At 63.3% G+C, this 57,343-nt stretch carries 50 protein-coding genes, 2 tRNA genes and 1 pseudogene; 19 read left to right on the top strand and 34 right to left on the bottom strand.

Features of this window, described 5'->3' with window-relative positions:
• Positions 1-280: 280 nt before the first annotated feature.
• From B3098_RS02235 to B3098_RS02215, 5 genes are all read right to left on the bottom strand, one after another.
• Positions 281-2,443, bottom strand: a complete 2,163-nt coding sequence (locus B3098_RS02235) for a LamG-like jellyroll fold domain-containing protein (protein WP_286890492.1) — start codon at positions 2,441-2,443, stop codon at positions 281-283.
• A gap of 203 nt (positions 2,444-2,646) precedes the next feature.
• Positions 2,647-4,836 (bottom strand): DNA/RNA helicase domain-containing protein, encoded by a 2,190-nt coding sequence (locus tag B3098_RS02230; RefSeq protein ID WP_286890491.1) that lies wholly within the window; start codon positions 4,834-4,836, stop codon positions 2,647-2,649.
• Complete coding sequence (locus tag B3098_RS02225) at positions 4,833-5,153, bottom strand: nucleotide pyrophosphohydrolase (RefSeq protein ID WP_286890489.1); 321 nt, start codon at positions 5,151-5,153, stop codon at positions 4,833-4,835. Before B3098_RS02225 ends, B3098_RS02230 begins: the two co-directional genes overlap by 4 nt.
• A gap of 376 nt (positions 5,154-5,529) precedes the next feature.
• Positions 5,530-5,614, bottom strand: a tRNA-Leu gene (locus B3098_RS02220).
• Between the two features lie 155 nt (positions 5,615-5,769).
• A complete protein-coding gene (locus B3098_RS02215; RefSeq protein WP_191578656.1) occupies positions 5,770-7,161 on the bottom strand; it encodes a uracil-xanthine permease family protein in 1,392 nt (463 codons plus the stop codon).
• A gap of 209 nt (positions 7,162-7,370) precedes the next feature.
• Here B3098_RS02215 and htpG point away from each other — a divergent pair, with 209 nt between their 5' ends.
• The 4 genes from htpG (at position 7,371) to B3098_RS02195 (ending at position 12,409) form a co-directional block, all read left to right on the top strand.
• Positions 7,371-9,269, top strand: a complete 1,899-nt coding sequence (gene htpG, locus B3098_RS02210) for a molecular chaperone HtpG (RefSeq protein WP_175184782.1) — start codon at positions 7,371-7,373, stop codon at positions 9,267-9,269.
• Positions 9,270-9,503: 234 nt separating this feature from the next.
• The gene (locus tag B3098_RS02205) at positions 9,504-9,755 is read left to right on the top strand and encodes a type II toxin-antitoxin system Y4mF family antitoxin (protein ID WP_191579026.1); all 252 of its coding nucleotides are present in this window, start codon (positions 9,504-9,506) and stop codon (positions 9,753-9,755) included.
• The gene (locus B3098_RS02200; RefSeq protein WP_286890486.1) at positions 9,752-11,017 is read left to right on the top strand and encodes a type II toxin-antitoxin system HipA family toxin; all 1,266 of its coding nucleotides are present in this window, start codon (positions 9,752-9,754) and stop codon (positions 11,015-11,017) included. The genes B3098_RS02205 and B3098_RS02200 overlap by 4 nt, the downstream gene beginning before the upstream one ends.
• Positions 11,018-11,209: 192 nt before the next feature.
• Positions 11,210-12,409, top strand: a complete 1,200-nt coding sequence (locus B3098_RS02195; protein WP_286890484.1) for an MFS transporter — start codon at positions 11,210-11,212, stop codon at positions 12,407-12,409.
• Between the two features lie 75 nt (positions 12,410-12,484).
• Here B3098_RS02195 and B3098_RS02190 read toward each other — a convergent pair whose 3' ends face one another.
• Entirely contained in the window at positions 12,485-13,165 is a 681-nt protein-coding gene (locus B3098_RS02190; protein WP_172802177.1) for a GntR family transcriptional regulator, read from the bottom strand.
• Between the two features lie 318 nt (positions 13,166-13,483).
• On the opposite strand from B3098_RS02190, the gene hydA reads away from it, so the two are divergent.
• From hydA to B3098_RS02160, 6 genes are all read left to right on the top strand, one after another.
• The gene (gene hydA / locus B3098_RS02185; RefSeq protein ID WP_286890483.1) at positions 13,484-14,932 is read left to right on the top strand and encodes a dihydropyrimidinase; all 1,449 of its coding nucleotides are present in this window, start codon (positions 13,484-13,486) and stop codon (positions 14,930-14,932) included.
• Between the two features lie 41 nt (positions 14,933-14,973).
• Positions 14,974-16,416 (top strand): amidohydrolase family protein, encoded by a 1,443-nt coding sequence (locus B3098_RS02180; RefSeq protein WP_286890482.1) that lies wholly within the window; start codon positions 14,974-14,976, stop codon positions 16,414-16,416.
• Between the two features lie 70 nt (positions 16,417-16,486).
• Entirely contained in the window at positions 16,487-18,091 is a 1,605-nt protein-coding gene (locus tag B3098_RS02175) for an ABC transporter substrate-binding protein (protein ID WP_286890480.1), read from the top strand.
• Positions 18,092-18,094: 3 nt separating this feature from the next.
• Positions 18,095-19,036 carry an ABC transporter permease gene (locus tag B3098_RS02170; RefSeq protein WP_286890478.1) on the top strand — a complete coding sequence of 314 codons (942 nt, stop codon included), beginning with the start codon at positions 18,095-18,097 and terminating at the stop codon, positions 19,034-19,036.
• Between the two features lie 10 nt (positions 19,037-19,046).
• Positions 19,047-19,943, top strand: coding sequence for an ABC transporter permease (locus B3098_RS02165; protein ID WP_286890477.1), 897 nt, complete (start codon positions 19,047-19,049; stop codon positions 19,941-19,943).
• A gap of 1 nt (position 19,944) precedes the next feature.
• Positions 19,945-21,597: an ABC transporter ATP-binding protein gene (locus B3098_RS02160; RefSeq protein ID WP_286890476.1), complete on the top strand. Its 1,653-nt coding sequence runs from the start codon at positions 19,945-19,947 to the stop codon at positions 21,595-21,597.
• Between the two features lie 23 nt (positions 21,598-21,620).
• On the opposite strand, the gene B3098_RS02155 is transcribed toward B3098_RS02160, so the two are convergent.
• The 5 genes and pseudogenes from B3098_RS02155 to B3098_RS02135 form a co-directional block, all read right to left on the bottom strand.
• Positions 21,621-21,929: a DNA-binding protein gene (locus B3098_RS02155; protein ID WP_286890474.1), complete on the bottom strand. Its 309-nt coding sequence runs from the start codon at positions 21,927-21,929 to the stop codon at positions 21,621-21,623.
• On the bottom strand, positions 21,926-22,249 hold the full coding sequence (locus B3098_RS02150) for a type II toxin-antitoxin system RelE/ParE family toxin (protein WP_286890472.1): 324 nt from the start codon (positions 22,247-22,249) through the stop codon (positions 21,926-21,928). Before B3098_RS02150 ends, B3098_RS02155 begins: the two co-directional genes overlap by 4 nt.
• 493 nt (positions 22,250-22,742) lie before the next feature.
• A pseudogene (locus B3098_RS02145) lies at positions 22,743-23,057 on the bottom strand (D-galactonate dehydratase); the annotation flags it as partial.
• Positions 23,054-23,707, bottom strand: coding sequence for a 2-dehydro-3-deoxy-6-phosphogalactonate aldolase (locus B3098_RS02140; RefSeq protein ID WP_286890469.1), 654 nt, complete (start codon positions 23,705-23,707; stop codon positions 23,054-23,056). The pseudogene B3098_RS02145 and the gene B3098_RS02140, both read right to left, overlap by 4 nt.
• Positions 23,708-23,716: 9 nt before the next feature.
• The gene (locus B3098_RS02135) at positions 23,717-24,724 is read right to left on the bottom strand and encodes a 2-dehydro-3-deoxygalactonokinase (protein ID WP_286890468.1); all 1,008 of its coding nucleotides are present in this window, start codon (positions 24,722-24,724) and stop codon (positions 23,717-23,719) included.
• A gap of 361 nt (positions 24,725-25,085) precedes the next feature.
• Here B3098_RS02135 and B3098_RS02130 point away from each other — a divergent pair, with 361 nt between their 5' ends.
• Positions 25,086-25,907, top strand: a complete 822-nt coding sequence (locus tag B3098_RS02130) for an IclR family transcriptional regulator (RefSeq protein ID WP_175122348.1) — start codon at positions 25,086-25,088, stop codon at positions 25,905-25,907.
• A 3-nt stretch (positions 25,908-25,910) separates the two neighbouring features.
• Here the strand turns inward: B3098_RS02130 and B3098_RS02125 are convergent, their stop codons facing one another.
• From B3098_RS02125 to B3098_RS02065, 13 genes are all read right to left on the bottom strand, one after another.
• On the bottom strand, positions 25,911-26,201 hold the full coding sequence (locus B3098_RS02125; RefSeq protein ID WP_286890467.1) for a PAAR domain-containing protein: 291 nt from the start codon (positions 26,199-26,201) through the stop codon (positions 25,911-25,913).
• Positions 26,202-26,217: 16 nt separating this feature from the next.
• On the bottom strand, positions 26,218-27,396 hold the full coding sequence (locus B3098_RS02120) for a type VI immunity family protein (RefSeq protein WP_286890466.1): 1,179 nt from the start codon (positions 27,394-27,396) through the stop codon (positions 26,218-26,220).
• A complete protein-coding gene (locus B3098_RS02115) occupies positions 27,393-28,721 on the bottom strand; it encodes a hypothetical protein (RefSeq protein WP_286890465.1) in 1,329 nt (442 codons plus the stop codon). Before B3098_RS02115 ends, B3098_RS02120 begins: the two co-directional genes overlap by 4 nt.
• A 90-nt stretch (positions 28,722-28,811) precedes the next feature.
• Complete coding sequence (locus B3098_RS02110) at positions 28,812-29,990, bottom strand: type VI immunity family protein (protein ID WP_286890464.1); 1,179 nt, start codon at positions 29,988-29,990, stop codon at positions 28,812-28,814.
• On the bottom strand, positions 29,987-31,315 hold the full coding sequence (locus B3098_RS02105) for a VRR-NUC domain-containing protein (protein ID WP_286890463.1): 1,329 nt from the start codon (positions 31,313-31,315) through the stop codon (positions 29,987-29,989). The genes B3098_RS02110 and B3098_RS02105 overlap by 4 nt, the downstream gene beginning before the upstream one ends.
• 90 nt (positions 31,316-31,405) lie before the next feature.
• Positions 31,406-32,584, bottom strand: a complete 1,179-nt coding sequence (locus B3098_RS02100) for a type VI immunity family protein (protein ID WP_286890461.1) — start codon at positions 32,582-32,584, stop codon at positions 31,406-31,408.
• Positions 32,581-33,726, bottom strand: coding sequence for a VRR-NUC domain-containing protein (locus B3098_RS02095; RefSeq protein ID WP_286890459.1), 1,146 nt, complete (start codon positions 33,724-33,726; stop codon positions 32,581-32,583). Before B3098_RS02095 ends, B3098_RS02100 begins: the two co-directional genes overlap by 4 nt.
• A gap of 198 nt (positions 33,727-33,924) precedes the next feature.
• Entirely contained in the window at positions 33,925-36,525 is a 2,601-nt protein-coding gene (locus B3098_RS02090) for a type VI secretion system Vgr family protein (protein ID WP_286890457.1), read from the bottom strand.
• Positions 36,526-36,791: 266 nt separating this feature from the next.
• Positions 36,792-38,813, bottom strand: coding sequence for an ATP-binding protein (locus B3098_RS02085; protein WP_286890456.1), 2,022 nt, complete (start codon positions 38,811-38,813; stop codon positions 36,792-36,794).
• Positions 38,814-39,158: 345 nt separating this feature from the next.
• The gene (locus B3098_RS02080) at positions 39,159-39,782 is read right to left on the bottom strand and encodes a glutathione S-transferase family protein (protein WP_175122355.1); all 624 of its coding nucleotides are present in this window, start codon (positions 39,780-39,782) and stop codon (positions 39,159-39,161) included.
• Positions 39,783-39,800: 18 nt separating this feature from the next.
• Positions 39,801-40,379: a 1,6-anhydro-N-acetylmuramyl-L-alanine amidase AmpD gene (gene ampD / locus B3098_RS02075; protein ID WP_286890453.1), complete on the bottom strand. Its 579-nt coding sequence runs from the start codon at positions 40,377-40,379 to the stop codon at positions 39,801-39,803.
• Positions 40,380-40,391: 12 nt separating this feature from the next.
• Entirely contained in the window at positions 40,392-40,658 is a 267-nt protein-coding gene (locus B3098_RS02070) for a PP0621 family protein (RefSeq protein ID WP_286890451.1), read from the bottom strand.
• A 1-nt stretch (position 40,659) separates the two neighbouring features.
• Positions 40,660-41,502, bottom strand: coding sequence for a cytochrome C assembly family protein (locus tag B3098_RS02065; RefSeq protein ID WP_191579035.1), 843 nt, complete (start codon positions 41,500-41,502; stop codon positions 40,660-40,662).
• A 106-nt stretch (positions 41,503-41,608) separates the two neighbouring features.
• Here B3098_RS02065 and ffh point away from each other — a divergent pair, with 106 nt between their 5' ends.
• Entirely contained in the window at positions 41,609-43,015 is a 1,407-nt protein-coding gene (ffh, locus tag B3098_RS02060) for a signal recognition particle protein (RefSeq protein ID WP_056559422.1), read from the top strand.
• 239 nt (positions 43,016-43,254) lie between these two features.
• Here ffh and lysM read toward each other — a convergent pair whose 3' ends face one another.
• The 4 genes from lysM to trmB form a co-directional block, all read right to left on the bottom strand.
• On the bottom strand, positions 43,255-43,701 hold the full coding sequence (lysM, locus tag B3098_RS02055) for a peptidoglycan-binding protein LysM (RefSeq protein ID WP_175137914.1): 447 nt from the start codon (positions 43,699-43,701) through the stop codon (positions 43,255-43,257).
• A gap of 303 nt (positions 43,702-44,004) precedes the next feature.
• Positions 44,005-44,205, bottom strand: coding sequence for a sulfur carrier protein ThiS (gene thiS / locus B3098_RS02050; RefSeq protein ID WP_056559414.1), 201 nt, complete (start codon positions 44,203-44,205; stop codon positions 44,005-44,007).
• A gap of 11 nt (positions 44,206-44,216) precedes the next feature.
• Positions 44,217-45,158, bottom strand: coding sequence for a prolyl aminopeptidase (gene pip, locus B3098_RS02045; protein WP_286890442.1), 942 nt, complete (start codon positions 45,156-45,158; stop codon positions 44,217-44,219).
• Positions 45,158-46,006, bottom strand: a complete 849-nt coding sequence (gene trmB / locus B3098_RS02040) for a tRNA (guanosine(46)-N7)-methyltransferase TrmB (RefSeq protein WP_286890440.1) — start codon at positions 46,004-46,006, stop codon at positions 45,158-45,160. Before trmB ends, pip begins: the two co-directional genes overlap by 1 nt.
• Positions 46,007-46,133: 127 nt before the next feature.
• On the opposite strand from trmB, the gene B3098_RS02035 reads away from it, so the two are divergent.
• From B3098_RS02035 to B3098_RS02015, 5 genes are all read left to right on the top strand, one after another.
• Positions 46,134-47,030, top strand: a complete 897-nt coding sequence (locus B3098_RS02035) for a LysR substrate-binding domain-containing protein (RefSeq protein WP_175122360.1) — start codon at positions 46,134-46,136, stop codon at positions 47,028-47,030.
• 121 nt (positions 47,031-47,151) lie between these two features.
• Positions 47,152-48,345 carry a CaiB/BaiF CoA transferase family protein gene (locus tag B3098_RS02030; RefSeq protein WP_286890437.1) on the top strand — a complete coding sequence of 398 codons (1,194 nt, stop codon included), beginning with the start codon at positions 47,152-47,154 and terminating at the stop codon, positions 48,343-48,345.
• Positions 48,342-49,295, top strand: coding sequence for a hydroxymethylglutaryl-CoA lyase (locus B3098_RS02025; RefSeq protein ID WP_286890436.1), 954 nt, complete (start codon positions 48,342-48,344; stop codon positions 49,293-49,295). The genes B3098_RS02030 and B3098_RS02025 overlap by 4 nt, the downstream gene beginning before the upstream one ends.
• 75 nt (positions 49,296-49,370) lie before the next feature.
• The gene (locus B3098_RS02020) at positions 49,371-50,357 is read left to right on the top strand and encodes a Bug family tripartite tricarboxylate transporter substrate binding protein (protein ID WP_286890435.1); all 987 of its coding nucleotides are present in this window, start codon (positions 49,371-49,373) and stop codon (positions 50,355-50,357) included.
• A gap of 111 nt (positions 50,358-50,468) precedes the next feature.
• Positions 50,469-50,542 (top strand) — tRNA-Gly (locus tag B3098_RS02015).
• Between the two features lie 141 nt (positions 50,543-50,683).
• Here B3098_RS02015 and B3098_RS02010 read toward each other — a convergent pair.
• Complete coding sequence (locus tag B3098_RS02010) at positions 50,684-50,857, bottom strand: hypothetical protein (protein WP_286890433.1); 174 nt, start codon at positions 50,855-50,857, stop codon at positions 50,684-50,686.
• A 269-nt stretch (positions 50,858-51,126) separates the two neighbouring features.
• Here B3098_RS02010 and B3098_RS02005 point away from each other — a divergent pair, with 269 nt between their 5' ends.
• On the top strand, positions 51,127-52,032 hold the full coding sequence (locus B3098_RS02005) for a LysR family transcriptional regulator (RefSeq protein ID WP_286890431.1): 906 nt from the start codon (positions 51,127-51,129) through the stop codon (positions 52,030-52,032).
• 103 nt (positions 52,033-52,135) lie between these two features.
• On the opposite strand, the gene B3098_RS02000 is transcribed toward B3098_RS02005, so the two are convergent.
• The 5 genes from B3098_RS02000 to B3098_RS01980 form a co-directional block, all read right to left on the bottom strand.
• Complete coding sequence (locus tag B3098_RS02000) at positions 52,136-52,270, bottom strand: hypothetical protein (RefSeq protein WP_286890430.1); 135 nt, start codon at positions 52,268-52,270, stop codon at positions 52,136-52,138.
• Positions 52,249-52,737, bottom strand: a complete 489-nt coding sequence (locus tag B3098_RS01995; protein WP_286890428.1) for a hypothetical protein — start codon at positions 52,735-52,737, stop codon at positions 52,249-52,251. Before B3098_RS01995 ends, B3098_RS02000 begins: the two co-directional genes overlap by 22 nt.
• A 97-nt stretch (positions 52,738-52,834) precedes the next feature.
• On the bottom strand, positions 52,835-53,020 hold the full coding sequence (locus tag B3098_RS01990; protein WP_286890426.1) for a hypothetical protein: 186 nt from the start codon (positions 53,018-53,020) through the stop codon (positions 52,835-52,837).
• A 49-nt stretch (positions 53,021-53,069) separates the two neighbouring features.
• Positions 53,070-54,914: an ABC transporter ATP-binding protein gene (locus B3098_RS01985; RefSeq protein ID WP_286890424.1), complete on the bottom strand. Its 1,845-nt coding sequence runs from the start codon at positions 54,912-54,914 to the stop codon at positions 53,070-53,072.
• A 336-nt stretch (positions 54,915-55,250) separates the two neighbouring features.
• Positions 55,251-56,057: an AraC family transcriptional regulator gene (locus B3098_RS01980; RefSeq protein ID WP_286890422.1), complete on the bottom strand. Its 807-nt coding sequence runs from the start codon at positions 56,055-56,057 to the stop codon at positions 55,251-55,253.
• Between the two features lie 118 nt (positions 56,058-56,175).
• On the opposite strand from B3098_RS01980, the gene B3098_RS01975 reads away from it, so the two are divergent.
• Positions 56,176-57,343, top strand: a 1,168-nt coding sequence (locus B3098_RS01975) for an MFS transporter (RefSeq protein ID WP_286890420.1), incomplete at its 3' end; no start/stop codon positions are given.

The following is a 57,343-nucleotide window of genomic DNA, read 5'->3' as shown; positions in this document are numbered from 1 at the left end:
GGTTGAGGTCCGGGATTATCCCAGACGGCAAAAACCCACAGAGCGCGAGCTGGTGCGGGTTTGAGGTACTACCTGGATATCAGTCCAGACAGGTGTCTGGTGCCCGGCGGCCGGAATCGAATCGGCACGCCTGTCTTGCGCCTGGATTACTCGCTTTTCTCTGCGCGAACAAAATGATCAAGGCAAGAGTGATGATGAGCATAAACGAACCGACGTCGATATTTAACGCGCTCACTCGCTCACGCGCCGCGGCAAAGGCCGGCCGCGGCGCGTGCGCCTATCAACGCCGACGCGCGGTCAGCCAGTCGATCGGCTGTAGCGCCTGACCGACGATACGGATCTCGCCGACGCTGCCAAAGAAGCCATCGGCCCGCGCGCCATCCCACGAACCGGCGCCGACGATCCACGGCATGTTGGCCGCCAACGTCGCCAGGCCGCGAGCGCCCGAGGTGTTGCGCAGAACCGGCGCGCCTTCCACGTACAGGATGGTTTCGTGCGTGGTGTCATCGTTCACCACGGCAACGTGCATCCACTTGTCGGGGATGATCTCGCCAGACCAGTTTGCCTTGGGACTACGCGTTCCCGTGTCGTCCGGCACCACTTCCCACTGGATCTCGCGCAGGCTCGACACGGCAAACAGCAGCGGCGGGGATTCGGGGTCTCCGCCCGAAAATCCCGCCAGATCGCCGCGCTTGCCATCACGCGTCATGATGTTCATCCACGCGTGCTTGGACGAGACCCAGTCGCGGTCGATCTTGATGAAGGCTTCCACCGTGTACCCGTCAGTCGCGGTTTCACCGTTGATGATGGCCGCGGCATCCGTCGTGAAGTAGCTCATGCGAGCCGTGTTCTTGTCGGTGTTCAGGAAGCGCACGGAGCCGGGCGCGGCCGACAGGTAATGGTGATCGTCGGACCAGACCACATCGCCCACCTGCGCACCGGCCACGCCGTCGATATTCAGCGGCGCGCGCCGCATCGGGTTCAGACCTGCGCGGTCCGCGATCACCTCGCCCACCGGCACCGGCTGCCCATTGGTGCCGCCAAAGAAGCGCCAGTGCGCCAGCGTGCCTTGCACCTGCGGATAATCATCCGGATCGGCGGCGGGCTTCTGCTCGGCGGCGACGGGATCCGTGTAGTTCGCCAAAATCAACGCGCGCGCCTGGTCGATCAGCGCGGTGTGCGACGGCGTAGCCGCCTTGAATTCCTTATTGAAGCCGCCAAAGCGCTTCGCAAAATCCATCTTGATGGTGAACTGCTCGTTCGCGCCGGTCAGAATGGCCTGGTCAAACGTGTTGAGCGTGTTCTTCGGCTTCTGCGGCACCCACGGTGAGAACGACAGCACCCGGATCTCGTTGTTGCTGAGGTCGAATTCGTACAGACGCATCAGGCCGTTGCCGCCCTGATAGGCCATCTGATAATCCACCACCATCTCCTCGACCGCGTTTCCAAACGCATTGGTCTTGGTCAGATGCGCGGCGCCGTGATAGTGGCCGTTCAGCGTCATGAAGATCTGATCGTTGTCGCGGATCAGCTTGTCCCACAGCATCAGCCCGTAGGGCACTTCCAGCGGCGTGACACCATCCTTGTCGATGTTCAGCAACTGGTGATTGACCAGGATCACCGGCAGCGTCGGGTTCGCGCGAATGACCTGGTTGGCCCAGGTCAACGCGTCATCGGAGATGCGCCACGACAGCGACAGCACCATGAACTTCTGGCCCTCGGCTTCGAACACGTGATACTCGTGAAAGCCGCTGGGATCGCGGCCGCCAAACGTGGCCTGGTTCTTGGCGCGATCGGCACTGAAGGTTCTCAAATAGGGTTCGTTAGCCAGATTGCGCTGCGCGTCCGTGGCGCTGGCCTGGCTGCTGGCGTCGACGTAGTCGCGGTCCAGGATCACGTCGTGGTTGCCGGCCAGAATCGAATACGGGACCTTGGCTTCTTCCAGAATCGCCATGGCGGCATCGGCCACTTTCCATTGATCCGGTTTGCCTTGTTGATCGACGACGTCGCCCAAGTGGATCAGGAACGGAATGCCCAGCGACTTCGAATGATCAGCCACCCACTGCGTCTGCGCCTTGAACGGCTCGCTGCCGTACTTGCGCATGAACTGCTGGTTTTCGGCGTCGGTTGCGTAGCGCGAATAGAACTGCGTGTCCGGCAGTACTGCTACTGCGAAGCTGGAGATGTTGAGGGGTTGGGGTTGCGGCTCGGGTTGGGGCTGCGGTTGCGGTTGCGGTTGCGAGCCAGGCGTGTCGGGCGACGTGATGTCGTCGTCATCGTCGTCGCTGGAGCAGGCAGATAGCAGCAGCGAACCGCCTACGGGCAGCAGCGTGGCGCCAAAGCCGGCCTTAAGCAAACTGCGACGACGCGGATCCGCATCGGTTGGCAGTGCCGCGAGTTTGTTGGCAACCTCAAGTTTGCCGTCGTGCTTGTCGTTCGCCATCTGTGCTGCCCTTCAGAAAAAGCGGGAAGCTTAGGTAGGGCGGATGACGAGATGATGAATGCGGAATTACAGAATCGGGAACCGTAAAGAGCGGCGATGATTCGGGTGCAAATGTCGGAGGAGATCGATGCTGGGATTGCCTTCACCGTTGATCCGTCTGGAGGCCGAGACCATACAGCAGGTCACATCTGCTATAGGATCAATCAACTGATTACCCCCAAAAACTCGCCAACAACCCGATACCGATGTTCGTCGTCGTCCTTGCTGAGTTCAACTGTGGGCACCGCGGGGTTGGTTGACCGAGGTTTCAGAAGAATCCGCTCATTTTCGGTGCCATCCTCAGTGTGCATCTTAAAGCTGTGATATTCCTTGACCGTGTAACGCGAGCCAGCGTCGCCGTCCTGAGTATCGGCGCATTCCACAAGTACGATTTTCCCGTTCCGGGTGCCTCCAGGATTCAAGCGAAACAAACAGATGGAGCCGTCGGGGATGATTTCGTTCATTGAGTCACCTACGACGTGGCAGGCGAAAATGCTTTTCCCGACGGGCATGCCATCTGGCACAGCCACCCAGTTCTCATGTTCGACCTGCTGAAGCGTGCTGAAACCACCAGCCGCCGCTCGCAAGTCATACAGCGGAACTGCATTGACGTAAGGTTCCAGCGGCTTCGCAGGGGGGCGAATCGGAACGACGTTCGACTTGTAGATTTCCACATGCCGCTGTAGATAGCTTCGCAGGCCCTCATCGCAGGCGTAGATGAAAGTGCCGCGTATGCCTCGCAGCATGATTGTGCGGTAAATGTTGAGTATGTATTGCTTGAGTTTCTCGGGGTCTTTGATGGAGTGCTTTCCCAGTTTGTCATGGTAATTCTTGCTCTCGATGACGATCTGGTCTAGCGCTTCGTCGTAGCGGATCTCGTGGCCGAAGATAACCCCGGTGTAGTTCAGGTCGTAGCCTTGAGTGGTGTGGATGCATCCCACTTCACCTTCGGCGCCTTTCGTGTTTATCCAATCGTTGTTGGTGCGGTTCCAGCGCAATTGGACGTCGCCGATCTCGATGTCATACTTATCCGAGTCGTTTTTTGAAGTCCAGCGCCAGGAATAGCCAGCCACCAGGCGTGCCAGGCCACAGCTGCGATTTCTGCGTTCAATTTCCTTCACCATGTCGGACAAGTCGTCGAAGACCTGGAACTCGTATTTGCTGGAATGGAACTTTTTGTTCGCAGACAGTCGCACGTGCAGAAGATCGTCAACAAACTGGACATAGTGCAGCCCCGCTCGAACCCGGAATTGCGAGACCAGCGTTACGAGTTTGCTGTCGGGCGAAGACTTGATGGCATCGAAATCCGATGAGTTCGCATCGGATGGCTTTATGCTTTGGTTCGGGTCGTAGAAGAAGACCGCTTTGTCGGATCGCGTCGTGACCCAGTCCACTTCGCTGCATGTGTCGCGGTCCAACCCAAGGGCGACACAAGCTTTGTCGAATGCGCCGTAATATGCGCCGAGATTGACGCGTTTGCGCAAGCGGTGCGACTCATCTACCAAGACGATGTCGTAGTGTTGCTTGATCAGTTCTGAAGGGCTGATGACCATGTGCGAGCCAAGGCCGGCAACGTTGCGGAATGCCTTCTTCAACGTGCTCCGAAACGAGTTCATCGGCACGACCAAGGCCATGCGCGGATTTGGCAACAGCTGTTTAATCCGTCGCACGAGGTCCCGCAGTTCCTTTTCTTCTTCCGAAAATTCCCGCAGGTCCAACTCGTCAGGATTTGAGTGAATCAGCTTGAAGAGAAATATTGCGAGGACAGATTTTCCAGTTCCTGCTCCACCCTGAACCACGATAGTCTTCGATCGGGGGGCGACCAGCGATCGCAATATTTCGATTAGGCCTTGCTGCTGGTCGGCAGATAGCGACTTGTACGGCGAGTATTTGAAAACGTCCGAATTGTCGATAGCCTCAATCGACTTTTCCACAACGCCGTGGGTGCGCAGCTTGTCCCAGGTTTCACGAAATATCTTGGAATAGAGTTCGTCACGCTGATAGTAGTTGTGGTCGCTCAGTCCCAGGTTGCCGTTCAACAAGTTGAAGCGGCCGTCAGCCGACATGTACTTTATAAGTGAAGACTCAATGTCGAGTGTCGCCGACTTGTTAAAGCGTGCGCTGCTGACAAGATGAACCGTCGTCAAGGATCGCTTCTGCGGGTGCTTAAGATGCGTGCTTAGCCGGCTGAGCAGGTCCGTGGTCTCCCCGATGTAGGCTTCGCGTTTGTCGCGATCACTCAGGACGTAGACAAGAGGCCAATTGTCGGAGGCATATGTGTCAGATTGGATTTCCGTCAGCGTCCTTCCAGAAAACGGATAACGGTTCACTTCTACCAGGTGAGACTGACTCATAGCTCGTTATATTTTTTTGCCGTTCCCTTCGCCTTGTGGACGGGATACTTTTCTTCGTTCTTCTGGATTTTTTCCAGGATGATCTTTTGAATGTCGAAGTTGTATGCATCGGACAGCAGCAGCGCATAGGCCAGGACATCCGCAAGCTCTTCCTTCACTTTCTCGGGGTCCGCTGCTTGAGGTGCTTTCCATAGAAAAGCTTCCAGCAGTTCGCTCGCCTCAATGCTGAGCGCCATGGCTAGATCTTTAGGATTGTGGAATTGCTGCCAGTTTCGCTCGTCGCGGAACTCACGCAACCGCTGAATGACTTCTTCCATTTCCTGCCTTTACCGGGTGAGGTTGCTGGAAGGGATGATAGACCGCTCCGCGACATGTTGCACTTCTGCGCCTAGATGACCGGTCGTACTCGTTCGGAATATCGCCTCACCTTCGATGCGTCGAGGTCCGCACTTGACGTTGTATCGGGCCCCGATTGCTTTGGAGGTAGACGATCAGGTCGTTTTTTTATCAAACTGCTCGGTACGGGCGTGGGTCATACTGGCGACAGCCATATGTTGGAACCGTTCGGACATGACACTCGGAGCGTCGCGGCGGTACGAGAATGGTTGTTTGCTGACCAGCTTGGAAGTTCCCCGGTTTCAGGGCAAGACAACGAATCGCTCTAGATGTTCGAAAACACTAGGGATTTTCAGATGGTGCCCGGGGCCGGAATCGAACCGGCACGCCTTGCGGCGGGGGATTTTGAGTCCCCTGCGTCTACCAATTTCACCACCCGGGCTAGGGGGTCGCGAGCGCGTCCAGGTGACGGCTGCGGGAGATGCGAAGACCGCGATTATATGCGGTCTTTCTCATCTTGTCAGGCGACGGCGGGGCGAACCTGCCGTCACAGGGGCAAGCCGGGGCTGCTAAACCCCGATCACACCCCGCCAAACCTCACTTCTTCTCAGGCAGAAACCAGTTCATCACCAGTGCGCAAATCCCGCCGGTGGCGACGCCCGATTCCAGCACGCTCTTCACCGAGTGCGGCAGGTGCGACAGGATTTCCGGCACTTGCGACACGCCCAGGCCCAGCGCCAAAGACACGGCGATGATGAGCAGCGCGCGCCGGTCCAGCTGAATGCCCGCCAGGATGTTGATCCCAGACGCGGCCACCGCGCCGAACATCACCATGGCTGCGCCGCCCAGGACGGGTTCGGGCACGGCTTGCAGGACGCCTGCGACAACCGGGAACAGGCCCAACAGAATCAGCATGCCGGCAATCCACACGCCGACGTGGCGGCTGGCGATGCCGGTCAGCTGGATGACGCCATTGTTCTGCGCAAATACCGAGCTGGGAAACGTATTGAACACGCCAGCCAGCAGCGAGTTCGCGCCGTTGACCAGCACGCCTCCTTTGATGCGCTGCATCCAGAGCGGACCTTCAACCGGCTGCTTCGACACCTTGCTGGTGGCAGTGACGTCGCCAATCGCTTCCAGGGACGTGACCAGATAAATGATCAGCATCGGCACGAACAAGGCCCAAGAGAACCCCAGGCCAAAGTGCAGCGGCACCGGAACCTGGAAGACGGCGGCTTCGCGGGCGCCGGTGAAATCCAGACGGCCCATGTAGGCAGCGGCGATGTAGCCGACCGCCAGCGCCAAGACCAGCGCCGTACTGCGAATCCACACCACCGGCACGCGGTTGAGCAGGATGATGGTGCCCAGGACGAGGCCGGACAGGGTCAGGTTCTCGGCGCTGGCGAAGGTGCCGTTGGCCATGGCGCCGAAGCCGCCGCCCATGCTGATGAGGCCGACCTTGATGAGCGTCAGGCCGATCAGCAGCACGACGATGCCGGTGACGAGCGGAGTGATGAGGCGTTTGACGAAGGGCAGGATCCGGCTGATGCCCATTTCAACAAAGGACCCGGCGATAACGACGCCAAAGATCGCGGCCATGACGGCTTCGACCGGCGTGCCTTGCTTGACCATGACCGAGCCGCCGGCGATTAGCGGGCCGACGAAGTTGAAGCTTGTGCCCTGCACGATGAGCAGCCCGGCGCCCAGGGGGCCGAAACGCTTGCATTGAACGTAGGTGGCGATGCCGGAGATCACCAGCGACATGGAGACGATCAGCGTGGTGTCGCGGCTGCTGACGCCCAGGGCCTGGCAGATGAGCAGGCCGGGGGTGACGATAGGGACCAGGATGGCCAGCAGGTGCTGCAGGGCGGCGACGAAGGCGACGGGAGGCGCGGGGCGGTCGTCGGGGCCGTAGACCAGGTCGTGACTGGTGTCGGCGTCATCGGACGCGCCGTGGGGGGCGGGTTGGGTCAGGGAGGCGGGTTGCATGGCGGGAGGGCCGGCCGGGGAGGGGGTAGGTGAGAAAAGTGCGGGATTTTACCGGGGACAGCCGCCTGTCAGGTTGCTTGTCCGCCACCCCGGTCTTGAAAAGTCCCCATTGGCCCCCACATCAGTAGGGTTTCCGGGCGGCCGCGCGGGCGCATCGCCCCAGCCGACCGAGATTTGTCCCTAATTTATTTTCTGAGCCACGTAGAACTATGAGCCAAACCGCCACGAATTCCGCGTCCGAAACCCTGGGGTTCCAGGCCGAGGTGAAGCAACTGCTTCATCTGATGATCCATTCGCTGTACAGCAACAAGGAAATCTTCCTGCGCGAGCTGGTGTCGAACGCGTCGGACGCCTGCGACAAGCTGCGCTTCGAAGCCATCGACCAGCCGGAATTGCTGGAAGGCAACGGCGAACTGGCCATCACGGTCAGCTACGACAAGGCCGCCCGCACCATCACGATCTCCGACAACGGCATCGGCCTGTCGCGCGAAGAAGCGGTGGCCAACCTGGGTACGATCGCCCGCTCGGGCACGCGCGAGTTCTTCTCGCAACTGACCGGCGACAAGCAGAAGGATGCGCAGCTCATCGGCCAGTTCGGCGTGGGCTTTTATTCGTCGTTCATCGTGGCGGACAAGGTCACTGTGGTCAGCCGCCGCGCCGGTTCCACGGACGCGATCCAGTGGGAATCCGACGGCCAGGGCGAATTCACGATTGCCGCCGCTGAAAAGGCCAGCCGCGGCACGGACGTGACGCTGCACCTGCGCGCCGACGAAGACGAACTCCTGAACGGCTGGAAATTGCGCGAGATCCTGCGCCGCTACTCCGACCACATCTCGCTGCCGATCCGCATGGCCAAGGAAGAGTGGGATCAGGAAAAGGGCGAGCAGGTCAAGACCGACGAACTGGAAACGGTGAACCAGGCGAACGCGCTGTGGGCCCGCAACAAGTCCGAAGTGACGGAAGAGCAGTACCGCGAGTTCTACAAGACGGTCTCGCACGACTACGACGATCCGCTGGCCTGGACGCACAACCGCGTCGAAGGCCGCAGCGAGTACACGCAACTGCTGTACGTTCCCAAGCACGCGCCCATGGACATGTGGGACCGCGACGGCCGTCATGGCGTGAAGCTGTACGTGAAGCGTGTCTTCATCATGGACGACGCCGACCAGCTTCTGCCGTCGTACCTGCGCTTTGTGCGCGGCGTGATCGATTCGGCGGACCTGCCGCTGAACGTGTCGCGCGAAATCCTGCAGGAAAGCCGCGATGTGCGCGCCATTCGCGAGGGTTCGGCCAAGCGCATCTTGTCGCTGCTGGAAGACCTGGCCGAGAACAAGCCGGAAGACTACGCGACGTTCTGGTCGGAGTTTGGCCAGGTGCTGAAGGAAGGTGCGGGCGAGGACTCGGCCAATCTTGAGCGCATCGCCAAGCTGATGCGTTTTGCGTCGACGAATTCCGGTGATCAGGCGCAGACGGTGTCGTTTGCCGACTACGTGTCGCGCATGAAGGAAGGCCAGGACAAGATCTACTACGTTACGGCGGACACCTTCGCCGCGGCCAGCAACAGCCCGCATCTGGAAATCTTCCGCAAGAAGGGCATCGAAGTCCTGCTGCTGTCGGATCGCGTTGACGAGTGGATGCTGTCGTACCTGCGCGAATTCGACGGCAAGTCGCTGGTGTCGGTGGCCAAGGGTGGCCTCGATCTGGCGGAACTGGCCGACGAGGAAGAAAAGAAGCACCAGGCCGAAGTGGCCGAGGACTTCAAGCCGTTGGTCGAGCGTCTGCAAAAGACGCTGGAAGAGCAGGTCAAGGAAGTGCGCGTGACGCTGCGCCTGGTGGATTCGCCGGCGTGCGTGGTGGTGGGCCAGAATGAACTCAGCCCGCACCTGTTGCGCATGCTGAAGGCCGCCGGGCAGGAAGCGCCGAACGTGAAGCCGGTGCTGGAGATCAATCCCGAGCATCCGCTGCTGGCGCGTATTCGTGCGGCTGATGATGGCGAGTTCGATCAGTGGGCGCGTCTGCTGCTGGATCAAGCGCTGCTGGCAGAAGGGGCGCAGATTGCGGACCCGGCGGCGTTCGTGAAGCGGTTGAATGCGCTGCTGTTGAAGTAAGCGGCGGTTGGTGCGAAGAGGGGCGTCCGGAAGGACGCCCTTTTTTGTGCATTGACGGATTCCCGGTCGGGAAGTTATCGATCCAAATCGTGCATCACGAGGGAAAAATTACCGATCGGTAATAATTAACCGATTTGCTGCTTCCAGCGCAGAAAAATTCCCGATCGGGAAAATTTTCACGTTAGAACTCCTAATTCCGGATAAACTTCCCGAACGGTAAAAACGGAGGTCGCTATGGGTTCAAAAGTAGACGCCTTCCCAGTGACGGTGCAGTCTTCGGCCGAACTGGGCGAATTGGTGAAAACCGTCCGGCGTTCTCAAGGTTTGCTGCAAGCGGATCTGGCCGGGTTATCCGGAACGGGCAACCGCTTCGTGGTGGATCTGGAGCGGGGCAAGCCGACGCTGCAATTGCAGAAGGTGCTGGATACGCTGGACCTGCTAGGCCTGGAAGTACAGATCGCGCCCAAGCGCGCGAGGCTCCCATGATCAACGCGGACGCTCTCGATATTTACCAGGATGGTCAAAAAGTCGGGCGGCTGTTCGATGAGCAGCCGTTGCGCTTTGTCTATGACGACGTGTGGCTGAGCCATCGGGATGCGCGCCCGATTTCGCCATCAATACCGCTTCTGCATGGCGACCAATCGAGCGAGGCCGTTCACGCCTTCTTCGAAAACTTGCTGCCCGAAGGCCACGTGCGCAAGTTCCTGCAGGCCAGCCGGCATGCGACGACGGTGTTTGGATTGCTGCGCAGCGTGGGCGGCGACACCGCCAGCGGATTGACGATATTGCCGCAAGGGGAAGCGCCCAAGCCCGCTCATTATCGGCCGGTCACTTGGGCGGACATTGCCGCGCGCCTGAAGCAAACGGGCGTGCCGGCGCTGGTCGCCGAGAACGAGGAAGGAACCCGGATTTCGCTGGCCGGCGCGCAGGACAAGCTTCTGCTGACCGTATTGCCCGACGGGTCGCCCGCGCTGCCCGAAGGCGCGGCGCCCTCCACCCACATTCTCAAACCGGACATTCGCGGGCTCGATGGGGTATGGGCATCGGCCCTGAACGAAGCGCTGGTCATGCAACTGGCGGCAAGACTTGGGCTGGGGGTGGCGCAAGCCAGTTATCAACCAGATACACGCGCGTGCCTGATTCGGCGGTATGACCGAGTACCGAATGGACAAGGGGGCCTGCAGCGGTTACATCAACTGGATCTATGCCAGTTGGCGGGCAAGCCCTCGAACGCGAAGTACGAATCGGATGGGGGCCCCACGTTGGCGGAATGCCGCAAGCTGCTGGCAGCCACGGGTGTCGGGGGCCCGGACATAAAGCGTTTTTTGCAGTGGATCCTGTTCAATCTGCTGGTGGGCAACAACGACAGCCACGCAAAGAATCTTTCCGTGCTCCTGACCGACGAAGGGACGTACGTTCTGGCGCCATTCTATGACCTGATGTGCACGGCGATTTATCCGGGGTTGAGCGCTCGATTCGCGTTTGCCATTGGCGGGGAATACAAGCCCGGCGCCATTGGCAAGGGACAACTGGATGCCATGGCGACCGATCTGGGCTTCAACCCGCGCTATGTCGGTACGGTGGCGCAATCCCTCGTTGGCGCATTGCCGGATGCATTGGCGCAGGTAAAGGCCAGCTTGTGGGACGAGGCCCGGTTGGGCACCGAACGGACGCTTCTGGAGCGTCTGGCGCAATGGATCACATCGAACACGCGCAGGCACGCAAAGCGCTGGGGACTGCAAACCTGAAGACCTGTCCTGGCGAGGGTTCTTCCCCAACGGATTAATGACCTGAAGTCAAAAGTGTTTGCCCGCTAGACGCCTTTTTCTGCAAGTATCCGGCCGTCATACTGCACGCCTGTCTATCCGATGCGCCGGCCATTTCAGGCCGGATGCGCCCCAGGAACGTCCTGCCGGCGCCGTCGAATCCAAGGAACTTGCATGAATTCCCAAGAAACCCAGCCGGTGAAGGCCGGCCCGCCGTTGTTGGCCCTTGCCGTCGGTGCGTTTGGCATCGGCGTGACCGAGTTTTCCCCCATGGGCCTCTTGCCCGTCATCGCCGAGGGGGTGAACGTGTCCATCCCCAGCGCCGGCATGCTGGTCAGCGCCTACGCCATCGGCGTGATGGTCGGCGCGCCGCTGATGACGCTGGCGTTCTCGCGGTGGTCGCGGCGCAAGGCGCTGATCCTGCTGATGGCGATCTTCACCATCGGCAATATCCTGTCGGCGCTGTCGCCCAACTACACGACGCTGCTGCTGGCCCGCCTGGTGACCAGCCTGAACCACGGCGCGTTCTTTGGCCTGGGCTCGCTGGTGGCCGCCAGCGTGGTGCCTCGGCACAAGCAGGCCAGTGCGGTGGCGACGATGTTCATGGGCCTGACCATCGCCAACGTGGGCGGGGTGCCGGCCGCGACGTGGCTGGGACAGACGATCGGTTGGCGGATGTCGTTCTTTGCGACGGCGGTGCTGGGCCTGATTGCGATGCTGTCGCTGTGGCTGGCGTTGCCTGCGGGTGAGGCCGGGCGTCGTCCCAACGTGCGTCATGAACTGGCGGTGCTGCGCAGCCCCGCCGTGTTGCTGGCCCTGCTGACGACGGTGCTGGGGGCGGGGGCGATGTTCACGCTGTACACGTACATCGCGCCGACGCTGGCCGAGATCACTGGCGCGTCGCCGGCTTTCGTGACGGGCATGCTGGTGCTGATCGGTCTGGGCTTCACGCTGGGCAACGGCGTGGGCGGGCGCATGGCCGACCGCTCGCTCGATGGCACGCTGATCTTCTTCCTGGTGCTGGTCATCGTGGACCTGCTGGCGTTTCCGTGGCTGGCCTCGACGCCGGTCGGTGCGGCGATCGCGCTCCTGATCTTCGGTATCGCGACGTTCGCGGTGGTGCCGCCGCTGCAGATGGGCGTGATGCGCGCCGCGACGGATGCGCCGGGGTTGGCCTCGTCGATGAACGTGGGCGCGTTCAACCTGGGCAACGCGGTGGGCGCGGCGGCCGGGGGCGCGGTGATTTCGGCGGGCATGGGCTACGCGGCGGTGCCGATTGCCGGCGCGCTGATCGCAACGGCCGGCCTGGCGCTGGTGCTGGTGCAGCGCGCCGGGAATGTGCGCCGGCGTAAGGTGGCGATGCAGGGCTGCTGAGGTTCGGTCTGCGGGCAGCGTGATGAAAAGCCCCGGCGGAAAGCTCTCCGCCGGGGCTTTTCACATGGATGGGCTTCAGAACTTGAAGACGTCTTCCAAGTCGACCGACTCTTCCACCGATTCCAGCTTCACGCTTTGTTCGATGTGCTCCAGGTGATGCAAGGTCAGTTCCTCGGCGCGCTGCGAATCGCGGGCCGCGATTGCCTCGGTGATGAGTTCATGTTCGTCGTCCCGGCAACTGGTGGCGGTGGGCAGGTTGTACAGGAAGATGACCAGGCACGTCAGCGTGGAGAGTTCGCGCATGGTGCGCGCCAGTTCCCCGTTCCCCGCCAGTTCACTAAGCAGGATGTGGAATTCACCTGCCAGCCGGATGATGGCGCGCTTGTCGTCGCGTTTGCGGGCATCGTGCTCCAGCACGACGTGCTCGCGCAAGCGCGCCAGCTTTTCGGGCGTCAGATTTTGCGTCAGTCGCCGCACGACGGCCGGTTCGATCAGCCTGCGAGCCTCAAAGACATCGCGCGCCTTTTCGATGGACGGCTTGGCCACATAGGCGCCGCGTTGCGGGAATAGTTCAACGATCTGCTCGTGGGCGAGGCGCGCCAGCACCTCGCGGATGCGCGGGCGGCTGACTTCGAAGATTTCGGCCAGGCGCTCTTCGACCAGTTTGGTGCCGGGCTTGAGGCGGTTGTCCAGGATGGCGCGGTAGATGCGTTCGTAAATGCCGGTCACCGAGGTGTCGCGTTTGTCTGATGCCATGGGCTCGTTGTTGATTTGCGCGTTTGATGCCAGGGCGGGATCGCCGCCGTGGGTGATGAGCGGTTCTTCGCCGCTTGTAGACGTCGTGTTGGCCCCAGCCTGACTGGGTGACCGTGAAGATACCCGATCAGGCACCGCCATTGTGGATTGAAGCCAAGTGATGTCAAAAATAATGTTAACAATTTGGACTTGAAATGTATATTTTAGGGTAATCACTAGCGTAATCATTTTTGTATTCGGCCTAGAATCCGCTCACGACATGTCCATCCGGCCGCGCTTTTGCAGCCAGGGAAGGACGGATCAGACGGGCCGACGCATATGACGAAGCAGGGTTTTGATCTGGTGCTGCGCGACGCGGTGCTGGCGACTGCCGGCGATACCTGCCGCGCGGATCTGGCGATTTCCGACGGCCGCATCGTGCAAATCGGGCGCGGCCTGGCGCCCGGGCTATGTGAAATCGACGTGGCGGGGCGCGTGGTGACGCCGGGGGGGATCGACGCGCATTGCCACCTGGATCAGCCCATGGCGCCACCGGTGAAGTTGGCAGACGATTTTTTCACCGGCACGCGCTCGGCCGCCTGCGGCGGCACGACCACCGTGATTCCGTTCGCGGCGCAGCGCAAGGGGGGCACGGTGCAGGCGGCCGTCGACGACTACCACCAGCGGGCTGAAGGCCGCGCATGCGTGGACTATGCCTTCCACCTGATCCTGACGGACCCCACCCCCGCCGTGCTGAACGAGGAACTGCCGCGCCTGATCGAGGCCGGATACACCTCGTTCAAGCTGTACATGACCTACGACGCGCTCAAGCTGTCCGACGCTCAGATCCTGGATGTGCTGGACGTGGCGCGCATGCATGGCGGCATGGCGATGATCCATGCCGAAAACTCCGACTGCATCGCCTGGCTGACACGCCGCCTGGAGGCCGCGGGGCGTACGGCGCCACGGTTTCATGCGGTGTCGCGGCCCACGCTGGTGGAGCGCGAGGGCGCCCACCGCGCGATTGCGCTATCCGAGCTTATCGATGTGCCGATCCTGCTGGTGCACATCTCGGGCGGCGAGGCGGTGCAGCAGATTCGCGAGGCGCGCGCCAAAGGACTGAACGTATACGCGGAGACCTGTCCGCAGTACCTCCTGCTGACAGCGCAAGATCTGGGCATGGACGATAGCTATTTAGGCGCGCGGTGCGTGTGCAGCCCGCCGCCGCGCGACGCGTCCAGCCAGGAAGAGATCTGGCAGGGGCTGGCGGATGGCCTGTTTACGGTGTTCTCGTCCGATCACTCGCCGTTCAACCTGACCGGCGAAGACGGCAAGACGCCCGGCGGCAAGGAGGTGGCTTTCCGCCATATCCCGAACGGCATCCCCGGCATCGAGACCCGCATGCCGCTGCTGTACTCGGAAGGCGTGCTGGGCGGGCGCATCAGCTTGAACCGCTTTGTGGAGCTGACCGCGACGCAGCCCGCGCGAGCCTATGGCCTGTATCCGCGCAAGGGCACGCTGGCAATCGGCAGTGACGCCGACCTGGTGATCTGGGAAGAGCGTGATTTCACGCTCGGCAACGAACACCTGCACCACGCGGGGGACTACACCCCCTATGCCGGCATGCAGCTACGGGCGTGGCCCGCGCTGACGCTGCTGCGCGGTCAGGTCGTCTGGGACGGCTCGAGTTTTGCAGGCGCGGCGGGTCAAGGAATGTTCTTGCCGCGCGAATTACCCAGCCTGGCGCCGCCCAGTGCGCGCAAGAACGCGCAACCGGCCTGGCGCTAGCAGCACCCGAATACCCGAAACTCATTTCCAAGGATATTGCGTTGAAAACTACCCTGATCAAGAACGCCGAGGTTGTGGTCGCCTGGGACGCGGCGCGTCAGCAGCATGTCTACATGAAGAACGCCGACGTGGCGTTCGCGGACGGGCGCATCACGCACGTCGGGCCGGGCGCACAGGCGGCCGCGCCGGATGCGGACATTGTCAGCGGCAGCGGCATGATGGTCATGCCGGGGCTGGTGGACATCCACAGTCACCTGGTGCATGAACCCATCAACAAGGGGTACACGGACGAGACCGGCTCGGCGGGCCTGTACAACTCGAATCTGTACGAGTACATGCCCACGATGGAAGGCGATGACGAGGCTGCGCCCGCGCAGCTCACGCTGGCCGCGGCCGAACTGCTGATGTCTGGCGTGACGACCGTGGTGGACATGTCGGTGGCGCACGAGCACTGGATCGACATCATGGTGCAAAGCGGCCTGCGCGCCTACATCGCGCCTATGTTCCGCTCGGCGCGCTGGTACACGAAGAATGGCCATGTCGTGGAGTACGACTGGAACGAGCAGGCGGGCGAGGCCGGCATGGAACGCGCGCTGGCGCTGATCGATAAAGCCGAGGCGCATGAATGCGGCCGGCTGACGGGCATGCTGGTGCCGGCGCAGATCGACACCTGCACGCCGGAACTGCTGAAGTCCAGCCACCAGGAGGCCAAGCGCCGCGGCATCGGCTGGCAGACGCACGCCGCGCAATCACTGCCGGAGTTCCACGAGATCACCCGGCGCCATGGCCTGACGCCCGTGCAATGGCTGCACAGCCTGGGCGTGCTGGATCCGGGCAGCATCGTCGGTCATGGCATTTTCGTCGATGACCACCCGAACACGCACTGGAACACCGCCACCGACCTGTCCATCCTGTCCGAAACGGGCGCCAGCGTGGCGCATTGCCCGACGGTGTTCATGCGCCGCGGCATGGCGCTGCGCGATTTCGGGCGCTACCGCCGCGCAGGCATCAACCTGGGCATCGGCACGGATACGTATCCGCACAACATGATCGAGGAAATGCGCCACGTGGGCTATCTGGCCCGTTTGATGGCGCAGACGCCGCGTGCCGTGACCACAGGCGAAGTCTTCCACGCCGCGACGGTCGGGGGCGCGACGGCGCTGGGCCGCGAGGACCTGGGCCGCATCGCGGTGGGCGCGCGCGCCGACCTGGTGATGGTGGACATGACCCACCACCTCATGCGTCCGTCGCGGGATCCGGTGCGTAGCCTGGTCTACGCCGCCGCCGACCGCGCCGTGCACTCGGTGTACATCGACGGCAAACGGGTGGTGCATGAAGGCCAGGTGCATTCCCTGGACTATCGCAAGGCCGCTGAACAGGTGGACGAGGCCCAGCGCCGCGCCGAGGCGCTGGTGCCGTCACGCGACCTGGTGGCTGGCCGCAGCGCCGAGCAGATGTCGCCGCTGTCATTCGACATCGTCTGATCCGATCGCAATTCGACACCAGGGGCCGGCTACAGGCCCCGTTCATCCATAAGAACTTCAAGGGAACGACATGGCTTATCTGAACGCTGAAAGACTTGAAACCCGCTTCGGTCTTGCCCGTCTGGGCGCCGCGCTCGCTTGCGCCGGCGCATTGGCCTGGGCGCCTGCACAGGCTGAAACGCTGACCGTGGTGATGGCCAGCAAGCTGACGGTGCTTGACCCGGTGCTGACAGCGTCGCATCAGACGCGCAACCATGCCTACATGATCTACGACACGCTGCTGGCCACGGACGCCGACAACAAGATCCAGCCGCAGATGGCGGATAAGTGGGAGATATCGCCCGACGGCAAGACCTACACGTTCACGCTGCGCGATGGCTTGAAGTGGCACGACGGCGCGCCGGTCAAAGCCGAAGACTGCGTGGCGTCGATCCAGCGCTGGGCGCAGTCGGACAAGACTGGCCGCCAACTCATGCCGCTGGTGGCGTCGATGGACGTCGTCGACGACAAGACCTTCAAGATCGTGCTGAAGACGCCCGCCGACGTCCTGTCGGCGCTGGGCAAGCCCAGCGGGCTGCCCAGCTTTATGATGCCCAAGCGCGTGGCGCAGACGCCGGTGGCGCAGGCCATCACCGATTACACCGGGTCCGGTCCATTCAAGTTCGTGCAGAAGGAATTTCAGCCAGGCGTGAAGACGGTCTATGAGAAGAACACCGACTACGTGCCGCGCAAGGAAGCGCCCAGTTGGACGGCGGGCGGCAAGGTGGTCAATGTGGACCGCGTGGAATGGGTGGCGATGGCCGACCCGATGACGACGGTGAATGCGTTGCTGGGCGGCGAGGTCGATTACATCGAGACTGTGCCGTTCGATCTGGTGCCGATGGTGAAGAGCTCGCCGGACCTGACGCTACGCATTCTGGACAAGATGGGCTACCAGCCCATGTACCGCTTCAACCAGCTGCATGCGCCGTTCGACAACAAGCTGGTGCGTCAGGCCGCCATGTACGCGGTGGGCCAGGACGACATTCTGAAGGCGCAGGTGGGCGACCCGGAATTCTTCAAGACGTGCGGCGCGGTGTTCGGCTGCGATCTGCCGTATTCCAGCAACACGCGCGCCGACATGATCGTGCCGTCCAACATCGAGAAGGCCAAGGCGCTGCTCAAGGAAGCCAAGTATGACGGCGCTCCCGTGGTGATCCTGCACGCCACCGACATTGCGATGGCCTCGGCCATCCCGGTGGTGATAGCGCAGCAGTTGCGTCAGGCGGGCTTCAACGTGCAACTGCAGGCCATGGACTTCATGACCATGCTGTCGCGCCGCGCCAATCGCGACGTGCCGGCCAAGGGCGGCTGGAGCATCTTCGTGACCACGTGGCACGTCAGCGAGATCATGGATCCGCTGCGCAATTACGGCGTGTCGGCCAATGGCGAGAAGGCGTGGTTTGGCTGGCCGACGGTGCCGCAGGTGGAAGCGCTGCGCGACAAGTTCCTGGTGGCGGGCACGGAACCGGAACGCAAGCAGATTGCCGAGCAACTGCAGGACGTCATGCTGGACGAGGGCGTGGCGATCACGCTGGGCCAGATCGAGACGGCGGCGGCTTATAACAAGAAGCTGTCGGGCGTGCTGGAATCGCCGGCGCCGGTGTTCTGGAACATCAAGAAAGCCAGCAACTAAGCCATGATCAGCTACATCCTCAGACGCGTTCTGGCCACGGTCCCCGTGGTGCTGACGGTGGCCGTGCTGGTGTTCTGCCTGCTGCGGCTGACGCCCGGCGATCCGGCGCTGATCCTTGCGGGTGACGCGGCCACCGAGACGCAACTGGCGCAGATCCGCGAGCACATGGGACTGGACCGGTCGCTGGCCGCCCAGTTCATGCTGTGGGGCGGACAGGTGCTGCAGGGCGATCTGGGCACGTCGCTGCATTCCGGCACGCCGGTGACGACAATGATCGGCAGCCGCGTGGGGCCATCGTTGGCGCTGGCGTTGTCGACCATCCTGCTGTCCACGCTGATCGCGGTGCCGCTGGGCGTTTTCTCGGCCTGGCGGCGCGGCACCCGCGCGGACCGGACAGTGATGGCGTTTTCGGTGCTGGGTTTTTCGGTGCCTATCTTCGTCACCGGCTACGCGCTGATCCTGCTGTTCGCCATGAAACTGGGCTGGCTGCCGGTGCAGGGCTACAAGTCGCCTTCTGCCGGCCTCGTCGCGTTCGGCATGCACCTCTTGCTGCCCACGATCGCGCTCAGTACCGGCTTTGTGGCGCTGATTGCGCGCATCGCCCGCAGCAGCGTGCTGGAGGTGATGGGCGAAGACTTCATCCGCACCGCCCGTGCCAAGGGCATTACCGAGCGCGCCGTGATGATGGCGCACGCGCTGCGCAACGCGGCCGTGCCGATCATCACCGTCATCGGCGTCAGCATCGCCCTATTGATCAGCGGTGTGGTCGTCACGGAATCGGTATTCAATTTGCCCGGGCTGGGCCGGCTGGTAGTCGAGTCCGTGCTGGCCCGGGATTATCCGCTGATCCAGGGGCTGATCCTGCTGTTCTCGCTGGTCTATATCGGCGTGAACCTGACCATCGACGTTTTGTATTCGGTGTTCGATCCGCGCATCCGTTACTGAAGGAATCCGCATGTCCACTTCCATACACTCGATCGCGGGTGGGACGGGGGCCGCCCCGGCCGTCCGCAAGCCGCCCCGGTCGGCGCTGGTTCGCACGCTGTCCACCTGGCCGGTCATGGCCGCGCTGGTCATGCTGGCGGTCATCGTACTGGCCGCCGTCTCGGCAAACCTGCTGGGGCTGGCCGATCCGATGGCCATCAATCCCATGCAGCGCCTGAAGGGCTTTTCCGCCGAGCATTGGTTCGGCACCGACGCGTACGGGCGAGACGTGCTGTCGCGCGTGATCCACGGCGCGCGCATCTCGTTGATGATCGGCGCGGGCACAGCCTTCGCGGCGCTGATACCCGGACTGGTGCTGGGCGTGATCGCTGGCTACTTCCGGGCGGCGGACATGGTCATCATGCGAGTCATGGACGGCATCATGTCCGTACCCAGCATCCTGCTGGCCATCGCGCTGGTCGCCGTCACCGGCGCCAGCCTGCTGACGGTGCTGATCGCGATTGCCGTGCCCGAGTTTCCACGGGTGGTGCGCCTGGTGCGCGGCCTTATCCTGAGCCTGCGCGACGAGCCCTATGTGGAGGCCGCCATCTCGCTCGGCACGCCGACGCGGGTGTTGATGATGCGCCATCTCGTGCCCAACACGGTGGCGCCGCTGATAGTTCAGGGCACCTTCGTCTTTGCGTCCGCCATGCTGTCCGAGGCGGTAATGAGCTTCCTGGGCGTGGGCATGCCGCCGGAGTTTCCGTCCTGGGGCAACGTCATCGCCGAAGGCCGCATGTACTTCCAGGTCCGTCCCGAACTGATCCTGTTGCCGGGCTTGTTCCTGGCGTTGACGGTGCTCAGCGTCAACATGCTGGGCGACGCGATGCGCGACGCCCTCGATCCCAAGATGGCGCGGAGGGTCTGACATGAATGAATCCACAATGCCCGTGCTGCAAGTGCAGAACCTGTCGGTCCAGTTGGTGGGCGCGCCGCAAGAGGAGCCGCGCCACGTGGTGGAAGGCATCAGCTTCGACATTCACGCCGGCGAAACCTTGTGCGTGGTCGGCGAGTCCGGTTCGGGCAAGTCGGTCACGTCGTTTTCGGTGATGGGCCTTCTGGCGCCCGATGCGCTCAAGCCCTGCGCGGGCCGCATTCTGCTGGATGGCGAGGACGTGCTGACCTGCATGCCGGAACGTTTGCGCGAACTGCGCGCCACGCGCATGTCCATGGTCTTTCAAGAGCCGATGACGGCGCTGAATCCCGTGCGCACGGTGGGCTGGCAGATCGACGAAGTGCTGCGCACCCACACCGGCATGGATGCGGCCTCGCGCAAGCGAAAGATTCTGGCGATGCTGGAATCGGTGCGGCTGCCGGACGCCGAACGCATCTACCAGTCGTACCCGCACCAGTTGTCGGGCGGGCAGCGCCAGCGCATCGTGATCTGCATGGCGCTGATTCTGAATCCCAAGCTGCTCATCGCCGATGAGCCGACCACCGCGCTGGATGTGACGACGCAAAAGCAGATCCTGGCGCTGATCCTGGAGCTGCAGCAGTCGCACAACACGGCGGTGCTCTTCATCACGCATGACTTCGGCGTGGTGGCGGAAATCGCCGACCGCATCGCGGTGATGAACCGCGGGCGTCTGGTGGAAGTGGGCACGCGCGACGAAATCCTGGCGCGTCCCAAAGAGGCCTACACCCGCATGCTGGTGTCATCGGTGCCGGGTTTGGCGCCGCAGGCTAGGCAGGCGCCGGAAGGTGCGCCGGTGCTGGTGGTGAAAGGCCTGCAGAAGACCTATGCCGAGCGCGGCATCTTCAAGGCCAAGCGCACGGTGCATGCGGTCAGAGATGTCAGTTTCACGCTTCGAAAAAAGGAAATTGTCGGCGTCGTCGGCGAGTCGGGGTCGGGAAAATCCACGCTGGCGCGCTGCATTGCGCGGCTGATCGATCCGAGCGCTGGCAGCGTGCGGCTCGACGGCACGGAAATCGCCACCGCCACCAAACGGGAGTTCCATCCGGTGCGCAAGCGCATCCAGGTCGTGTTCCAGGATCCGTACCGGTCGCTCAATGCGCGCATCCGGGTAGGCGATTCCATCGTCGAAGGCATGCGCAATTTCGGCGTGCCGGAAGACGAAGCGCGGACGCGCGCCATCGAGCTGCTGGATATTGTCGGGTTGAGTGCGGAAACCATGGATCGTTACCCGCATCAGTTCTCGGGCGGGCAACGCCAGCGCATTTGCATCGCGCGGGCCCTGGCCCTGCGGCCCGATATCTTGATCGCCGACGAAGCGGTGTCGGCACTGGACGTTTCGGTGCAAGCGCAGGTGCTGGAGCTGATCGAAGACATTCGCGCGCGCACCGATACCGCAGTGCTGTTCATCACCCACGACCTGCGCGTGGCGGCGCAGATCTGCGATTCCATTGTGGTGATGAAGTCGGGGCAGATTGTCGAGGCCGGGGATGCGGCAGCGGTGCTGACCCAGCCGAGGGATGGCTACACGCGCCAGTTGCTGGAGGCGGCGCCGGGCAGGCACTGGGATTTCAAGCGGTTCAGGCCAACGGAGGCGGTTCTGCAGTAGGACGGCGTGAGAGGCCGATGCGGCTAGCCGGCGTGCCGTTGATCCAGCGGCTGCACCGCCAGTCGCAATCCCATCGCCTTCAGGATGGCCGTCAGACTGCTGAGTGCTGGGTTGCCGCTTGGCGACAATGTGCGATATAGCTGCGTCGGATTCAGACTTGCCTGCGAGGCCACAGACTGAACGCCTCCGAAGGCCAGCGTAAGCTGGCGTAGCGCAATAAGCAGCTCGGCCTGGTCACCGTCTTCCAGCACGCTGTTGATCAGGTCTGCGGCCAGACCTGGATCATCGCGGTACAGCGCTGCCATCGCTTCGTCATGGGGTCTGCTTTTCATGATTGTTTCTCCCAGTCTTTCCGGTAATTCACGGCCCTATCGATATCCGATGCCTGTGTTTTCTTGTCGCCGCCACAAAGCAGCAGTACTACGCGCTTGCCATATGGGGCGAAATACACGCGATAGCCGGGGCCGGCGTCAATCCTCAATTCCCAGACGCCATCGCGGCAAAACCGGTGATCCCCAAAATTGCCCATTTCAATTCGCGAGATGCGTCGTATGACGGCAACCTTGATCTGATTGTCTCGCAGGCCTTTCAACCAATCGAGATAGGGATTCGTGCGGCCACTTGCGGCCAAGTAATGTTCGATTTCGTACATGCGGATATTCGTTTATAGACGAAATCTTGTCAAGCCGTGGAGAAGTCCGGGAGGGCGACCGCCATGAATCGTTTCGTCGCCGACGCTGGCGCAGCTTTCGGAAACGGATATTCCGGGAATGTTTGAAGGGAAACAACCGCCAACGGTGACAGTTTTGGCACGGTTAAGAACGGCGTGGCGTGGGGCGGCGGCCCAATGACGAACTCCTCGGCGCAAGGACGACGCTGCATCGCACCCGGGGTGACCTGGGCCGCTAGGACCTGCCCAGTGGGATGCTTCGCAAATGAAAATGGGCGTCCCGTTGGACGCCCATTTGGTCAGGACTGGCCTGGATGGTGAATTCCCGGCATGCCGATCAAGCCTCGATCCGCTCCACTTTCCCGACCAGCAAGATATACGACAGCGCGCCCAGCAACGCCAGCGACGACACGTACACGATCGCCGGCGCAAAGCTGTCCTTAGACACCAGCAAGCCAATCACGATGGGCGTGCAGATCGACGACACGGGCACGCCAAGGTGCTTGCCCTTGATGTCCCACAGCGCCTGGTCGATACCGGCCAGCGCGCTCATGTGGATGGCGCCGCCGCGGTAGAAGCCGCCGCGGTACAGGACCGTCCAGTGATCTTCGATGTTGCGCGGATCCTTGCCGATCAGGTAATCGGACAGTTCTTCGACGGCGGCAGCAACCGAGTGCGCGCGGCCTTCGACGACGGGTTCACCCCAGCCGACGATGCCTTCGTCCGTTTCAATCTTCAGGAAGCACCACCGGGGCGGCACGATGTAGGTGGTGAGCTTGGTGATCTTCATGCTTGTGTCTCCTGGGCAGGATAGGCGCGTTGCCAGGCCGCGACGAAAGCGCGCGCGTTCTGGCCGGTTGCTTCGACCGACAGGCCGGGTTTGTACAAGGCGGAGCCCAGGCCGAAGCCGCTGGCGCCCGCCTGGGCGTAATTCGATAGGTTGTCGGGCGTGATGCCGCCCACGGGAACCAGCGCGATCGGCGGGCGCATCACCGCGCGCCAGGCCTTGAGCACGGCCGGGCCAAGCTGCTCGGCCGGGAACATCTTCAGCACGTCGGCGCCCGCTGCCAGCGCGGCAAAGGCTTCGGTGGGCGTGGCGACGCCGGGGCAGGACGCCATGCCCAGCTTCTTGGCCTGGCGGATGACGGCCGGATCGCTGTGCGGCATGACGATGAGTTCGCCGCCGGCCTGCTGGATGCGCGCGCAGTCGTCGGGATTGAGGACGGTGCCGGCGCCGATGAGGCAGTCGGTGGGCAGCGCGGCGCGCATGGCGCGGATGCTGTCCAGCGGATCCGGCGAATTCAGCGGCACTTCGATCAGGCGGAAGCCCGCGTCGTACAGCGCTTGCCCGACGGGTTCGGCTTCGGCGGGCGTGATGCCGCGCAGGATGGCGATCAGGCCGCAGTGGGCCATGGCGGTTTGCAGACCGGGATGGTTCATCGAAGGTTCCTAGGCGGGGATCGGGGTGGAGGGGGACACAAGCCCGGCGCAGATGGCCAGGTGCCACAGGCCGCGCTCGGTGGCGTTCTGCGCCTGCTCGGGCGCGCCCAGGCCGTAATGCTGCATGGCCAGGAGGTAGCGCTTGCACAGCGCGGGCTCGCCGCACAGCACGATGTGGGGCAGTTCGCCCTGCTGGCGAAGCATCTCGGCCAGCGCGGCGACTTCATGGCCGATCAAGAGGCCCGACAGATAGTCGGCCTGCGATTCAGGCGCGAGTTCGCCGGTCAGGCCCAGCGCGCGCGTGCTGAAGATGGTGGACATCACGCCCGCCCGGCCAGCCGGCGCGCCTGCAACTTTCACGCCGCGCTCGAAGGCGGCCATGTCGGCGTTGGGGGCGTCGGCCATCGTGCGGCCCAGAATGGTGTGGCCGCGCAGCGCCGCGTAGACTTCGCCGGTCATGAAGGTGTCGAAGTGCGTGACGCGGCCACGGCGTGCGTTGACCCATTTGGAGTGCGTGCCGGGCAATCCGATGAGCACGCTGTCGGCATTGGCACTGGCCTCGTCGGCCATCACGCCGAAGACCTGGGTCTCTTCACCGCGCATCACGTTGGGCAGGCCGTGGCGCTGGATGAGGCCGGGCACGATGTGCACGGGCGTGCCGCCGGGGCGTTCCACCACGGTCAGCAACGTGCCGATGCGTTCCAGGTCGACGGGCACGTCCAGGTAGGCGGCTTCCTTCCAGCCCTGCGCGCTGCCGACCATGCCGCAGGCAATGACGGGCAGGGAGGGCTCGGCGCGCAGCCAGTCGCCGCATGCCTGATCAAAAGCCAGTTCAAAGCCGGACAGTGTGGTGGTGGCGGCGCCGTCCTGCAGCGGTTGCGGCAGGCGCATGATGCCCCAGGGCAGATGGCGCGTATCGAGCGTACGGCCCGTGGAATCCAGGCGATAGGCGCGAAGTGAAGAGGTTCCCCAATCCAGCGCGATGAGAGCCGCACGGGCGGGCGATCCGGTATTCATCAGAGTCTGTCTCGTCTCTGGCCGCGCATCCGGCTGCCGTCGTTGCGCCGTCATGCGCGCGGGACCGGGCGGAGTGGTCGCGGACCTTGTTGTCTGAAATCTTGACGTGCGCGCGCGGGAGGCGCGCGGTGCACGTTGGCAAAAATTCTAGTTCAGCGCTTGAAAAATCTCAAAATATAGAATTAAATCCCACATACAGGGAATGTAGTGTGCATTTCGAATAGGCTTTCAGTTGAGCCTTCGAAGTGTTTTGTTCGCTCGGCGAAGCGCCGTGCATATCCCTATCTCCGACGCATCCGTGCCGCGGCGCCCGGTATGCTTGCTGATCTTTCCCATCGCGCCGCAACTTTGCCTTTGCCACATGACCGCCATCACACTGCCCCCCGAGCAACCTGCCACGCTTGACCCCGATGCCGCCGCGCCCGCCGGCACGCAGACGCTGATGCGCGGTCTTGCCGTGGTGCAGGCGGTGGCCGATGGCGCGCGCGATCTGAAGGAAATCTGCGCGCGCATCGGGGTGGCGCGCAGCACGACGCACCGGCTTGCAAGCTGTCTGGTGCAAGAGCGCTACCTGCGCGCACTGCCGGGCGTGGGCTACGTGCTGGGTCCCAAGCTGATCGAGCTGGGCTTTCAGGCGCGCGAGGCGTTTCCGCTGGCGACGCTGGCGCGGCCCTATCTGGACAGCCTGGCCGACATGACCGGCGACACGATCCATCTGGCCGTGCGCGACAACAACGACGTGCTGTACCTGGAGAAGATTCCGGGCAAAAAGGGATTGGAAATGCGATCGCGGGTCGGCCACCGGATGCCGCTCGCCGCGACCGGTGTGGGCAAAGCATTGCTGCTGGACGCGGATGAGCCGCAGTGGAAGGCGCTGCATCGCGTCGGCGCACCGGTGTCGTCGCGCGCGCCCGGCGGACAGCAGGGATGGGAGGCGTTCCGTGATCGCATGCGCGATTACGCGTCGCAGGGTTATGCGTTCGACCTGGAAGACAACGAGCCTTCGATCCGCTGCGTGGCAGCGCCCGTGCGCGACGCCTCCAGCGGCATCGTCGCCGCCATCAGTGTGTCGAGCACCGTGCCTTATATGTCGCTGGAGCGCATGCGCGAGATGGTGCCGGTGGTGCAGGGCGCGGCTGCGGGGATTTCGGCCGAGATGGGATGGAAGGTTGAGCGGGGCTGAGGGCTACTCAGGCAGATGATCCCGGACCGCGTGGCCATCGACGCGCGCTTTCGAGCCACTGGCGATCAGGCGCGCGCCACACGCTGTCTTCATGCCGTGCAGCGCCACCGGGACGCCATTGACCTTGTATGTCGGGCTGCCCTCGACGATGGGGAAGACGCCCTTGCACTTGGGGCAGGAGACCTGATGGCCGACGCCGGCCATGGGTCTGCCATTGAGGTTGGTGTGCGGGAAACCCTCGAGCACCAATCCGCCGTGGTCTGTGGTGTCGGCTTTGCGGATGATTTCTGGCATGTGGTTGTTGCCTCCGCTATAGCGCTTTGACAAGACGCCAGGTGACTATTTGGCCGTTCACTTCCGGCAAGAGGTCGTTGTGCATGAAGGTCTGCCTGCCTTGAGAAGGAACTTCTTCGCAGATCCAGATGCCGGGCCATGGGCAGGGCGAGCCGGAGAGCATGCGCAGGAAGTGCCGTTCGTTTGTTTTGACGTTGCCTGCCTCGTCGATTACGGCCTTGATTTCCTGCGGCGTATCGAAGCGGCGCAGCCAGAGGTTGCTGGTCAGCGGATTGAAGCGAATCTCGCCGGCGATGGAGCCGTAGTGGAGTGATCCGATGTCTTGCACGCGCAATGAACGGATGGCGTTGTTGACCTTTACGTAAAGTTCGGGAGTGGGGTCTGTCTCGGCTTTGCCTAGCGCGGGCCAATCACCGGCGCGGATGGCGGTGCCCCATTCGTAGGGGAGAAGGGCGATGCGTTCGTCGTTGAGCTTGGTCTTCAATTCTTCCGGCGTGCCCAACGTGGCAATCCAGTGGTGGGCGAGGAAGGTGTACCAGTTGAGATTGGAATAGCCGTCGCGCCATGCTTCGTTTCCTGTTGGACTGCACACATCTACTCCCCTGTATGCCCAAGCTGTTTCGTATTCGATGGTCTGGTAGTCCTCCCAATCGTGGCATCCTTGAATGCCCAACCCGGCCGCGCCATGAAGAGGGCGAAGCAGCGCACAACATTGCAGCAGGAACCTTTCGAGCTTTTGCTTGCCTTCCCCTGCAAGTTCTTCAATTGGCAGATATATGCGAACGGTGGTGAGTGCTTTGTGTATCTGCTCGATCCAACCGGCTGGAGAGTAAACACCGAACATATAGTCGCTGACATGTCCGAGGCTCAATCTGGACATGCAATCGAATTCGACGACATTCATCGGACTGGTGTTCACGATGTAGTCTCGATAGGCTTCAAAGCCCATTTTGGCGAAGGGCCGGACGATCATGCGCTTATCTTCGCGATAGCCGCCCTTGAGTTTGTCTCCATAGAGTTCGTAGTAAAGCGAGAATGCCTCCGCGATGCCTTTGCGGCGAACCGGTAGATAGGCGTCGACGAGATGAAAGATTGCAACGATCCCGACTTGCTGAACGAGTAATGTGTTGTCGTCCTCATCGGCAAAGGTGAAGTACCACCGTTCAGCGTCGAACTCATTGAAGAAATCGGTCACTTTTTCGTCTCCGGCGCGTCGGGCCAGAACAGATACAGCTGTTCCGTGCGCGGTTGGTGTCGTTGACTGGCTTCCCATTCTTGATAGGCCTGCCATTGGCGTTGAAGTTCGGGATTCAGTACGGGCGCGGAGCTGCCGTCTTCTGATCGTGCGTAGGCCATAGTGGCTCCAGCTGAACCAGTTCCTCCGATGAGACGGCCCCAGCCGATTAGGCGGCCGTAGTGCACCACTCTTGGGCCGGCGCTTGCAGTCAGTGTTGAACTGGGGATTGCCGCACTGCCTCCAGCAACCGTTGCCACGCCGGCGCCAATACCTGCCGCGCCTAAAATTAGGAACGGCCCGGTCAGCGAAAGCTCGATTTGCGCTCGCGCCCGAGCGGCCCTTGCATTGGCCTCGTGCATGTCGGGGCGGGCGCTCATCACAGGGGTTCCTGGAGGCGGCGGACTGACTTCAAGGACTTGCCGCGCGGCTTGGTGTTCGGCATCAATCAGTCCGACGACCAAGCCGTGCGGATCGGCCGAAGCTCTCAAGGGGAGCGACATGACTTGCGACACGGGCTTATAGACCGGTTCGTTCTGGGCTGCGGTCATCCATTCGCGACGCTGGTGCTTGTCGGCTTTATTGCATCGTTCGGTATGAAGCAATCGAAACTTGAGCCTGTCACCGGCAATTCTTTCGTAGGCCCATTTCTGATCTTTAGAGAGTGAATCCGCGCCGAATTTCATTTCGATCACACCGGCCAGATTCGGTTGACTGTATTGAGGCGCACCTCCCATCGTGTGGTTGATGACCCGAACAACGTCGGGAATCCGCATCGGGCTTGTCGGCGGTTTCTGAATATCCTGCCAAATTCCGTTTTCGACAGCTGGAGGTAACGGCACCGGAATCATTTGCTCTAGCTCCTTCAGCCCCAACAGGTCCACCGCGACCTCAACACTGCTGTACTGAGGAAACTGCCGACTGCTGATCCGCTTGTATTGAGACAGCGGAAGGGAACTCGGTCGATGCGGCTGCCTTTTGCTCATGATCGGCGCCGGCGGTGTCTTCGTCATGTCGTAGCCGACTTCGGCGCAGTAAGGCCAGCGATACTCAAAGAGCTCGTTGTCCGCCCGGATCATCAGCGCGACCGTGCGTTGATACATGGGCGCTTCGTCGCTGGCACGCCGGTACGGATTAGCGCTGGCATAGCGCGCCTTCTCGCACAGGTACCAAAGGTCAAGTGGGTTGGTCACGGGCAGCACCTGGCCCGATGCGTCAGGTTTGGTCGAGCCCCGGGTGCTGCCCCCGGGATTCTTCGGCCCGGTACGTACATGCTGGGTGGCCATGGTTAAGCCTTTCTCCTTGATGGAGTTGTGGATGAGTTTGGCAGGGCTATGCTTGTCGGTACGCTGATGCACAGACCAGAAGCTGACCCGCTACAACGCTTTGATCAGACGCCAGGTAACTACCTGCCCGTTCACTTCCGGCAAGAGGTCGTTGTGCATGAACGTCTTCCTTCCCTGTGACGGTTCCTCCTCGCAGATCCAGATGCCAGGCCATGGACAAGGTGTGCCCGAGGGCATACGGAGGAAGTGACGCTCGTCTGCTTTTACGTTGCCCGACTCATCGATGACGGCCTTGATTTCCTGCGGCGTATCGAAGCGGCGCAGCCAGAGGTTGCTGGTCAGCCGATTGAAGCGGACCTCGCCGGCGATGGAGCCGTAGCGCAGAGAGCCGACGTCCTGGACTCGCAATGAACGGATGGCGTTGTTGACCTTTACGTAAAGTTCGGGTCTTGGGTCTGTCTCGGCTTTGCCAAGTGCTGGCCAATCACCTGCGCGGATGGCGGTGCCCCATTTGTAGGGGAGGAGTGCGACCCTTTCGTCGTTCAGCCTGGTCTTCAGTTCCTCGGGTGTGCCGAGGGTGGCAATCCAGTGATGGGCCAGGAAGGTGTACCAGTTGAGATTCTGGTAGCCCTGGCGCAAGTTTTTCTCTCCGGTCGGTCCGCAGACGTCTACCCCTCGGTATGCCCAGGCCGTTTCGTATTCAAGGGTCTGGTAGTCCTCCCAATCGTGGCATTCCTGAATCCCGAGTCCGGCCGCGCCATGGAGAGGACGAAGCAATGCACAGCACTGCAACAAGAAAGCCTCGAACCGTGCTTTCCCTTCTCCCGCAAGCTCTTCTACGGGCAAATACGCCCTTACCGTGGTGAGAGGTTTGTGAACTTGCTCATACCATCCGGCAGGAGAATAGACCCCAAACATATAGTCACTGACATGGCCGAGACTTAACTTGGACATACATTTGAACTCGACGACTCCCATGGGACTCGTGTCCACGATGTAGTCTCGATAGGCCTCAAAGTCCATTTTGGCGAAGGGCCGGACGATCATGCGCTTATCTTCGCGATAACCGCCCTTGAGTTTGTCGCCATAGAGCTCGTAGTAGAGCGAGAATGCCTCCGCGATGCCTTTGCGGCGAACCGGCAGATAGGCGTCAACGAGATGGAAGATGGCAACGATGCCGACTTGTTGGACGAGTAATGTGTTGACGTCCTCATCCGCAAAGGTGAAGTACCAGCGTTCGGCATCGAACTCTTTGAAGAAATCGGTCATTTTTTTGTCTCCGAGGCGTCGGGCCAGAACAGATACAGCTGTTCCGTGCGCGGCTGGTATCTTTGGCTGGCTTCCCATTCCTGATAGGCCTGCCATTGGCGTTGAACTTCGGGAGTCAGTACTGGCGCTGAGCTTCCGTCTCCTGATCGTGCGTAGGCCATGGTGGCTCCAGCTGGACCAGTTCCTCCGATGAGACGGCCCCAGCCGACAAGGCGGCCGTAGTGAACCATTCTTGGGCCGGCGCTTGCAGTCAGCGTTGAACTGGGAATCGCTGCACTGCCTCCAGCAACCGTTGCCATGCCGGCGCTGATACCTGCCGCGCCTACAAATAAGAACGGGGCGGCGAGTGATATTTCGATTTGCGCTCGCGCCTGAGCGGCCCGCCGATTGGCCTCTCGAATGTCGGGGCCGGCGCTCATCACAGGGGTTCCCGGAGGCGGCGGACCGACTTCAAGGATGTGCCGTGCAGCTTGGTGTTCGGCATCAATCAGCCCAACGACCAACCTGTGAGGATCCGCCGAAGCTCTCAATGGGAGCGACATGACCAGTGATACGGGCTTGTAGACCGGTTCGTTTTGGGCAGCGGTCATCCTTTCGCGACGCTGGCGCTTGTCGGCTCTGTTGCATCGATCCGTATGAAGCAAGCGGAACTTATCGCTGGTGCCAGCAATATCTCGGTATGCTCTTCTTTGGTCATCAGAGAGCGAGTCGTTCCCAAACTTCATTTCAATCACACCGGCCAGATTTGGCTGGCTGTACTGCGGCGCACCTCCCATCGTGTGGTTGACGACCCGAACAACGTCGGGAATACGCATCGGGCTTGTCGGCGGTTTCTGAATATCCTGCCAAATCCCATTCTCGACATCTGGCGGCAACGGCACTGGAATCATCTCCTCAAGCTCGTCCAGCCCCAACAGGTCCACCACAACCTCAACACTGCTGTACTGCGGAAACTGCCGGCTGCTGATCCGCTTGTATTGAGACAACGGAAAAGAACTCGGCCGATGCGGATGTTTCCTGCTCATGATCGGCGCCGGCGGCGTCTTCGTCATGTCGTAGCCGACTTCGGCGCAGTACGGCCAGCGATACTCAAAGAGCTCGTTATCCGCCCGGATCATCAGGGCCACCGTGCGTTGATACATGGGCGCGCCATCGCCTGAGCGCCTGTACGGATTAGCGCTGGCATAGCGCGCCTTCTCGCACAGATACCAAAGGTCGAGAGGATTGGTCACGGGCAGCACCTGACCCGAAGCGTCAGGTTTGGTCGAGCCTCGGGTGCTGCCCCCGGGATTCTTCGGCCCGGTACGTACATGCTGGGTGGGCATGGTTAAGCCTTTCTCCTCGATGGGGTTGCGGGTGAGTTGGGCAGGGCTATGCTTGTCGGTACGCTGATGCACAGACGAGAAGCTGACCCGCTACAACGCTTTGATCAGACGCCAGGTAACTACCTGCCCGTTCACTTCCGGCAAGAGATCGTTGTGCATGAACGTCTTCCTTCCCTGTGACGGATCCTCCTCGCAGATCCAGATGCCAGGCCATGGACAAGGTGTGCCCGAGGGCATACGGAGGAAGTGACGTTCGTCTGCTTTGACGTTGCCCGCCTCGTCGATTACGGCCTTGATTTCCTGCGGCGTGTCGAAGCGGCGCAGCCAGAGGTTGCTGGTCAGCGGATTGAAGCGAACCTCGCCGGCGATGGAGCCGTAGTGGAGCGAGCCGATGTCCTGCACGCGCAATGAGCGGATGGCGTTGTTGACCTTCACGTACAGTTCGGGGGTCGGGTCTGTCTCGGCTTTGCCTAGCGCGGGCCAGTCACCTGCGCGGATGGCGGTGCCCCATTCGTAGGGGAGGAGCTCGATGCGATCGTCATTGAGCTTGCTCTTCAACTCCTCGGGTGTGCCCAAGGTGGCGATCCAGTGATGGGCCAGGAAGGTGTACCAGTTGAGATTCTTGTAGCCCTCGCGGAGGTTTTTCTTTTCGGACGGTCCACAAAGATCCACTCCTCTGTATGCCCAGGCAGTCTCGTGTTCAAGGGTTTGATAGTCCTCCCAATCGTGGCATTCCTGAATCCCGAGGCCGGCTGCGCCATGAAGAGGACGAAGCAACGCGCAGCACTTCAATAGAAAGCTCTCGAATCGTGCTCTCCCTTCGCCAACAAGTTCTTCCACGGGTAGGTAGATCCGTACAGTCGTAAGCCTTTTATGGACTTGCTCATACCAGCCGGCAGGAGAGAAAACACCAAACATGTAATCGCTCGCGTGCCCCAGGCTGAGTGTGGACATGCAGTCGAACTCAATGACATCCATCGGGCTGGTAGCCAAGACGTAGTCCCGATACGATTCAAAGCCCATCTTGGAGAAGGGGCGAACGATCATGCGCTTATCTGCGCGGTATCCGCCCTTGAGCTTGTCGCCATAGAGTTCATGGTAAAGAGAAAGCGCCTCCGCAATGCCTTTGCGGCGAACCGGTAGATAGGCGTCGACAAGATGAAAAACTGCAACGATCCCGACCTGTTGAACGATGAGTGTGTTGTCGTCTTCATCTGCAAAGGTGAAGTACCAGCGTTCGGCGTCGAACTCATTAAAGAAATCGGTCATTTTTTCGTCTCCGGCGCGTCCGGCCAGAACAGATACAGCTGTTCTGTGCGCGGTTGGTGTCGTTGGCTTGCTTCCCATTCCTGATAGGCCTGCCATTGGCGTTGAAGTTTGGGATTCAGTACGGGCGCGGAACTGCCGTCTTCGGATTGTGCATATGCCACAGCGGCTCCCGCTGAACCAGCTCCTCCGATAAGACGGCCCCAGCCGACAAGGCGGCCGTAGTGCACCACTCTTGAGCCGGCGCTCGCGGTCAGCGTTGAACCGGGAATCGCTGCACTGCCTCCGAAAACCGTTGCCATGCCGGCGCCGATACCTGCCGCGCCTACAGTCAAGAACGGGGCGGCAAGCGAGAGCTCGATTTGCGCTCGCGCCTGAGCGGCCCGCCCATTAGCCTCTCGGGCGTCGGGTCCGGCGCTCATCTTTGGGGTTCCCGGAGGCGGCGGATTGACTTCAAGAACCTGCCGTGCAGCCTGATGCTCGGCATCAATTAATCCAACCACCAAGCCGTGCGGATCGGCCGAAGCACGCGAGGGCAGCGACATGACCTGAGACACGGGTTTGTAGACTGGTTCGCGCTGCGCTGCGGTCATCCACTCTCGACGTTGGCGCCGATCTGCTCTGTCGCACCGATCGGTATTGAGCAGGCGAAATCTGTCGCTTTTCCCGGCAATGTCCTCATAAGCTGCCTTTTGCTCTGTTGACAAGGCATCCCTTCCAAACTTCATTTCAATCACACCAGCGAGATTTGGCTGACTGTATTGAGGCTCGCCTCCCAACGTGTGGTCGATGACACGCACCACGTCAGGGATCCGCAATGGGCGTTGCTGGACTGCCTGGATATCCTGCCAAATCCCGTTTTCGGCATCTGGAGGAAGCGGCACCGGAATCATTTCCTCAAGATCATCCAGCCCCAAGATGTCCACCACCACCTCAACGCTGCTGTACTGCGGAAATTGCCGGCTGCTGATCCGCTTGTATTGAGACAACGGAAAGGAACTCGGCCGATGCGGATGTTGCCTGCTCATGATCGGCGCCGGCGGCGTCTTCGTCATGTCGTAGCCGACTTCGGCGCAGTACGGCCAGCGATACTCAAAGAGCTCGTTATCCGCCCGGATCATCAGGGCCACCGTGCGTTGATACATGGGCGCGCCATCGCCTGAGCGCCTGTACGGATTAGCGCTGGCATAGCGCGCTTTCTCGCACAGATACCAAAGGTCGAGGGGATTAGTTACGGGCAGCACCTGACCCGAAGCGTCAGGTCTGGTGGATCCTCTGGTGCTACCCCCGGGATTCTTTGGCCCGGGTCGTGCAGTTTGGTTGGCCATGATTCAGCCTGGCTCCTAGTTGGGATTGCGAAGAAAATCCAGCGAATAGCTGCCACCGCCATCCCAATAGCTGGCGTCCAGATGCAAGAGATCGTCAGAGTCCGGTATTGCCGAAGCCTCCAGAGGTTCTCTTGCGTCGCTGGTGATGACCTGCGTACGGCCTTGCGCGTCGGTCCGTCCACGCACGATGTCGCCGCTGGCGCGGACGATCTCGTACGCGTGATCCGGCAAGATTCTGTTCGTGCTGGCGTCGCGCAGCACGAAGAACTCTTCAAACGGCCCGGGCCGGCCAGAGAATTGGCCCAGCGTGGGCACCATCGTTCCCGGCCCGGTCAAGTTATGGTCCGTTGCCTTGACGGTGAAGACGCCGGGCATGCCCATTTCGATATTGCCGCCAGCCATCTTGATATAGGCGCCGCCGCACAACAGGGTGATGTGTTCTTCGGCGGACACCGTGACATGGTTGTTGTTGGCGCGAACTTCCACGCTCTTGTCGGCATCGATACGGATGGCGTTGTGTTGCGCCTGCAAGAGCAGCTGGCCGGTATGCGCGATGTGGCGCATGTCTCCCCGTTGCGCGAACGTGCCCAGGCCATTGCCGGCGTTGACGACCACGCGTTCACCGGCTGTCAGTTGCAGGTTTGCGTGGGCGACGGCATCCAGATGCTCGCCCGCGCCCAACGCGATGGAAAGGGGCGTTCCGGCCGCGATGCCGGCGGGGGCGGAGAGCGCCATGACAGGCGCCGCGCCTTCGCCTGTGCCGCGGGTCTGGTCGTTGGCGCCATGGCCCAGGTCTCGCACCAATGCGGTCAGGTCCCGGCGGGGCTCGGCGTCGTGCGGGGCTCCTTGATGTTCACTGGCGTAGTTGCCCAGGCTGCGGGCAAGTTGTAGCGCTGCCTCCAGGACTGCCACGATTTCGTCGCGGTCGAGTTGGCCGCCCTGGGCGTTGGCTTGCGCTTCCGTGGTCAACAGCAGGCCTTGCGCTGCGCGCAGCGTCCCGTGCAAGTCGGTGCGCAGTTCGAAGCCTTCGCCGCGCGGCGCGCCGCCACTCGGACGCGGATGGGTGAGGTAACCCAGGTGCAGGTGGCTTGCGCCATGATCGTTCATCAGGGCGGCGCTGATTTGGGATGGCGTGTCATCCAGGCGCAGTTCGCTGGCCCGCTTGCCCTTGTGCTCCTTGCTCTTGACGGTTGCGAGGTCTTTGAACTTGGGAAGTTCGTATGGCGGCAACTGCAGGCGGTTGTAGACGCGGCCGGTGATCACGGGCTGGTCCGGATCGCCGTCGAAGTGCGAGACGATGACTTCCTGGCCGATGCGTGGAATGGCCATGTGCCCCCAGGTGGCGCCGGCGATGTTCTGGGAGACACGAATCCAGCAGGAGCTGAACCCATCATGTTTGCCCACGCGGTCCCAGGGAAACTGGACCTTTACGCGTCCATATTCGTCGGTATGGATTTCTTCGTTGGGTGGACCGACCACCACGGCGTTCTGCGGGCCATCGACGCGAGGCCGGGGCAGCGGCTCGGCGCGCCATTCGGCATCGTCCGGCACCAGTTCGGCTTCGTAGCGGTAATGCGTACTCGACTGCGCCTCAGCGCTTTCCTCGGCCTGGCTGGTGTGCTGCCTGCCCCGGTGGACGATGCGTACGGGGCGCCAGCCGCGATTCATGTCTTCGCGCGGATGACCGGCCAGCGTGAATGAAATGCCCGGCTGCAAGCGGGCATCGTCGCCTTCGACCAGCGCAATGCGCGCATCGCGGCGATGGCCGCGCAGGCGGTTCTCGGCAAAGGGCTTGCCGGCTTCATCGAACTTGGCGCGCGCCGGATAGTCGTAGCGCTCGTAGCGGCGGCCCTGGTGGTTCAGGTCTTGCCCGTCGCGGCTGTGCTGGTGCGCGTATTGCGGATGGTGGAAGGTGTAGTCGCGCTGCGTCTGGCGCGCGGTGCGCACGTTTTCTGTGTACGCGAAGCGCCGCAGTGCGGGCTGCGGCTGATCCCCGCCGGGTGTGGGGTTGTACTGGACCGGTTCATCGCCCACGCGGCCATGGATGAACAGGCGGTCGCTGTGGACCAGTCGATGGCCTTCGGGGCTGTGGCGGAAGGAATAGAAGAAGCCTTCCTCGCGCATGATGCGCTCGACGAAGTGGTAGTCGGTGTCGCCGGCCTGCACGCAGTATTCGCGGGCCTGGTGCTCGGTGGTGTTGCGCTGCTCGTAGTCTTGAGTCAGACCATGCGCTTTGAGCACTGCTTCGGCGATCTGCGGGACCGTGACGGCTTGAAAGATGCGCCAGTCGGCACTGAGTTTCAGGCGCGCCAGCCGCGGCTCGACGACTGCGCGATAGCGGGTGCGGCGAAAGCCTGTGTCGCCCTGGACAAATGAAGACACCGCGCCATGCACGTACCGCGCCGGGGTGTCGCCATGCCAGAGAGTGAGCAGCGCGGCGCGGTCCAGCACCTGGGCGAAGTCGATGGCGGCGTTGCTGCTGGCCAGTTCCACTTCAAGCAGGAAGGTCTCGGACAGGCCTTCTTGCAGGGAGAATTCGACGACCTCAAAGGATTCGTCGCCGACGGTGAACGTGAAGCGAAGATCGGATTGGATAGGTATGACGTGCTCCCGCAACGACAGACCTTTCCCTGCAACGGTGAGCGTCAGGTCCGCCTATAGGCAAGCGTCCGCCGCAATCGGAGAATTGCAATGGACTCGCATGGCATGCGCTTCCATTTCGTCATACCGGCCAATTTCTGGGTATCGAACCGTTCTTATATTTGTCGGCAGGTGCGCTGAAAACGCGCGGAAACAGCCGGGCGCGATGGTGTCGGCCCGGATCTGCAACGTGGCATTGCATGATGCGTGTTCGGCGCGGACGTGCAGCCCCTCGCTCACCGCTACTTTGCGCCGCCGCGGTGCTCGATGGTCGACAGCATCTCCAGCAACACGTCCATATCCACCGGCTTGACCAGATGCGCGTCGAAGCCGGCTTCCATCGAGGCTCGGCGGTCTTCTTCCTGCCCCCAACCGCTAAGCGCGAGAATCGTTGCGCGCTGGCCCCAGTCCAGGGTGCGGATGTGGCGGCAGGCCTCGTGGCCGTTCATACCGGGCATTCCGATGTCCATGAGGATCACTTGTGGCCTGACCTGCTCGCCCACGGTGATGGCTTCTTCGCCATCGTACGCAGCGGTGACGTCGTGGCCTTCAATGGCGAGCACCGCAACCAGGGACTCGACGGCATCGCGGTTGTCATCGACAACGAGCACCTTGCTTGCCACCGGCGACAGCGCGCCGGCAGGGAGTTGCGGCGCCACCTCCTGAATGTCTGTGACCGGCAGCCGCACGACGAATGCGCTGCCTTTGCCTTGACCGTCGCTGTGCGCGCGCACCGTGCCGCCGTGCATCTCGACCAGGCGTTTGACGAGCATCAGGCCGATGCCCAGTCCGCCCTGCGCGCGTTCCAGCGTTCGATCGACCTGCGTGAACATCTCGAAGATACGGTCGAGCTGATCCGGCGGAATGCCCGATCCGTTGTCGCGGACCGTGATGTCGACGCTGTCCTTGCCGGGCTCGACGAAGAGTTCGATGTCGCCGCCGGGCGGCGTGTATTTGGCCGCGTTGGACAGGAGGTTGCCGAAGACCTGTGTCAGGCGTTCGGCGTCGCCGTGCAGCATGATCTGCGCGTCGGGCTGCACCAGTCTCAGCCGGTGGCCGTGCTGTTCCAAGGCAGGCTTGCACGACTCGACGGCATGCTGCAGAACGGAGTCGAGCGTGAGGGCGGTCAGCCGAAGTTCCAGCTTGCCACGATTGATGCGGTTGACGTCGAGCAGGTCGTCGACCAGCCGGACCAGCTGGCGCAGCTGGCGGTCCATCACTTCGCGGGCGCGCGCCGTCATGCCGGGGTCGCGTTCGGCGCGCTTCAGCACTTCCAGCATGTTGCGCAGCGCGGCCAGCGGATTGCGCAGCTCGTGGGCCAGCACGGCAAGGAACTCATCCTTGTGCCGCCGTTCGCGCGCCAGTTCGGACTCCGCGATATGGCGTTCCAGCAGTTCGGCGGCCTGCCGCGCCAGCAGGTCGATGTAGCGCAAGGCTTCGGGTGTGGGGCCGCCGGGCCAGCGGTAATGGTTGTTCAGCATGCCCAGCAGTTGGCCGCTGCGGCTGAGCAGCGGCGTGCATTGGATCGACCGGATGTTGTCTTCCATGACGATCTCAAGCCCCAGCGTGCCTTGCAGATCCGTCAGTTGCTCGACATCGGGCACGACCAGCCGTTCCAGGTGCTGGGCGGCTTCGGCGCAGCTTGCGACCCAGCCGTCTTCGGCGAAGTGTTCGACCAGGCGCGCGCTCAGGCCCTGGTGCACGGCGATGCGCAGCGTGTTCTTTGCCGGATCGTAGATCTGGATGTTGCCTTTTTCCGTTCCGGAAATGTCGGCGGCGGCGGCCAGGATCTTCTTGAGCAGCGGTTCGAATTCGCCGGGGCCGACAAGTTCGGCGCTCAGTGCCTGCAACCGGGATAGCGCGTTGACCTCGTTGCGCAAATCTGCCGCGGCGCGGTCGCGTTCCACGACGATGCTGGTTGCCAGCGCACCGAACTCGGCGACGCGCTGTTCCCACGGCGTGCAATGACGCACCTGCGGCAGGCAGAGCAGAAACCAGCCGACCGGCGTGCCGTCGGGCGCCATCGCGGCGCGCGCGTGGCAGGCGTGGATGCCGTTGTCGCGGCAGATGGTGCGCCAGGACTCGGCCCACGTCGTCGACTGCTCGATGTCTTCGCTCTCGACGGGGTTGCCTTGCCGGATTGCCGGATCATCCGTCGCAAAGAGCGCCTCGTGGATCGGCAGGCCGCGCAGGGGGCAGGCGATCGAGGCGGGGAGATGGGTGGAATAGGCGTCGCCGACGGTGACGCGATCGGAGCCGGTCAACAGGACGCATGCCCGGCTGCCGGGCGCCAGGCGGCAGACGGCTTCGGTAAGCGCTTCCAGGCATGACCCCGTTGGGGCCCCCGAAGCGACAAGGAGCAGAAGCTGCCGCTGTTCTTGGTCCAGGGCAGCTTGGCTCGCGGAATCTGGCGGCTCGTGGGTCAAGAGCATCTCCTCTTCTTGCGACGCCTTGGCGGCGGCCGTCCCCCGGCAGGGCGGGGGATTGAAACGAGGCGCTCAAGGCAAGGGCCAAGGCGCCTCAGAGGCTTCAAATAATTGCACGAATCGCGCAGAAGGAATGTTGCAATTTGTCCCGGTTGTGGCGGGGCGTGACGGCCCCCCGTCCGGTTACTCCAGCGGCAGGGTCAGGACGCCTTGCGGAGCGGGGCGCATCATGACGCGCCGATACCACGCGGACAGCGCGGGCGTGTCGGGCCGCTCGATGGGCAGGGCCAGCCAGCGGTGCGCGGCGGCGACAAGCGCGATGTCGCCCATGGTGAGGTGACGCCCGGCGATGAACTCGCGGCCTTGCAGGGCCTGGTCCAGGATCAGCGCGCGGGCGTTGGAGCGTTTGATCGAATTTTCGATGGCGGCCTTGTCACGCTTGTCTTCCGGGGTGCGGATCAGGCCCAGAAAGGCCGGCCCCATGGCCGGCTGCCATTCGGTCGCCTGCCAGTCCATCCAGCGGTCCGCATCGGCGCGCAGGCAGACGTCCTCGGGCCACAGCGTGCCCACGCCGTAGCGCGCTGCCAGGTAGCGGACGATGGCATTGGATTCCCACAAGATGAAGCCGCCGTCGTCGATGACGGGGACGAGGCGGTTGGGATTGAGCTTGGCCGCGTAATCGGCGGTGTCGACCACGCCGAATGGGCCGCCGGCCTGGACAAAGGTGTGCGGCAGGGCCAGCTCGCGTACGGCCAGCATCACTTTCTGAACGTTGACGGAGGTCAGGCGCCCCCAGATCTTCAACATAGCCAATCCTTCTAAGGGTCAGGCCGGCGGCAGGTGCCGCCGCGCAAAGCCGCTGTCGCGCCCGAAGCGCGTCCAGTCGAATGCCGGCCCGGGATCGGTCTTGCGCCCCGGGGCGATATGTTCGTGTCCCTGGGCGGCAACCAGGGGATAGCGCGCGCGCAGGGTGTGGGTCAGCCGGCGCAGCGACGCGTACTGCTCGCCAGTGTAGGGCAGCGTGTCCGTGCCTTCCAGTTCAATGCCGATGGAAAAATCGTTGCAACGCTCGCGGCCGGCAAAGCGCGACACGCCCGCGTGCCAGGCACGCCGGTCCGTCGAGACGAATTGCACGATGCTGCCGTCGCGGCGGATGAAAAAGTGCGCCGACACGCGCAGGCCGCGCAGGCGTTCCAGCCAGGGGTGCGAGCGGTAATCGAGCGTATTCAGGAAGAGGCCTGCGACCTCAGGTCCGCCAAATTGGCCTGGCGGCAGGCTGATGTTGTGCACGACCAGAAGCGAGACCTGCTCGCCCGCGGGGCGCGCGTCGCAGTTGGGCGACCGCATCAGGCTAATGCCCGGCGCCGGCGCCAGCCAGCCATGTCGATCCAGGAACAAAGGCATAGAGAGAGACGGTCAGCGTTTGGCCGGACCCAGGCGGGCGTGGTCGGGGCTGCACCAGGTCTGGCCGTCCTGCAGCAGGGCCTCGGAGCGGGGCAGATGGATGCCGCAATGGGCGCAGCGCACCATGGATTCGATGGCGGGCGGGGGCTGCGCGCCCTGCGCCTTTTTCTTCTGGCCGCCTTGCGCGTCGGCCTGGCGCTGCGCGGCCATGCGGCCGGCAATGCGGGCGACAAACAGAACCAGGATGATCAGAACGATCCAGAACAGCAACTTGCCCACGTCAGCCTCGATGCAGAATCATTTCCAGCACGAACCGGCTGCCGGTGTAGGCCAGAATCAAAAAACCAAAACCCGTCAGGGTCCAGCGCAGCGCGACGCGGCCGCGCCAGCCCCAGATATGCCGGCCGGCCAGCAGCACGCCGAAGGTCAGCCAGGACAGCAGGGTGAAGACAGTTTTGTGGTCGAACGGCAGGATCTTGCCGGTCAGCTTCATGGAGGCGACCGAGCCCGAGCCCACCGCCAACGTCAGCACGACAAAGCCGATCCAGATGATGCGGAAAAGCAGCTGCTCCTGCACCAGCAGCGGCGGCTGCGAATCGAGCACGCGCCCGATGATGCTGCGTTCGGCGGGGGCGTCCAGGGGACGGTGCAGATGGCGGTCGAGTAGGGCCATCATCATGGCGTGCAAGGCGGCGATGGTGATCAGGCCGTAGGCCGCCAGGGCGATCAAGAGGTGCACGCGCAGCCAGGGATCGTCGGCATGGGGCACGAACTGCCCCTGCGGGAAGATGGCGGCAAGGCCGCTGGCGATGGCGGCGGCGGGCAACAGCAGCAATTGCAGGCCGTCGATGCGTACCAGCAGGCTTTCCAGCCAGAACACCACCATGCCCAGCCAGATGGCGGCGGACAGGGCCAGCGCCCATCCAATGAAAAGATGCTGGGATCCCAGCATCGATTGTTGCAGCCCGATTCCATGGAGAACCAGGGCGCCCAGCAGGCACAGACGGGCAATTTTGCCGGTCTGTTCCACTTCCCCGGCGCCGGCCAGGCGGATCCAAAGCGACCCCCCTAGCACCGCGTACGCCAAGGCAGCCGCTGTGTGAAATACAATGCCGAGTGACATAGAAACCGTTGTCTGGATGGGGCCTTGGGGTGCGCGTCACCCGAAAGCGCAGAATCCGCGCCTGCGGCCACCGTTCAATCAACTAGTTTAAGCGGAAACGCCTCTCATGCTCGATAACCTAACTCAACGCCTGTCGCGCGTCGTCAAGACGCTGCGCGGGGAAGCCCGCCTGACCGAGGCCAACACGCAGGAGATGCTGCGCGAAGTGCGCATGGCGCTGCTGGAAGCCGACGTCGCGCTGCCGGTCGTTCGCGACTTTGTCGCGCGGGTGAAGGAAAAGGCGCTGGGCGAAGAAGTCGCTGGCAGCCTCAGCCCGGGCCAGGCGCTCGTCGGCGTCGTCAACAAGGAACTGACTGCCCTCATGGGCGGCGACCTGGGCGCCGACGCCAACGAACTGTCGCTGGCCGTCCAGCCGCCCGCCGTGATCCTGATGGCGGGCCTGCAGGGCGCCGGCAAGACCACCACCACCGGCAAGCTGGCGCGCTGGCTCAGCGAAGGGCAGCACACGCAGCACGGCCGCAAGACCGGCAAGAAGAAGGTGCTGGTGGTGTCCGCCGACGTGTACCGTCCGGCCGCTATCGACCAGTTGAAGAGCGTGGCCGCGCAGGTCGGTGTGGATTTCCTGCCGTCCGATCCCAGCCAGAAGCCCGAAGACATCGCGCGCGGCGCGGTTGATCACGCCCGCCGCCATCATTACGACGTGCTGATCCTGGACACGGCCGGCCGCCTGGGCATCGACGAGGCCATGATGCGCGAGATCCGCGCGCTGCATGACCTGGTCAAGCCGGTGGAAACGCTGTTCGTGGTGGACGCGATGCAGGGCCAGGATGCGGTCAACACCGCGCGCGCCTTTGCCGACGCGCTGCCCCTGACAGGCGTCGTCCTGACCAAGCTGGACGGCGACGCCCGCGGCGGCGCGGCCCTGTCGGTGCGCCACGTCACCGGCAAGCCGCTCAAGTTTGTCGGCGTGTCGGAAAAGCTGGATGGCCTCGAGCCGTTCTACCCCGACCGCATGGCGCAGCGCGTGCTGGGCATGGGCGACATCGTCTCGCTCGTGGAGCAGGCGCAAAAGAACATCGACATCGCCGAAGCGCAGAAGCTTGCGTCCAAGATCAAGTCGGGCAACAAGTTCGACCTGAACGACTTCCGCGATCAGCTCGGTCAGGTCAAGAAGCTGGGCGACATGGGCTCGCTGCTGGAAAAGCTGCCGGCTCAGTTTCAACAGGCCGCAGGCCAGTTGCAGGGCGGCCAGGCAGAAAAGCAGCTGCGCCGCACGGAAGGCATCCTGAATTCCATGACGGCCGCTGAACGCGCCAAGCCCGAACTGATCAAGGCCTCGCGCAAGCGCCGCATCGCCGCCGGTTCCGGCGTGCCGGTTCAGGAGGTCAATCGTCTGCTGGCTCAGTTTGAGCAGATGCAGGGCATGATGAAGCAGATGAAAAAGGGCGGCATGGCCAAGATGATGCGCGCCATGGGCGGCATGAAGGGGCTGGGCCGCTTCGGAATGAAGTAGGAGGAGAGGCCCCCACGCCGCACTCGCTTTGCTCGCTTGCTGCCCCCCGAGGGGGCTGCCCCGCCTCCGGGCGGCCGAGCGGCCGGGCGGCTTTTCTAGCGCAGGCTGTAAGTTCGAGGTCAAAAAAATGGCCAGACATTGCGTCTGGCCAAGCAATCGCGGCAGGCAGGGGGCGCCGCGCCGCGACACAAGCCGGAGAACGCATGGGTGTCCTCCGGTTTGTTTGAATTTGGTGCCGCTTACGACAGCGGCGGGATGCGCAGCACTTGGCCCGGGTAGATCTTGTCGGGGCTGGTGAGCATGGGCTTGTTGGCTTCGAAGATCAGGGTGTTCTTGGCGCCCTGGCCCTTGCCGTATTGCGCTTCGGCGATCTTCCACAGGTTGTCGCCCTTTTGCACGGTGTACATCTTGGCTTCGGGCGCGGCCTGCTTGACCTGCAGCTGATTGTCCACCGCGGCCACGCCGACGGTGTTGCCCAGCGCCAGCGAAATCTTCTCGGCGTCTTCCGTGCTCAACGCCTGGCCCGCGACCGTGACCTTGTCGCCGTCCACCGTGATTTGCAGGCCATCCGCGTTCAGGCCGTGCTTATCCAGCTCTTTCTTCAATTCCTCTGCCGTCGCGGCCTTGGCCTCGCTGGCGCCGAAGAGTTTTTCTCCAACGTCCTTGATGAAATTGAGCAGACCCATAGCGTTTCCTTTATCGATATTGCGGTGAGAAAACCTGTGCTCTCGAAGGCGCCTGTCCGGTTGAAGGCGGCGCGATAGAAACGATTATGACTCGCACATTTGCCCTACGACGAGGGGTTGTGGTGTAACAGGTTGCTAGCCTCTTGCCAGACTACGCAACAATGCTGGCACCTTCGCAGGACGTTTGTATCCGGGGGCGTAAGCCCCCTCGTGCGTGGGGCGGCATGCAAAAAGGCCGCTGGGTGTCAGCGGCCTTAGAGGGGGTGTCGCGATGCGGCGCCGGAGCGCTGCAGTGACCGTCGTTCAGCCTCCGCCCACCGCGACCACGATCTCGATCTGGTCGCCGTCAGACAGCGCCGTCTGCGCGTGCTGGCTCTTGGGCACGATTTCGCCGTTGCGTTCGACGGCCACGCGCTTGCCCGCATAGCCCAGCGTTTCGAGCAATTCGTTGACCGTGGTGTCCAGCGGGAACTCGCGGGCGTCTCCGTTCAGGGTGATGTGCATGTCAGGGCTCCTCACTGTTTGGCGTAGGCGTCGGTGGCGGCGATCAGGCGCGCCAGCGTGCCGGGTTCGTCGAAGGCGTGGCCGGCATCGGGCACCAGGTGAAACTGCGCTTCCGGCCATGCGCGGTGCAGGTCCCACGCGGTGCGCGCGGGCGTGCAGACGTCGTAGCGGCCCTGCACGATGGTGCCGGGGATGCCGCGCAGCTTCTGCGCGTCGCGGATCAACTGGCCTTCTTCCATGAAGCCGGCGTTGAAGAAATAGTGGTTCTCGATGCGCGCAAAGGCCAGCGCCGCGCGGTCCGCGGCATGGCTTTGCTGATGGCGCGGGCTGGGCAGCAGCGTGATGGTGCTGTCTTCCCATTTGCTCCAGGCCTTGGCGGCGCGCAGTTGCTCGGCGGGGTCGTTGCCCGTCAGGCGCTTGTGGTACGCGGTGACCAGGTCGCCGCGTTCGGCCTCGGGGATCGGCGCCAGGTATTCTTCCCAGCGGTCCGGAAACAGCCACGATGCGCCTTCCTGGTAGAACCATTGGATCTCGGCGCGGCGCAGGCCGAAGATGCCGCGCAGCACCAGTTCGCTGGTGTGCGCCGGGTGCGTCTCGGAATAGGCCAGCGCCAGCGTCGACCCCCAGGATCCGCCAAACACCAGCCACTTCTCGGCGCCTATGACTTCGGTGCGCAGTCGCTCGATGTCGGCGACCAGATGCCACGTGGTGTTGTTGTCCAGGCTGGCGTGCGGATGCGATCGGCCGCAGCCGCGCTGATCGAAGAGCAGCACGTTGTAGCGTTGCGGATCGAACAACTGCCGGTGCACGGGCGAGCAGCCGCTGCCGGGTCCGCCATGCAGGAAGACGGCGGGCTTGCCGTTGGGGTTGCCGCACATTTCCCAATAGATCTGGTGACCGTCTCCGGTGTCCAGCATGCCTTGGCGGTACGGTTCGATCGGCGGATAGAGCATCAGGCGGCTCGCTTGAAGATCAGGTCCCAGACACCGTGGCCCAGGCGCAGGCCGCGTGTCTCGAATTTGGTGAGGGGGCGGTAGTCGGGTCGCGGCGCATAGCCGTCGACGGTGTTCTTAAGGAGCGGTTCGCCGCTCAGCACTTCCAGCATCTGCACCGCGTAGTCTTCCCAGTCGGTGGCGCAGTGGATGTAGCCGCCGGGCGCGATGCGGCTGGCCAGCAGCGAGATGAACGTGGGCTGGATCAGGCGGCGCTTGTGATGGCGCTTCTTGGGCCACGGATCCGGAAAGTAGATGTGCACGCCGGCCAGGGAGTCGGGGGCGATCATGTCGCGCACCACTTCAACGGCATCGTGCTGGATGATGCGCAGGTTCTGGATGCTGGAGTCTTCGATGCGGCGCAGCAGCGATCCGACGCCGGCGTTGAACACTTCCACGCCCAGGAAGTTGTCGCCAGGCCGGGCCAGCGCGATCTTTTCGGTGGTTTCACCCATGCCGAAGCCGATCTCCAGCACCGTCGGGGCCTGCCGTCCAAAGGCGGCGGCCGGATCCAGGCCGCGGGGAGCGTACGGGATGGACCATTGGCCCATCAGGCGCTCCAGCGCCGCCAGCTGGCCCTGCGTGATGTGGCCGCGGCGATGGACGAAGCTGCGGATGTGCGCGGCGCCCGGGCTGTTGGGCGCATACGCGGCGCTGGCCAGCGCGGCCTGGGTTTCCGGGGAAACGGGGGCGGGCGCGGCGTCGGCGGCGGGCGAGGCGGAAGGACTCACGCCCGGCTTGGCGGGCGCGTCTGCGGGGGTGTCCGCAGGGGTGTTCGTGGCGTTGTTCGCGGGGTTGTTCGTATTCATAGGCGGGATTGTAGTGGCAGGTCTGCCCGCGCGGAGCCGGTCATAGGGACTAAAACAGGGACACATTTATTCCGGACGCCTGCGGCTATAGTTTCAGCCCGGTTTCCCTGCGCCGTAGTCCTTTGTCATGAACTTTGCCCGGATCGACCTCGTCACGCTTGCCCTGTTTGTTTCTGTTGCGCGCCAGGGAAGCATCTCGGCCGGCGCGCGCCAGTCGCATCTGGCGGTAGGCGCGGCCAGCAAGCGGATTTCCGACCTGGAAGCCGCGCTGGGGTCGCCCCTGCTGTTTCGCAATGCCGCCGGCGTGGAGCTGACCGACGCCGGACAGGCGTGCCTGGTGCACGCGCTGCGGGTGCTGCAGGAAGTCGAGCAGATGGCCGGCGCGCTGTCCGACTTTGCGCAGGGCGTGCGAGGCCAGGTGCGCATTGCCGCCAACACCTCGTCGCTGACCCAGTTCCTGCCCGAGGACCTGGCCGCTTTCATGGACGAGCATCCTGCCGTGCGCATCGACCTGGAAGAGCAGAACAGCAGCGACATCGTCACCGCCGTGCTGGAGAACCGCGCGGACATCGGCGTCTTTGCCGACCGCACGCTGGCAGACGGTCTTGCCACCTTTCCCTATCGTCTGGACGAGCTGGTGCTTATCGTGCCGCAGCGCCATCCGTTGGCCGCGGAGCCGCAGGTCGCCTTCGCGGACACGCTGGCCTACGACTACGTCGGCCTGCCGCCCGCGACGTCGCTGGCGACCCGGCTGTCGGAAGAAAGCGGCCGGATGGGCCGGGCGATGCGGCTGCGCATCCAGGTGCGCAGTTTTGACGCCATCTGCCGCATGGTCGCGGCCACGCGTGGCGTGGGCATCCTGCCGCGCATCGCCGCCGAGCCGCACGCGCGGTCCATGCCGATCCGGCTGATTCCGCTGACCGACGAGTGGGCGCGCCGCTGGCTGCTTTTGGGCGTGCGCGACGCCGACACCTTGACCGTGGCCGCGCGGCTGCTGCTGGCCCACCTGCGCGGCGAGGGCTGAGGGTTAGCCCGGGGTTTCTCGTTCCGGGAATGCCCCTTTCCCCGATTGTCCATTCCGCTCCCCGGCGCTTTGCGCGCACACTGCCGTCCATCACTACCGTAAGACGCGCCTGGGAGGCGATATGGCAGGGCAGATTCTTGCCGGCATTCGTGTGCTGGAACTGGGACAACTCATTGCGGGGCCTTTTGCGGCCAAGACGCTGGCGGACTTTGGCGCCCAGGTCATCAAGATCGAGCCGCCGGGCCAGGGCGATCCGCTGCGCAAATGGCGTCTGCTGCACGAGGGCACCTCGGTGTGGTGGGAGGCGCAGTCGCGCAACAAGCAGTCGGTCTGCGTGGACCTGCGCCAGCAGGAAGGCCAGGACATCGTGCGCATGCTGGCGCGCGAGGCCGATGTGCTGATCGAGAATTTCCGCCCCGGCACGCTGGAAAAATGGGGCTTGTCGTGGGAAGCCCTGCACGAACTGAATCCCCGCCTGATCATGTTGCGCATCTCGGGCTACGGCCAGACCGGTCCCAAGGCGCGCGAACCCGGCTTTGCCGCGATCGGCGAAGCCATGGCGGGCCTGCGCTACCTGAACGGTGAGCCGGGCCGCGCGCCGGTGCGCGCCGGCCTGTCGCTGGGCGACACCATCGCGGGCCTGCATGGCGCGCTGGGCGTGATGCTGGCGCTGTATCAACGCGATGCGCGCGGTGGCGTGGGGCAGGTGATCGACACTGCGCTGTACGAAAGCCTCTTCAACCTGAGCGAGAGCCTGCTGCCCGAGTATTCGGTGTTCGGCGCGGTGCGTGAGCCTGCCGGCGCGTCGCTGCCCGGCATCGCGCCGTCCAACGCCTACCCGTGCCAGGACGGCTACGTGCTCATCGCGGGCAACGGCGACGCCATCTACACCCGGCTGATGGCCCGCATCGGCCGCGACGACCTGGGACAGGACCCGGCGCTGGCGCACAACGACGGCCGCGCGCGCCGTGTGGAAGAGATCGACGCCGCTATCGGCGCGTGGACGCGGGAACGGCAGATCGACGACGTCCTGGCCGCGATGCTGGAAGCCGGCGTGCCCGCCGGCCGCATCTATTCCGTTGCCGACATTGCCAAGGATCCGCACTACCGCGCCCGCAACGCCATCACCTCGATGGAATCTGCGGCGGGCATGCAGGTGGAAATGCCCGCCGTCTTCCCGTATCTGTCGTCCAATCCGGGCGCAGTGCGCGAACGCGCGCCGACCCTGGGCGAACACACCGACACGGTGCTGGCGTCGGCGGGCCTGACCGAAGAACAGCGCGGCGCGTTGCGCGCCAAGGGAGTGATTGCATGAACCACGGACCCGCCCGCATCGAGATCAACGAGGTCGGGCCGCGCGACGGCCTGCAGATCGAGAAGACCCTGGTGTCCACGGACGACAAGGTCGCCTTCGTGGACGCGCTGTCCGACTGCGGCTTTGCCCGCATCGAGGTCACCAGCTTCACGTCCCCCAAAGCCATTCCCGCGCTGGCCGACGCCGTTGATGTGATGCGCCGCATCCGCCGCCGTCCCGGCGTGATCTATACCGCGCTGGTTCCGAACGTACGCGGATTGGAACGCGCGCTGGAGGCCGGCACCGACGAGATGAACCTCGTCATGTCGTGCAGCGAGACGCACAACCGCGCCAACCTGCGCATGACCCGCGACCAGTCGTTTGCCGAGCTTTCGCAGGTTCTGGCTGCCGCCGCAAAGGCCGGCGCGCCGTGCAACGTGTCGTTGTCGACCGCGTTCGGCTGTCCGTTCGACGGCGACGTGCCCGCGGACACGGTGCTGGACCTGGCGGCGCGTCTGGTCGATGCGGGCGCGGTCGGCATCACGCTGTGCGACACGACAGGCATGGCGTTTCCGACACAAGTGGCCGCCCTGTGCGAACAGGCGGCGGCGCGCCTGCCGTCCACCGCGCTGACCGTACACCTGCACAACACGCGCGGCATGGCGTTGGCCAACGCCATCGCGGCCTGGCAGACCGGCATCACCCGCTTTGACGCCGCAGCGGGCGGCCTGGGCGGATGTCCTTACGCGCCGGGCGCCAGCGGCAACGTCAACACCGAAGAGCTGGTCCACATGTTCGACTGTATGGGCGTGGAGACCGGCGTGTCGCTGGAGCCGCTGCTGGCCATCGTGCGCAGCCTGCCCGGTTTGGTCCAGCGCGATCTGTCCAACGCATTGCTGCAGGCGGGGCCGAGGCTGGCCTTACATGCGCCGCCCGCGTGGCTGGCCGAACGGTTTCCGGCCGACGCCTGATTGATCTGTCTTTTCCAAGCTGTACCTGCCGTACCCGAACCACCCACAGATAAAACAATACCCAGGAGACAACGCATGGCCTCTTTTCGCCTGCCCACCGCACTGCGCGTCAGCGCCGCCTTCGCCCTGATCACCGCCACCGGCGCCGCCAGCGCACAGGCCGATTTTCCGAACCGCCCCGTCACGCTGATCGTGTCCGCTGCACCCGGCGGCACCACCGACATCGCCGCCCGCCTGATTGCGCAGCCCTTGGGTGCGGCGCTGGGCCAGAGCGTCGTCGTCGAGAACAAGCCCGGCGCCTCCGGCGGCATCGCTGCGCAGGCCGTGGCGCGCGCCAAGCCGGACGGCTACACGCTGCTGCTGCAGTACTCGGGCTTTCAGGTCATCACGCCGCACGTGACGCCCGCCGCCGGCTGGGATCCCATCAAGGACTTCGCCCCGGTCGCCAACGTGCTGTCCGCGCCGCAAGTCGTGGTCGTGCGCCCCGATCTGCCCATCAAGTCCCTGAAGGAACTGGTCGCGTACGCCAAGGCCAACCCGGGCAAGCTGAACTACGCGTCCTCGGGCAACGGTTCGCTGCAGCAGGTCGCCACGGAACTGCTCAACCAGATGGCCGGCACGCAGATCACGCACATCCCGTACAAGGGCACCGGCCCCGCGCTGAATGACTTGCTGGGCGGCGCTGTCGACATGACGATCACCACGCCGCCGCCGCTGCTGGGCCAGATCGCCGCAGGCAAGCTGCGCGCGCTGGCGGTCACGGGCAATGCCCGCTTGCCGTCGCTGCCCGACGTGCCCACGGCCGCCGAAGCCGGCTACCCCGACCTGATCGTGTCGTCGTGGTTCGCCATGTACGCACCCAAGGACACGCCCGCGCCGGTCGTCGACAAGATCGCGGGCGAGATCCAGAAGATCATGAAGACCGACGAGTTCCGCAAGAAGGCGGCCGAGCAGGGCGCCGAGGCGATCTTCATGGGCCCGAAGGAACTGGGCGCCTACACGCAGACCGAACTGGACCGCTGGGGCAAGGTGGTCAAGGCCGCGAACATCACGGCGAATTGATATCGGCGATTCTTTGGTCGAAGGGGCGGGCTTTTTTGACCCGCCCCGACCGAAAAAACCCGCGCTATAATCGCGGCTCTGCCCGGCCCACGGCTGCGGCACGACACCCGAGCGGGTGTAGTTCAATGGTAGAACGGCAGCTTCCCAAGCTTCATACGAGGGTTCGATTCCCTTCACCCGCTCCATCAATCCCGGCAAGTTCCCTTCATGCGACGCTGATCAGTTAATTCTGCGGCGTCGACATTCATTCCCTGCATCGATTCAACGCATTGCCCGAGGATGTCCGCGTCGACCTGCGCTGGGGCGTTCCTGAGCGCGCCTTCCGGTCAAGCGACCCGGTGACAAACGGCCTCGATGTTGTAGCCGTCCGGGTCCAGAATGAAGGCGCCGTCGGTCTCGAACGTCTTGCGTGCCACATAACCCAGCGCCGCCAGCGCGCTCAGGTAAAACGCGCGGCTGCGCTCGAAGTCGCTCACATGGATCGTGATGTGGTCCAACATGCAACGCTCCTTCAGAAAGGTGGCCGATCGGGCCGGAACGATCAGCATAGGCCATCAGGGCGGACGACAGGGCGGTGATTCGCAAGGTGGCGCGATTGGAGGGAGCCGGCGCGGAGGCGCTCACACCTGCGCCATCCCGCCATCGACAAACAGCGCGATGCCATTGACGAAGCTTGCCAATCGATCACCGAATTAATGGACGACTCCGGAAAGATTGGAACGACTATGCGTGTTTGTGGATAATCGCTTCATCTCAAGGAGTCTTCGGCATGGATCAATTGACCGCGATTCGCGGGTTTGCGCGCGTGGTGGAGGCGGGCAGTTTCACGCGGGCGGCGGATTCGCTGGATATGCCCAATGCCACGCTGAGCAAGATCGTGCAGGACCTGGAGGCGCACCTGGGCGTGCGCCTGCTGCAGCGAACGACGCGGCGCGTCACGGTCACGCCGGAAGGGCGCGAGTACTACGAGAAAGCGTTGCGCATCGTGCGCGACCTGGAAGACATCGACGGGTCGTTCAATGCTGTGCAAGGCAAGCCGAAAGGACACCTGCGCATCGACGTGGGCGGCTCCACCGCGAGCGACGTGCTGATCCCCGCGATCTCGGATTTTCTGACGCGCTATCCCGACATCCGGATCGTCTTCGGGGTGTCAGACCGCCCCGTCAACCTGATCAGCGACAACGTCGACTGCGTGATCCGCGGCGGTCCGCTCGATGATTCGTCGCTGGTAGCGCGGCAGATCGGCACCGCCGATCTGATCACCTGCGCCACACCGGGATACCTCAAGCAGTTCGGCACGCCTGCCTATCCGGATGAGTTGAAGAACGGCCACAAGCTGGTCAGCTACCTGTCGCCGCAGAACGGCCGCGCCTTTCCGTTCCGTTTTGAGCGCGATGGGGAAAAGACGGAGATCAAGGTCGAGCATCGCGTCGGCGTCAACGAAAGCAACGCGCATCTGGCGGCGGCGCTGGCGGGCCTGGGAATTGTCCAGACCTTCACCTATGCGGCGGGCCCCGCGTTGCAAAGCGGCGCGCTTGTCGAGATTCTGAAACCGTGGCGGCCCCAGCGCTATCCGTTTCATGTGGTGTACCCGCACAACCGCCATGTGACGCATCGGCTGCGAGTGTTCATTGATTGGCTCGTGGCGAATCTGCCCGCGCGGCTCAAAGGATGAAAGGCAGGTGCTGGTCCACCCAAGCCCTCATCGAAGATGTCATGTTGGGAAAGGCGCACCCCGTCAACACGAAGCGCGCCCCGTTCAGAATTACTGATATGCGTTAGAAGCTGGGCTTTCTGGACTGGCTGCGCTGCACATACTCGATCCGCGCATTCATCCATGCCGGGTCGTGCATCTGGATGCTGACGCCGCTGTATTTCAATACCGCCTGCGTCAGGTCCGTCGAGCAGCCCATGCCGGGGTTCGTGCTGGGTTGGTGCACCATTCCATGTTCAGGTCGTTGGGATAGTTCGACTGGCGGCCGTATTTTTCCAGCACGGCTTTGCCCATGGCTTCCTTGTTGGCCGGCGTCCACGGCAGTTCATAGCGGATCTGCGACACCGCCAGCGGCCGTTGCTTGTCGACAGGCACGCGCGGCTCGAAGTGGACGATGAAGCTGACGCCATCTTTGTCGTAGCTGAAGTTCATCGGCATCTTGGTGTTCGTGACGGGGTTGTTCGTCGCGTAGCCGATCCGGATGTCCTTCTTGCCAACATTGAAGTTCTTGGCAGTGGCGGCAAGGGCTTCGTCGAAGTCCATGCCCGTCTTGACGCCGGCGACATCAAACGTGCGGGCGTCGACCGAACGGGGAGACGCGGCATTCGCGGGAGCAACGACGACGGCGGTCAGCGCGGAAATGAGGAGTGCAGCTTTCAACTTCAAAATAAAGATCCTTTTCGAATAGCGCGAGGATTATCCGATCGGGTCTTTCTTATGACCCTAATAAAGTGCAACCAAAATTGTCATCGAGGCGTTTTATTCAAAGGCTGAAGGCCAGGACAAAGCCCAGCAGGGCAACGGTCATCAGCCCGCCCGCGACGGCTGCGGATGGACGGTGATCCGGGCCGGAGCCGTTGTCCTTGAACCGGAAAGGCCGTTTGACGCTGATGTACACGCTGCCCGCCAAGGCGGCCGCCGCAACTGCGCCGATTGTGTAGGCAAGCATCTGAACTCCGGGACCAATGTAGCGGCCGGGCGCGCGCCCGGCCACCAACTCAAACCGGCTGGCTCGGCTCTTCGGCCAGGAACCCCCCGCTCTGATGCCGCCACAGGCGCGCGTACACGCCGTTCATTGCCAGCAGTTCCGCATGGCTGCCCTGTTCGATGATCTGGCCTTGATCCATCACGATGAGACGGTCCATCGCGGCGATGGTGGACAGGCGGTGCGCGATGGCAATGACGGTTTTGCCCTGCATGACTTCGTCCAGGCTCTCCTGAATGGCGGCCTCCACTTCCGAATCCAATGCGCTGGTAGCTTCGTCCAGCAGCAGGATGGGCGCGTTCTTGAGCATGACGCGGGCAATCGCGATGCGCTGGCGCTGGCCGCCCGACAGCTTGACGCCGCGTTCGCCGACGAGCGTGTCGTAGCCGGTGTTGCCGTGCGAGTCGCTGAGCTGCTGGATGAAGTCGTCGGCCTGGGCGCGGGCCGCGGCGGCGCGGATTTCTTCGCGGCTGGCGTCGGGGCGGCCATAGGCGATGTTGTCGCAGATGGAGCGGTGCAGGAGCGATGTGTCCTGCGTGACCATCCCGATGGCGCTGCGCAGGCTGTCCTGCGTGACCTTCGAGATGTCTTGGCCGTCGATGCGGATGTGTCCCCGTTCGACGTCGTAGAAGCGCAGCAGCAGGTTGATGAGCGTGGATTTGCCGGCGCCGGATCGTCCGACCAGGCCGATCTTTTCGCCGGGGCGCACGGTGAGGGTCAGGCCGTCGAGGACCTGGCGCTCGTTGTTGTAGTTGAAATAGACGTCGTCGAACTGGACTTCGCCTTGCGTGACTTGCAGGGTGGCGGCGTTGGGCGCGTCCTGCACCTTCGGGACGTGGGTCAGGGTGGCGATGCCGTCCTGCACGGTGCCGATGTTCTCGAACAGCGACGTCATCTGCCACATGATCCAGTGCGACATGCCGTTCACGCGCAGCGCCATGGCGGTCACGGCGGCGACTGCGCCGGTGCCGACTTCGTTGCCGTGCCATAGCCACAGCGCGTAGCCGCCGGCCGCCAGGATCAGCGCCGACACCAACGCCTGGTTCACGATTTCAAACTGGCTGACCAGACGCATCTGGCGGTAGCCGGTTTCCTTGAAGTCCTCCATGGCGGCGCGCGCAAAGCGGGCTTCGCGATTGGTGTGCGAGAAGAGCTTGACGGTGGTGATGTTGGTGTAGGCATCGGTGACGCGTCCGGTCATGGACGAGCGGGCATGCGCCTGCTCTTTGCCGACCTTGCCCAGCCGCGGCACGAAATACATCATGGCCAGGCCGTAGAGCGCCATCCAGCCGATGAAGGGCAGCATCAGACGCCAGTCGAAGCCCCCGGCCAGCGCGACGATGGTGACGAAGTAGACAGCGATGCCGAGCACGATTTCGCAAAAGGTGAGCAGCACTTCGCGCACGGCAAGCGCGGTCTGCATGACCTTGGTTGTGACGCGGCCGGCAAATTCATCCGAGAAGAACGACAGGCTTTGCCGCAGCATCATGCGGTGAAAGTCCCATCGCAGGCGCAGCGGCAGGTTGATGGCCAGGACCTGATGCTGGACCAGTGTGCGTAGCGCGACGACGCCAACGCTGACGCACAGCACGATGGCAATGCCCCACAGGACCTGGCGTTCGTGTGCCGACGCGGCCTCGCCGGCTTTCCAGACGGTGAGCATGTCGACAACCTGCCCCAGAAAGGCGAAGAGCCACGCTTCGTAGATGGAGACCGCCGCGCTCAGGACCGCCAGTGCGGCGATGTAGCGGCGCGAACCGTGCGTGCAGAACCACAGGAAGGCGAAGAACCCCGTGGGCGGCGGGGGGACGTTCTCGGAAGGGAACGGATTGAGCTGGCTTTCAAATCTGCGGAACAAGGCAGAGACTCCAAATTCACGAATTAATGCGAGGCGGTCGTGCGGCGGACCCGGTAGGTGATACCTCAGCGATATTTCAGCGCGTCGACAAAGGCGGAGAAGGCGGGCGTGGCGGGGGCATGCAGGTGAATGCCCCGGAATGCAGGGTCGTTCTTCCGCGAACTTCCAGGCGTGGATGGATCCGGATGGCCGCTGCCGGATGCTGTCGCGGGATGGCCCGGTCGGATCTTGCGGCGTGGCGGGTGTCGGATTCCGCGCGGCGTACGCAGGCGATCCTACCACCATCAGACGCCGGGCCGTCCGCGCTGGCAGGGATGACCACGCACGCGGCAGTGATCAGGACTTGAAATACCGCGCCGGCGTCGTGCCGAACACGGCCTTGAACGCAGCGACGAAGCTGGACGCGGATTCATACCCCACGTCGAGCGCCACGTTGGTGACGCTTTCGCCGTAAGCAAGCTGCTCCAGCGCGGTGAGCAGCCGCTGGCGCTTGCGCCATCGGCCGAACGACAGGCCGGCCTCCGTCTGGAAAAGGCGCTCGATGGTGCGGGGGCTGGATCCCACTTGGCGGGCAAGCGCGGCCAGCGGCTGGCGGTTGGCGGGGTCGGCGCGAAGCAGGTTCGCCAGGCGCAGCGCGCGGGTATCGGTGGGATAGGGCAGGTCGACCGAGGTGTGGTCCGTTGCGCGCACCTGGTCGATGAGCACGCTGGCCAGCCGCGCTTCGGGTGAGTTAGCCGGATAGTCCCACGGCGCAGCCGCACAGCTGGCGATCACCTCGCGCATCAGGGCGCTCACCGCCACGACGCGGCATTGCGCGCCGTCGGGCATGGGATAGACCTCGGGGTCGATGTACAGCACGCGCGTGTGCGCCGGCCGCCTGACCAGCGTGGAATGCAGGGTGCCGCTGCCGATCCAGATGGCGCGGGTGGCGGGTAGCACCCATTCGCCGACGCTGGTCGTGACGTGGATCACGCCGCTGGCCGCGCACAGCAATTGATGCCGGCGATGGACGTGCGGCGCCTGGTCGGCCGGCATCCATTCCTCCATCAGGCCTACGACCGGCGCGGTGGCAAGGTCGGGGTCCGGCATTTCGCCGGGGGGCTCGGCAGCACGGGCGGCGGCAGGTTGGCGGATTTTAGACATAAGTCGGCCAAGTATAGACAGAACCCGCCACTCGCTCCTGATAACTTGGACCGCTTCCAAAACGCGGGCTCGCGTTCATTCATCCACGCAGTCACGCGGTTCATATCAGGAGTTCGTATTGCAGCAGGCTGACATTCACGCCCCGGGCAGGCCACCGGCCGCGCAGGGCCAAGCCGCGTCGCTGCGGGCGCCCAAGCGCGCCACGCAGTTGTCGCTGTTCATCGCAGGTTTCGCCTTGTCGTCATGGGCGCCGCTGGTGCCGTTTGCCCAGCAGCGGCTGGGCGCCGACGCGGCCACGCTGGGTTCCGTGCTGCTGTGCCTGGGCCTGGGGGCCGTGATCGGCATGCCAGGGGCGGGCGCGCTGGTGGGGCGCGTGGGTTGCAAGGCGCTGATCGTGACGGCTGGCCTTCTCCTGGCCGCCGTGCTGCCCTTGATGGCGATCGCGTCGACCGCGTTCACACTGGGCCTGTGCCTGCTGATCTTCGGCGCGGCCACCGGCGCCATTGACGTGGCGGCGAACGTGCATGGCACCGAGGTCCAGCGGATTGCCCGGCAGCCGCTGATGTCGGGCTTTCATGGGCTGTACAGCATCGGGGGCCTTGTGGGCGCAGCGGCAATGACGGCAATTATTGCCGCCGGCGCCACCGCGGCGGCCGCCACCATCGCAGCCAGCCTCGTCATCGCGCTCTGCGTGCTGCTGGCCGCACCCGGCTTCCTCACTCTGCCGCAGGCAAAAAAGGCGCCGTTGCTGATCGTGCCGCGCGGCATTGTGGTGGGCATCGGCCTGCTGGCGATGGTGATCTTCCTGGCCGAGGGCGCCATGCTGGATTGGGGCGCGCTGCTGTTGTCGCGCGAGAAGGGCGTGGACCAGCGGTTTGCCGGCGCGGGGTACTCGGTCTTTGCGTGCGCCATGACGCTGATCCGCTTTGTGGGCGATCGATTCGTGGCGCGGGTGGGTGAGCGCGTCGTGCTGATCGCGGGGTTTCTGATTACGGCGGGCGGTCTGGCGCTGGCCGCGTGGAGCAGCAACCTGGCGGTCGTGTATCCCGCCATCGCCTTTGCGGGGCTTGCCGCTGGCAATGTGGTGCCGATCCTGTTTTCGCTGGCGGGACGCCAGACTGCCATGCCGCCGTCGCAGGCCATTGCGGCGGCCAGCATGCTGGGCTATCTAGGCGTGCTGCTGGGGCCGGCAGTGCTCGGCTACGCCGCGCATGCGGTGGGACTGGTTGACGCGTTCCTCTGGCTTGCCGGATTGGTGGCCGTGTCGGCGGTTGCGATTCGCTTGG

Source organism: Achromobacter sp. UBA2119 (assembly GCF_002331005.1).
Classification (GTDB): Bacteria; Pseudomonadota; Gammaproteobacteria; order Burkholderiales; family Burkholderiaceae_B; genus Achromobacter; species Achromobacter animicus.
This window is presented reverse-complemented; position numbering and strand designations above follow the sequence as displayed.

Bases quoted from the DNA above. Each gene is read 5' to 3' on its own strand.
- trmB (WP_286890440.1), bottom strand. From the start codon at position 46,006: ATGAATACGAACAACCCCGCGAACAACGCCACGAACACCCCTGCGGAC.
- B3098_RS02035 (WP_175122360.1), top strand. From the start codon at position 46,134: ATGAACTTTGCCCGGATCGACCTCGTCACGCTTGCCCTGTTTGTTTCT.
- B3098_RS02065 (WP_191579035.1), bottom strand. From the start codon at position 41,502: ATGTCACTCGGCATTGTATTTCACACAGCGGCTGCCTTGGCGTACGCG.
- B3098_RS02160 (WP_286890476.1), top strand. From the start codon at position 19,945: ATGAATGAATCCACAATGCCCGTGCTGCAAGTGCAGAACCTGTCGGTC.
- lysM (WP_175137914.1), bottom strand. From the start codon at position 43,701: ATGGGTCTGCTCAATTTCATCAAGGACGTTGGAGAAAAACTCTTCGGC.
- B3098_RS02195 (WP_286890484.1), top strand. From the start codon at position 11,210: ATGAATTCCCAAGAAACCCAGCCGGTGAAGGCCGGCCCGCCGTTGTTG.
- B3098_RS02165 (WP_286890477.1), top strand. From the start codon at position 19,047: ATGTCCACTTCCATACACTCGATCGCGGGTGGGACGGGGGCCGCCCCG.
- B3098_RS02125 (WP_286890467.1), bottom strand. From the start codon at position 26,201: ATGCCAGAAATCATCCGCAAAGCCGACACCACAGACCACGGCGGATTG.
- B3098_RS02110 (WP_286890464.1), bottom strand. From the start codon at position 29,990: ATGACCGATTTCTTCAAAGAGTTCGATGCCGAACGCTGGTACTTCACC.
- B3098_RS02010 (WP_286890433.1), bottom strand. From the start codon at position 50,857: ATGTTGGACCACATCACGATCCATGTGAGCGACTTCGAGCGCAGCCGC.
- B3098_RS02080 (WP_175122355.1), bottom strand. From the start codon at position 39,782: ATGTTGAAGATCTGGGGGCGCCTGACCTCCGTCAACGTTCAGAAAGTG.
- thiS (WP_056559414.1), bottom strand. From the start codon at position 44,205: ATGCACATCACCCTGAACGGAGACGCCCGCGAGTTCCCGCTGGACACC.
- B3098_RS02095 (WP_286890459.1), bottom strand. From the start codon at position 33,726: ATGTATCAACGCACGGTGGCCCTGATGATCCGGGCGGATAACGAGCTC.
- B3098_RS02235 (WP_286890492.1), bottom strand. From the start codon at position 2,443: ATGGCGAACGACAAGCACGACGGCAAACTTGAGGTTGCCAACAAACTC.
- B3098_RS02025 (WP_286890436.1), top strand. From the start codon at position 48,342: ATGAACCACGGACCCGCCCGCATCGAGATCAACGAGGTCGGGCCGCGC.
- B3098_RS02000 (WP_286890430.1), bottom strand. From the start codon at position 52,270: ATGGGCTGCTCGACGGACCTGACGCAGGCGGTATTGAAATACAGCGGC.
- B3098_RS02135 (WP_286890468.1), bottom strand. From the start codon at position 24,724: ATGAATACCGGATCGCCCGCCCGTGCGGCTCTCATCGCGCTGGATTGG.
- ampD (WP_286890453.1), bottom strand. From the start codon at position 40,379: ATGCCTTTGTTCCTGGATCGACATGGCTGGCTGGCGCCGGCGCCGGGC.
- B3098_RS02105 (WP_286890463.1), bottom strand. From the start codon at position 31,315: ATGCCCACCCAGCATGTACGTACCGGGCCGAAGAATCCCGGGGGCAGC.
- B3098_RS02155 (WP_286890474.1), bottom strand. From the start codon at position 21,929: ATGAAAAGCAGACCCCATGACGAAGCGATGGCAGCGCTGTACCGCGAT.
- B3098_RS01980 (WP_286890422.1), bottom strand. From the start codon at position 56,057: ATGTCTAAAATCCGCCAACCTGCCGCCGCCCGTGCTGCCGAGCCCCCC.
- B3098_RS02230 (WP_286890491.1), bottom strand. From the start codon at position 4,836: ATGAGTCAGTCTCACCTGGTAGAAGTGAACCGTTATCCGTTTTCTGGA.
- B3098_RS02115 (WP_286890465.1), bottom strand. From the start codon at position 28,721: ATGGCCACCCAGCATGTACGTACCGGGCCGAAGAATCCCGGGGGCAGC.
- B3098_RS02215 (WP_191578656.1), bottom strand. From the start codon at position 7,161: ATGCAACCCGCCTCCCTGACCCAACCCGCCCCCCACGGCGCGTCCGAT.
- ffh (WP_056559422.1), top strand. From the start codon at position 41,609: ATGCTCGATAACCTAACTCAACGCCTGTCGCGCGTCGTCAAGACGCTG.
- B3098_RS02205 (WP_191579026.1), top strand. From the start codon at position 9,504: ATGGGTTCAAAAGTAGACGCCTTCCCAGTGACGGTGCAGTCTTCGGCC.
- B3098_RS02170 (WP_286890478.1), top strand. From the start codon at position 18,095: ATGATCAGCTACATCCTCAGACGCGTTCTGGCCACGGTCCCCGTGGTG.
- B3098_RS02130 (WP_175122348.1), top strand. From the start codon at position 25,086: ATGACCGCCATCACACTGCCCCCCGAGCAACCTGCCACGCTTGACCCC.
- pip (WP_286890442.1), bottom strand. From the start codon at position 45,158: ATGCTCTATCCGCCGATCGAACCGTACCGCCAAGGCATGCTGGACACC.
- B3098_RS02175 (WP_286890480.1), top strand. From the start codon at position 16,487: ATGGCTTATCTGAACGCTGAAAGACTTGAAACCCGCTTCGGTCTTGCC.
- B3098_RS02150 (WP_286890472.1), bottom strand. From the start codon at position 22,249: ATGTACGAAATCGAACATTACTTGGCCGCAAGTGGCCGCACGAATCCC.
- B3098_RS02140 (WP_286890469.1), bottom strand. From the start codon at position 23,707: ATGAACCATCCCGGTCTGCAAACCGCCATGGCCCACTGCGGCCTGATC.
- htpG (WP_175184782.1), top strand. From the start codon at position 7,371: ATGAGCCAAACCGCCACGAATTCCGCGTCCGAAACCCTGGGGTTCCAG.
- B3098_RS02005 (WP_286890431.1), top strand. From the start codon at position 51,127: ATGGATCAATTGACCGCGATTCGCGGGTTTGCGCGCGTGGTGGAGGCG.
- B3098_RS02020 (WP_286890435.1), top strand. From the start codon at position 49,371: ATGGCCTCTTTTCGCCTGCCCACCGCACTGCGCGTCAGCGCCGCCTTC.
- B3098_RS02190 (WP_172802177.1), bottom strand. From the start codon at position 13,165: ATGGCATCAGACAAACGCGACACCTCGGTGACCGGCATTTACGAACGC.
- B3098_RS02225 (WP_286890489.1), bottom strand. From the start codon at position 5,153: ATGGAAGAAGTCATTCAGCGGTTGCGTGAGTTCCGCGACGAGCGAAAC.
- B3098_RS02200 (WP_286890486.1), top strand. From the start codon at position 9,752: ATGATCAACGCGGACGCTCTCGATATTTACCAGGATGGTCAAAAAGTC.
- B3098_RS02100 (WP_286890461.1), bottom strand. From the start codon at position 32,584: ATGACCGATTTCTTTAATGAGTTCGACGCCGAACGCTGGTACTTCACC.
- hydA (WP_286890483.1), top strand. From the start codon at position 13,484: ATGACGAAGCAGGGTTTTGATCTGGTGCTGCGCGACGCGGTGCTGGCG.
- B3098_RS02030 (WP_286890437.1), top strand. From the start codon at position 47,152: ATGGCAGGGCAGATTCTTGCCGGCATTCGTGTGCTGGAACTGGGACAA.
- B3098_RS01990 (WP_286890426.1), bottom strand. From the start codon at position 53,020: ATGCTTGCCTACACAATCGGCGCAGTTGCGGCGGCCGCCTTGGCGGGC.